The following is a 44658-nucleotide window of genomic DNA, read 5'->3' as shown; positions in this document are numbered from 1 at the left end:
ATGCGTTCCAGCACTCCTCACGGTATACCTTCTTCACACATAGAACGCTCTCCTACCATACCTATAAAGGTATCCACAGCTTCGGTAAATTGTTTTAGCCCCGGTACATTTTCGGCGCAGGGTCACTCGACTAGTGAGCTATTACGCACTCTTTGAATGAATAGCTGCTTCTAAGCTAACATCCTAGTTGTCTGTGCAACCCCACATCCTTTTCCACTTAACAATTATTTTGGGACCTTAGCTGGTGGTCTGGGCTGTTTCCCTTTCGACTACGGATCTTAGCACTCGCAGTCTGACTGCCGACCATAATTCATTGGCATTCGGAGTTTATCTGAGATTGGTAATCCGGGATGGACCCCTCACCCAAACAGTGCTCTACCTCCAAGAATTTCTAATGTCGACGCTAGCCCTAAAGCTATTTCGGAGAGAACCAGCTATCTCCAAGTTCGTTTGGAATTTCTCCGCTACCCACAAGTCATCCAAGCACTTTTCAACGTGCCCTGGTTCGGTCCTCCAGTGCGTCTTACCGCACCTTCAACCTGCTCATGGGTAGGTCACATGGTTTCGGGTCTACGTCATGATACTAAGGCGCCCTATTCAGACTCGGTTTCCCTACGGCTCCGTCTCTTCAACTTAACCTCGCATCATAACGTAACTCGCCGGTTCATTCTACAAAAGGCACGCTCTCACCCATTAACGGGCTCGAACTTGTTGTAGGCACACGGTTTCAGGTTCTATTTCACTCCCCTCCCGGGGTGCTTTTCACCTTTCCCTCACGGTACTGGTTCACTATCGGTCACTAGGGAGTATTTAGGGTTGGGAGATGGTCCTCCCAGATTCCGACGGGATTTCACGTGTCCCGCCGTACTCAGGATACTGCTAGGTACAAAGACTATTTTAAATACGAGGCTATTACTCTCTTTGGCTGATCTTCCCAAATCATTCTTCTATAATCTTTGAGTCCACATTGCAGTCCTACAACCCCGAAGAGTAAACTCTTCGGTTTGCCCTCCTGCCGTTTCGCTCGCCGCTACTAAGGCAATCGCTTTTGCTTTCTCTTCCTGCAGCTACTTAGATGTTTCAGTTCACTGCGTCTTCCTCCTCACATCCTTAACAGATGCGGGTAACAGGTAGTACCTGTTGGGTTCCCCCATTCGGAAATCCCTGGATCATCGCTTACTTACAGCTACCCAAGGCATATCGTCGTTTGTCACGTCCTTCTTCGGCTCCTAGTGCCAAGGCATCCACCGTGCGCCCTTATTAACTTAACCTTATTTTCTGACCTTTCAGTCATAAACTCTTATTAATACTACAGCGTTTTCGGTTTATTTTCTTGTTACTATTTGATATAGATATTCAATTTTCAATGTGCATTACTTGGTGATCTCTCACCAATGGAGCCTAGCGGGATCGAACCGCTGACCTCCTGCGTGCAAAGCAGGCGCTCTCCCAGCTGAGCTAAGGCCCCACAAGACCTCTCAAGACTAAACAAGACCAATGCGCAGTTCCTTATCCTTAGAAAGGAGGTGATCCAGCCGCACCTTCCGATACGGCTACCTTGTTACGACTTCACCCCAATCATCTATCCCACCTTAGGCGGCTGGCTCCTTACGGTTACCTCACCGACTTCGGGTGTTACAAACTCTCGTGGTGTGACGGGCGGTGTGTACAAGGCCCGGGAACGTATTCACCGCGGCGTGCTGATCCGCGATTACTAGCGATTCCGACTTCATGTAGGCGAGTTGCAGCCTACAATCCGAACTGAGACTGGCTTTAAGAGATTAGCTTGCCGTCACCGGCTTGCGACTCGTTGTACCAGCCATTGTAGCACGTGTGTAGCCCAGGTCATAAGGGGCATGATGATTTGACGTCATCCCCACCTTCCTCCGGTTTATTACCGGCAGTCTCGCTAGAGTGCCCAACTGAATGATGGCAACTAACAATAGGGGTTGCGCTCGTTGCGGGACTTAACCCAACATCTCACGACACGAGCTGACGACAACCATGCACCACCTGTCGCCTCTGTCCCGAAGGAAAGCTCTATCTCTAGAGCGGTCAGAGGGATGTCAAGACCTGGTAAGGTTCTTCGCGTTGCTTCGAATTAAACCACATGCTCCACCGCTTGTGCGGGCCCCCGTCAATTCCTTTGAGTTTCAACCTTGCGGTCGTACTCCCCAGGCGGAGTGCTTAATGCGTTAGCTACGGCACTAAACCCCGGAAAGGGTCTAACACCTAGCACTCATCGTTTACGGCGTGGACTACCAGGGTATCTAATCCTGTTTGCTCCCCACGCTTTCGAGCCTCAGCGTCAGTTACAAGCCAGAGAGCCGCTTTCGCCACCGGTGTTCCTCCATATATCTACGCATTTCACCGCTACACATGGAATTCCACTCTCCCCTCTTGCACTCAAGTTAAACAGTTTCCAAAGCGTACTATGGTTAAGCCACAGCCTTTAACTTCAGACTTATCTAACCGCCTGCGCTCGCTTTACGCCCAATAAATCCGGACAACGCTCGGGACCTACGTATTACCGCGGCTGCTGGCACGTAGTTAGCCGTCCCTTTCTGGTAAGATACCGTCACAGTGTGAACTTTCCACTCTCACACTCGTTCTTCTCTTACAACAGAGCTTTACGATCCGAAAACCTTCTTCACTCACGCGGCGTTGCTCGGTCAGACTTCCGTCCATTGCCGAAGATTCCCTACTGCTGCCTCCCGTAGGAGTCTGGGCCGTGTCTCAGTCCCAGTGTGGCCGATCACCCTCTCAGGTCGGCTATGTATCGTCGCCTTGGTGAGCCGTTACCCCACCAACTAGCTAATACAACGCAGGTCCATCTGGTAGTGATGCATTTGCACCTTTTAAGCAAATGTCATGCAACATCTACTCTTATGCGGTATTAGCTATCGTTTCCAATAGTTATCCCCCGCTACCAGGCAGGTTACCTACGCGTTACTCACCCGTTCGCAACTCATCCAGAGAAGCAAGCTCCTCCTTCAGCGTTCTACTTGCATGTATTAGGCACGCCGCCAGCGTTCGTCCTGAGCCAGGATCAAACTCTCATTAAAAGTTTGAGTTCTCACTCATTTCTGTCACTGACAGATTTATTGTTTTTTTCATTGTTCAGTACTACAACCAAGGTTGTAGTGCCCTGCACATTGGTTCGTCTTGTTCAGTTTTCAAAGGTCTTTGTCACTTACTTCTCTCAAGCGACAACTATATTAGTATATCACAGTCACTTTCGCTTGTCAACACTTTTTTGAAACTTTTTTAAAACTTTTTTCATCAAGTGTTACAACCGCAACATACCATAGTCCGTACGGGATTCGAACCCGTGTTACCGCCGTGAAAAGGCGGTGTCTTAACCCCTTGACCAACGGACCAGAGTTGTTATTTTCAACTCTTACTATTATACCGACTTTTCTAACTTTGTCAACACCTTTTTTAAACTTTTTTTACTTTTGGTAACTTCTCAAAGTAACTGTAACTTCTCAAAGTAACTTCCACTTGCCTGACCAAAGTGGAAATTAGTCTAAAACGGATTTTTATGGTGGAATTAAGTGTGAGACGTTTGAGTTAGAAACGAGGTCTACTATGACAAAACATAAACACCTTACCCTTTCAGACCGTAATGATACCCAACTAGGCTTAGAGCGCGGTGAAACCTTCAAAACTATCGGACAATCCATTCTAAAAGACCCAACTACTGTCTCCAAAGAGGTAAAACGAAACAGACAAGTCCGAGAGTCTACTTGTGATAACCTCCCTTGCCCTCTGCTCGACAAAGCTCCCTTTGTCTGTAACGGATGCCTTAAAAGAAGACAGAATTGTGGCTATAAGAAGATTTTATACCTCGCTAAGCAAGCTCAAAAACAATACGAACAAACTCTTATCGAAGCTCGTGAAGGAACTCCCCTCAATTCCAAGACCTTCTGGGAAATGGACAAAGTCATTTCTGATGGTGTTAAAAAGGGACAACACATCTATCATATCCTCAAAACTCATAACCTTGATGTCAGCTCCTCAACCGTCTATCGACACATCCGAAAAGGGTACCTATCTATCGCTCCTATTGACCTAACCAGAGCCGTTAAATTTAAAGAACGAAGAAAAAGTAAGCTACCTCCCATCCCTAAAGAAGCTAAAAAAGGCCGTTCCTATGAGGATTTCCTAAATTATTTAACCCTTAATCAACTAGACTCTTGGCTAGAAATGGATACCGTTATGGGCAGAATGGGAGGTAAAGTCCTACTCACCTTCAATCTATCTTTCTGTAACTTTATCTTCGCTAGACTGCTGGATAATAAAACTGCCCTTGAGGTTACCAAACACCTCTATGACATCAAGAACACTCTTCACCAAGCTGACAAAGATTTCTTCCAACTCTTTCCTGTCATTCTTACCGATAATGGAGGAGAGTTTGCCAGGGTCGATGATATCGAAATGGATGTGCGAGGAGAGAGTAAACTCTTCTTTTGTAACCCTAATCGCTCTGACCAGAAAGGGAGAATTGAGAAAAATCACACGCTGATTCGCGATATTCTACCTAAAGGAACTTCTTTTGACAACTTAACTCAAGAGGATATCAATCTCGTTTGTTCGCATGTCAACAGCGTCAAACGTGCTGCTTTAAATGGAAAGTCAGCCTATGAACTCTTTGCATTTACCTATGGAGAAGAAATTCCTAAGCTTCTCGGCATTTCTAAAATACCTGCAGAAGACGTCTGTCAGTCGTCTACATTACTCCAACATAAGTTCTAAAAACTAATCTTCAACCCCATTCCAACGTCTCACACTAACTTCCACTTGGATTAGCAGTGGAACTTAGTTTGGGAATTTACCGTTTTTTCATGAATTCCTAATGGGTACGGATGTCAAACTCTTTAAACACAATACGTAAGTCTCTTAATACTCTTTGACGACCTCGGAATCGTTCATTTCTTAAGATGCGTTCTAGTTCTTCTTGTTGATCTTTAGTTTGTTTGTTTCTATAATCCCTTAGTGTTTCATGAAAGAGATAATAATCATCTAGTCAGAGACCGCCCTCACTTATACGATGACTTATCTCACCCACTTCTTCATAAAGCTCTTTATCATATCTCCGTTTGTGACTTTCTTGCTTACGGAGATAATCTAAAATTCGATTCCGGAATTTTGTTTTGAAATATTTACGTAAACGAGGAATATCTTCTGCCAGCTCTTCTTCTCTACTAATCAATTCATGTAGACATATCATTCCCTCTTGATCCCAGTCCGATAACTCCCATAAATGAAGGTAATATTCATTTCTACACTTGTATACAATTCCTTGGACTTCTTCATACAATTCTTTAATCATTCTTTTCCCCTTTCTAAATACAGTTTAACAAAACAAAAAGCTAATTTGGTTATTTCTCCCCATTCTGTTCCCTACACCGTCTAAACTGCACAAAAAAGAGAGGCTCAGCCTCTCTTTGGGTTATTTTTCGTCATTCATTTTTGATTTTACTTCATCATAAGATAATGCATGAGATTCCTCTTCTACTGTTTCAGGCATCTTTCCTGTTTCATAGAGAGATTTAATTTGTGTACTATCCAATGTTTCGTATTTCAATAATGCTTCTGCAATCAACTTGTGAGTTTCACGATTTGACTGAATAATTTCAGCGGCTTTATTTCGTGCCTCATTCAATAATGAACGAACCTCTTCGTCAATTTCATAAGCTGTTTGTTCTGAAATTGATTTTTGAGGGCTTTGTGCACCAAACATGGCATGATTTCCTTCATATTGAACTGGACCAAGTTTTTCACTCATACCGTACTCTGTAACCATTGCACGCGCCATTTGTGTCGCTTGTTCAAAGTCGTTTGAAGCTCCTGTAGTTTGGACATTAAAGATAATTTCTTCAGCTACACGTCCACCCATTAAGCCAGCCAATTGCTCTTTCATATCTTCTTTAGATAGAAGCATTTGGTCTTCCTTAGGAAGTGCAATCATATAACCACCTGCACGACCACGTGGTACAATTGTAACCTTATGGACAACTCGGGCATTCGATAAGACTAGACCAACAATGGTATGTCCTGCCTCATGATAGGCAACCAATTCACGTTCTTTTTGTGAAACTGTCTTATCTTTCTTAGAAGGACCAGCAATCACTCTATCTTCTGCTTCATCAATATCTGAAGCATCAATAACTGACTTGTTGCGACGGGCAGCAACTAAGGCTGCCTCATTTAGAACGTTTTCCAAATCAGCACCAACAAAGCCTGGAGTTTGTTGAGCAACTAATTTCAAATCTACATCTTCTGCTAAAGGCTTGTTCTTAGCATGAACTTTCAAGATTGCTTCGCGCCCCTTAACATCAGGACGACCAACCAATACTTTTCTATCAAAACGTCCTGGACGCAAAAGGGCAGGATCAAGTACATCTGAACGGTTTGTCGCAGCGATGACGATAATCCCTTCATTTCCCTCAAAACCATCCATCTCAATCAAAAGTTGGTTCAAGGTTTGTTCACGTTCATCATTTCCTCCACCGAGGCCGACACCACGTTGACGACCAACAGCATCAATTTCATCGATAAAGATAATAGCTGGCGCTGCTTTTTTGGCATCTTCAAAAAGAGAACGAACACGACTAGCTCCAACTCCGACAAACATTTCTACAAAGTCAGAACCTGAGATACTAAAGAATGGAACGCCTGCTTCTCCAGCGACTGCCTTAGCAAGCAAGGTCTTACCTGTTCCCGGAGGCCCCTCCAAAAGAACACCTGCTGGAATACGGGCTCCAAGTTTTGTAAATCGTTTTGGATCTTTTAAGAATTCAACAACTTCAACTAGTTCTTGCTTTTCTTCCTCAGCTCCAGCAACATCTGAAAATCTTACTTTAATATCCTCTTTATTTGCAGCTTTAGCCTTACTACGTCCAAAACTCATTGGGTTACGACCATTGCCTCCCCCCATATTTCCCATCATAGAGAATAGGAAGAAGAATAGAATTCCAAATGGCACAATGGATACGAGTAGATTAATCCACATACCACTTGAACTTTCATGCTTAATAGTTACTTCTGCTTTATGGTCCGAAGCAAGTTTTTGCAATTCTGATACTGTGGTATCAGAGGGAAGAATAATACTTGAAAATTTCTCTACTGTTGTAACAGATGGAGAAAAGAACTGAATGCCTGTTTCTTCTTTACTTGTTTTAGGATTTTTATAGACACCCGAAACTTCGATAACACTGCCATTTGGTTGGTAGGTTAATTCTTTTACATTGTCATCGGTAATTTCTTTTACCAATTCTGTATAATTAATTTGCTCACTTTTCCCTGCAACACTACCTGTACTAAAATACTGGTAAGCTGTAACTAGGAAAAAAATAAGTAATAACCATAGAAATGGATTTTTAATTAAACCATTATTTTGTTTTTTCATTAAAAATTGTTCTTTCTAATTTGAATACACTTCTTCTTTCAATACTCCAACATAAGGAAGGTTACGATAATTTTCTTTGTAGTCTAAACCATAACCTACTACAAACTCATTTGGGATAGTAAAGCAGGTATAGTCTGCCTCAATTTCTACAACACGTCCCTCTGGTTTATCCAACAAGGTTGCAATGTTAACAGAAGCTGCATCTCTTGCAATAAACATATCTCGCAAATTCTTCAAAGTTTGACCTGTATCAATGATATCCTCTACAAATAGAACATGTCTTCCTTTAATATCTTGAGTTACATCTTGCTTGATATTGATGACACCACTACTTGCTGTTCCACCATGGTAGCTAGAAACCATCATGAAGTCCATTTCAATATGTGTATCAATATGTTTGACCAATTCAGCCATAAAAGGAATAGATCCTTTTAAAATCCCAACCAAGATTGGATTTTTTCCTGCATAGTCCTTAGTTAATTGAGCACCTAATTTTTTAGCAGCTTCTGTAATTTCATCGTGTGAAACGAGGATTTTTTTAATATCGTTTTCTAACATTTTTTTACCTATCTATTTTTTCTATATAAAGTACAGTGTTCATTATATCATTTTTCGTGTTTTTACTCAAATCACTAGTCGCAATTCCCAAAATTGAGACAATTTCACCAAATTGCTCAATAATCAGAGCAGATTTTCGGTTTTCCATAGGAATTTTCAAATCAATAAATAGACGTCTAAGTTTTTTTCTATGCCCATTTTGAATCAAAACATCTCCTGTTTTTCGATGACGAATGTGTATGGATGTTTCGCGTGAAACAGATATTTGTTGAATTGATTCACCTTCTAAAGGAAGTCCAAAGGAAAATGTGTATCCTTGATAAGAGACCTGATTTTGATAGTGTAACACAAATTCATCTTCCTTTTCATCAGCCTGCGGACTGATTTTACAAATCTGAAACTGTTGATACTCTTTTATCAATTCATAGCCATTTTTAAGCGGATGACAATACTGGCTTTTAGATTTTAAAATCTGCCGAACTTCATCAAACTGAGCTTTTGTAAGATTCAAATCTGGAAAACGATTCAGATAAGTTTGAAGTAAAACTCTTTGTGTCGACTCAGAGTAAGACAATAGCTGATCTAAATTTTCTACATCAATATTATTAGATAATTCAGCTATAGCTAAGTCATAATCTAAAATTTCATTTCCAATACTTAAGATTGCATCCCTAAATCGAGGATTTTCTTTCTCTAATTCTGGTAAATAAGAGTTTCGAATACGATTTCGAAAATAATGATTTTCCTTATTTGATGTATCTTCAAAGTGAAAAATTGGTGGAAAGTCTTTTTTCTGAAAATGCAAGAAGGGCCGAATGATTTCTATCTCTCCTACTACTTGCTTCTCCTTAATTCCTGATAGATAGCGCAAACGAGTACCTCGAATCAAACGCATCAAAATCGTTTCCACCTGGTCATCAGCATGGTGGGCAGTGACTAAAGCTGTCGCACCTGTCTTTTTCATGACCTCTTGAAAAAAATCATAACGAAAATGTCGTGCACGTGCTTCTGAAAATTCTCCTGAAAAATTGCTGATATAAATAGGAAGCTCTGCTTCAGCAGCCAACTTCCTTAATTCCTTTTCTTCCCAATCTGATTCTACTCTCTGCTTATGATTCACATGAGCTAGAATCAATTCAATTTCTAACTCTTTTTGATAAGTAGATAATACCTTAAACAGAAACATAGAATCTAACCCACCAGAAAGAGCTAGCACCACCTTAGCATGCTTTTTGAAATATCCCTTCTTGAGAAAATGATTTAAAAAATCTTGTCCCCTCATTTTAGAACCTCATAAACATCCTTGGCTATCTGAGAAATCGTATCATAATCAGAATTCTTAGTGAAAATAGAAAGAATAAATGGAGAATCTGCGTAGACAACACCCGTATCATGCTTAAATTCGTCCGCATCCCCAATTTTATGAGCTACCTTCACAGAAACACCTTTGGCAATTCGCTGATTATCAAAATCTGTTTTAGTCAAAGACTCTAGCACAAATCCATTTTGATTATAAATAGCTTCCATGACCTTCCCGGCCATCTTGGAAGAAATCAATTTTTCTTTTGAATCCCAATCATCCCCCATAATAGCAGACATCTTAGACTTGAATGTGGCATCAGATTGATTTGAAATGTAATATCCCAATAAATTATGAGCTACATTATCAGATTCTTTAGATACTTTTGTGATTAAGTCCTTGAGAGAATACTCTTTATTATCCTCTTTTTTAGGAAGACTACCACTTCCCTCTGGTTTATAAGAACCTGGAAAATCATTGACTTCAGATACGTATTTTACAGTCGTATCTAACTGATAAAGACCCTCATTTATTTTTTCTTGCGCATAATAGAGATAAGGGAGTTTCAAAACACTAGCTGCATACATCTTTTCATTTTGATTGATACCAGCTTCTTTTCCAGTAGTCAGTTGCTTAACATAAATAGAGAATGAATCTTTCTGATATTTTTCAGATAACATTTCTTGGACTTTACCCATCCGATTATCTTCTTCAGAAGTTGATTCCTTATCTACCCATCCAACCTGATCAATATGTAGAAATTCTTTTCCTTCTACAAACATGAGCTTATCGATTGATACCTGCGAATAAGCTGATAAAGACGATTTCACTTCTTTTAAATCATAAGGACTATTGTACAGTTTAAAATCAGATTCTAACCATACTTTTTTTATTGTAGGAGTTACCTCTGACTGATCGTATAAAAATCGTTTGTCCGCAGCTATAAATTGATGGTTGGATAACTTAAATACTGGAATTCCTTGTTTATTTAAACGCCACTCGGTTATTTGAAAACTTGTTTTTGGAGTCAATTTTCCAGATTCCACTACTAAATCTTCATTCGCATAGACAGGAACCTCTCCATAAACCATAGGAGAATTTAGCTTTTCTCTAAAATAAATACCAAAGTCAGATTGTGAAAGGTAATAAATTTCTTTCGAAGTATAGACGACTTCTTTTTCTGTGCTAACAACTTTTGAAATGGTCAAAAAACTCGGTAGCAACAAAATAATTAAGAACTTACGCATTCTTCCTTTCCTTTTCTTCTTGTAAACGCAATAGTTGATTTTTATCAGCTAGCTCTTCCAGCTTTTCATCCGATAGACTCAAAAATTGCTCTATTACATCTAATAAATTTTCCATTTTATCACCTTGGGAGCAAGTCAGGAATCGTATAAACTATTTCCCTCGACTTAGAATAATAGTACTTCGCTCGTGTATATTTGGCAGCATAATCCTCATCTTTCAACTTTGTAGCAAATGCTGTCTCCTTATCCTTTTCATCACTCAAAGTTTTATACTGAGTTTGCAAGTCTGCTAGTTGCTGACGTCTTTGGAGTAATTGCTGATAGCTCTGCGCTAAATTAAAAGTTGGCAAAATAAATAACAGCATAATCAAAATCAATACCCACCCCATAAAACGATTCCGTTTTTGTCGTTCTTTCATCAGGTAGCGACGACGTTGGTATTCATTTTGGATAAAAGAATTGTTTAATTGTACAATATTCTTAGACATTTTCTTCTACCCGTGTTTCACTGATAATTTCATACATGCCTGCTGCATCTTCTTTTTTCGTACTATCTTTCATCTCTAGTACTTTTACAAGTAGCAACTTATTGCCAAATCGAATTTCAACTTGGTCATTAACTTTCAAATCCGTTGAACTTTTGGCCAAAATCCCATTCACCTTGATTCTGCCTTTATCTGCTACTTCCTTTGCTACTGTACGACGTTTGATAATTCGTGATACTTTTAAATATTTGTCTAATCTCATCCTTATTACCTCAACTTATTATTGTACCATTTTTATCTATTTTATAGAAGAAAAATATCAAATGGCATTTTCTTCCTTCGACTCTTTTATCTCTAATAAACTTTCTCCAAAAATTATCAGACCTTCTAAAATTTCATAATCTTTCTTATTTCGGACATCAAATACAAGCTCCATTGCTCCTTCATTATCAGCTATGGCTGCTTTTAAGTTCGTTGCAGATAAAGCTTTAAAATAATCTTGAGCTAAAAACAGTCGTTGAGTGACTTTTTCAAATTGAACTGTAATCTTGTTCTCTTTTCTTTCCACACGTTGGACAAAGACCTTGTCCAAATATGACTTGACCAAACCAATCTCTAAAAGATAGGCTACTACATCTGGGTATTCTCCAAAGCGGTCCATCAACTCTTCTTGTAACTCTTCATAATTGACACGATTGTCAATTTGACGAATTTTCTTGTAAATTTCAATCTTATGTCGTTGATCAGAGATATAAATATCAGGAAGATAAGCATCGATTTGTAAAATCAATTCGGCATTCCCTTTGGTTCTTGTGTTAGCATTACCATTTCGTTTAGCAATAGCTTCCTCTAATAACTGCGAATACAATTCAAAACCAACAGAATCAATGAAACCAGACTGGGATTTCCCTAAAAGATTTCCTGCTCCACGAATCGAAAGATCTCGCATTGCAATCTTAAATCCTGAGCCCAATTCTGTAAATCCTTTGATGGCTTCTAATCTCTTCTCAGAGACTTCACTGATTGACTTTTCTGGACGATACATGAGATAAGCATAAGCAATCCGATTACTACGACCGACTCTTCCTCTTAATTGATACAAGGTTGACAAGCCCATATGATCCGCATTTTCAATAAATAAGGTATTGGCATTTGGAATGTCCACCCCTGTCTCAATAATGGTAGTCGTCACCAAAATATCATACTGACCCTCAATAAAGTCTAATAGAGTATTTTCCAACTGGATTTCACTCATGCGACCATGAACATACCCAATCGAAGCCTCTGGAATTAACTCCTGTAATTCTGAAACCTTCTGATCAATTGTGTCAACTTTGTTGTAAAGGTAGTAAACTTGACCTCCACGCTCCATTTCACGTAAGACCGCATCACGAATGACACTATCATTCTTTTCCAAAACATAGGTTTGCACTGGATAACGATTCGTTGGGGGAGTTTCAATAACAGATAAATCTCTGATTCCCAGCATAGACATATGAAGGGTACGAGGAATTGGCGTTGCTGTCAAGGTTAGGACATCTACTTGTTTTTTCAGTTCTTTCAATGTTTCCTTATGCTTGACACCAAATCGTTGTTCCTCATCAATAATCATCAAGCCCAAATCAGCAAACACAACATCTTTTGACAAAACACGATGTGTTCCAATCAAAATATCAACTTGACCGTTTTTCAATTTTTCAAGTGTTTCAGTCTGCTCTTTTTTACTTCTAAAGCGACTCAACACATCAATATTAACTGCAAAATTTTGGAATCGTTCCTTAAAATTCGTATAGTGCTGTTGCGCTAAAACCGTCGTCGGAACTAGAACGACAACCTGTTTGTGATCATTGACTGCCTTAAAGGCTGCACGCATAGCAACTTCAGTCTTTCCAAAACCAACATCCCCAACTAAAAGTCGATCCATTGGCTGAGAAGCCTGCATATCTCTCTTGATTTCCTCAATACTACGAAGTTGATCATCCGTTTCAACATAAGGGAAAGCATCATCAAAGGCCTGTTGATCATCATCATCAGCTGAGAAAGCAAAACCCTTCAACTGACTACGTTCAGAGTAAAGTTTGATTAAATCATCAGCTATATCCTCTACCTGGTTCTTAACCTTTTGCTTGGCCTTTTTAAAATGACCGTCATTTAATTTATTGAGTTTTGGAGCTTTACCATCACTTGAAATATATTTGGACAGTAGATGAATCTGTTCCACGGGGATAGAAATTTGATCCCCATTTTGATACTGGACACTTACATAATCGCGGTGAATCCCCTTGATTTCAATTGTTTCAATTCCTAGATATTGACCAATTCCATGAATGTGGTGAACAACGTAGTCCCCTTTTTCAAGTTCATTATAATCTTTTAAGCGCTCCGCATTTGAAACATGTTGTCTTCGAAAACGACGTTTCAATTTCTTTTGAAAAATCTCATGTTCAGTTATCAATAAAACCTTTTCATCTACAAAATGAAAACCATGTCTGAGATTACCCTCGATTAAGTTTACAGATTCTTGACAGATTCTTGACTTATCTCTGGAATCCAATTTAATCTGGTATTCCTCTAAAACATCCTCCAATGTTTTACTTCCCATTGAATTGCTAGACTGCAGGATAATAGTATAATTCATTTTTTTGTATCGTTCAATTTCTTCTTTTAGAAAAGAAAATTGATTGAAAAACTCCTGCATAGGATATTGATTAAATTGATAAATTTGATCAAACTTGAGATTTCCTAATCCCTTTTGCAGATTAGAGAAAAAGGTAACCGGACTCTGTTTTTTATATATTTGCTCTGTATCAGCAAAATACTGCATCTCAGAAAATGCTTTACTGTTCTGTAATTCTTCTGTAAAGTATTGCGCTAATTCTCTTTCAAAGACTTCATACTGATTCATCAATTTTTGATAATCATCAAAGAATATTGGAGTATCTTTTTCAATATAATCAAAGACAGTCCATATCTTGTCATAACACAAAGATAAAAATTTCCGGGAATCAGAATGAATTTGTTTTTGGTGAAAACTTGAAAGAATTTCTTCTAAATATGATTTTAAAATAGGTGATAACGTTTTTGAAATTTGTTTTTCTAAAGCTGACTGACCTCGTTGATAATCCTTTTCTCTCAAAATTATGTCGCTAGCTGGAAATATGGTGAGTTCTGTCTGATTTTCTTTCGATAATTGTGTTTCGACTTCAAATGACCTAATACCATCGACTTCATCACCAAAAAACTCAATTCGGTAAGGTTCTAACTGGGATATTTCAAAAATATCTAAAATATCTCCTCGCAGACTAAATTCGCCCTGAGTTTGTACTTGAGTGACTTTTCGATAGCCTATTTCCTTTAACTGATGGATAAGCGCGTGTTGGTCATATTCTTCACCAACTGAGATTTTTACAATACTATCTCTGAATACATTGGGAGACGGTAAAATCAATCGACTTGCTGCGATATTACAAACTAAAATCCCTTTCTTAGATGGATTAGTCAAAAAACGTAAGGCTTCAACCCGTGAGATGATTTTTTCTTGTGAAGACATCAAAAACTCGACCATAGGGGAATCATCTACCAAAAATGGATAGACAAATTCCTCACCCAAGATAGAAATAAGATCACTAATAAGCCCTTCTGCCTCTCCATAAGTGGACGTCAATAACACAATCTTCTCTTCTTTTTCTAAACTGCTTGCAATTGCAAGAGCCTTAGTAGACGTTGATAAACCAAGTATTAGTTGTCTTTTCTTATCTGTCAGATTTTGATGCCATTTTTTAATCTGATCATTTTCTGAGAATAAATCTAATAAGGTCACCATTTATCCATTATACCTCTGCATCGTTTTTTCAAAGTTTTTCTCTTGTAAATAGTAGTTTACAGAATCGTCAACTTTGTCAATAGACTGTAAAATACCAATATAATCATCCTTGTCAAAGGTACTCAAAACATGGTGAACAACTGACATGCCATTTTTAGGTCTTCCGATTCCAATCTTAGCACGGTTAAAGACCTGAGTTCCAATATGTTGAATAATAGACTTGATACCATTATGACCACCTGCGGAGCCTTTTGCTCTTAAGCGAATCTTTCCAACTTCCATGTCAAGATCATCGTAAATGATGAGTAAATCTTCAATATCCAAACCATAGTAAGTCAATAAAGCATGAACTGCTTTTCCACTTTCATTCATAAAGGTCGTTGGTTTAACAAGATAAATTTTTTCTCCATTGAAGAAAAAAGATGCTAGATCAGCTTGAAATATCTTATCGTGTGTAAAAGTGACATTCTGTTTCTTCGCTAGTTGATCAATCAACATAAAACCAACATTATGTTTTGTTTCAAAATATTTATCTCCTGGATTTCCCAAGCCTACAAGTAATTTGGTCATTTATTTTTCCTTTCAAAAGCCAAAAGGGTTGGAATTTTTTTCCAACCTAATTGACACCATTTATTAATTTTTTAGACATTAAAGCGGAATTCCATGATATCGCCATCTTGAACGATATATTCTTTTCCTTCTTCACGCAAGCGTCCAGCTTCTTTTACGGCCTTTTCAGATCCGTATTTCACTAAATCCTCATATGACATGGTTACTGCACGAATAAATCCTTTTTCAAAGTCTGAGTGGATAATCCCAGCTGCTTGAGGAGCCTTCATACCACGTTTGAAAGTCCAAGCGCGAACTTCTTTTTCACCAGCTGTGAAGTAAGTTCCCAATCCAAGCAAGTGGTAAGCTGCACGCGTCAACTTATCTACACCTGATTCTGTCAAACCAATGGCTTCAAGAAACTCTTTTTTATCTTCATCGTCCAATTCAGAAATTTCTTCCTCTGCACGCGCAGAAATGACGACTACTTCAGCATTTTCTGTCGCTGCAAATTCACGAATTTGTTTGACATAGTTGATAGAGTCAGGTTCTGAAACCACATCCTCGTCAACATTAGCAACATAGAGCACTGGTTTAGTCGTCAACAGGAAGAGACCTTTGACAACCTTTTGTTCCTCATCTGTAAATTCGATTGTACGAGCTGATTTCCCATCTTCAAGGACTGGTTTAATCTTTTGAAGAACATTGAATTCTGCTACTGATTCTTTATCTTTTTGCGTACGTGCCATCTTTTCTACACGCGCATAACGTTTATTGACTGATTCTAAGTCTGCAAGAATCAATTCTAGGTTAATGGTGTCAATATCTGCAAGTGGATCCACAAAGGCGTCTTCACGTCCTTGCTCGCGCATGACATTTTCATCATCAAAAGCACGAACTACGTGAACAATCGCATCTACTTCACGAATATTGGCCAAGAATTTATTCCCTAGCCCTTCTCCTTTTGAAGCTCCTTTTACAATCCCTGCAATATCTGTAAATTCAAATGTTGTTGGCACTGTCTTTTTAGGAGTAATCATTTCAGTCAATTTTTGTAGACGTTCATCTGGAACTTCTACCATTCCAACGTTTGGGTCAATCGTTGCAAATGGGTAGTTAGCTGCCTCTGCTCCTGCTTTTGTAATTGCATTAAATAGTGTTGATTTACCAACGTTTGGCAAACCAACGATACCTGCTGTTAAAGCCATATTTTCTCATTCTCCGTTTTCATTTCAATCCCTAATATTATAACACAAAAAGGGAAAACTTGCTAACCCTCTAACTAAGGGTTTTCAGTCAATAATTTTATTCATTTTTCGATCAAAATCATAGCGTCCCATCATGACAACATGGTCACAATTACTGCATTTGATTTTGATATCTGCCCCTACACGTGTAATTTCCCAACGATTTGCTTTTTTACCAGTTGACTTGATAGTACAAGCATGTGGTTTTTTCATCTCAACAAAATTTCCAACTTGATACATACTACTCTCCTTTTCTTTTTCGATTATATCATAAAAGAGGCGAGCCAGGCTCAACCTCTTTCACTTAATTTGTACGAACTGGTGTAATGAGCTGCATGAAATCTTCGTCAGTATCTGCTGGAACAAGAGTAAATGGACGAACAGCTGAGATAAAGCTAATGGTCACCTTTTCGCTATTTAAAGCCTTGAGTGAATCAATCAAGTAAGTTGGGTTGAAACTAATAGTCAAATCTTCACCAGTAACCTGATCAGTATCGATTTCTTCGTTTACTTTACCAACTTCTGGAGAGTGAACATGGGCGCTAACAACCCCATCTTTAATTTCAAGTTTCACAGTACCATTTTGAGTAGCACTTGATAAAAGACGAGCACGTTCCATTGACTGGCGTAAGTTTACAACATCAAAAGTAATAGTAGTGTTAAAGTCTGTTGGAATCAAGCGATCTGTATCAGGATAGTTTCCTTCTAGGAGACGAGTATAGAAGCTAATATTTTCGCTTCTAAATAGAATTTGGTTATTGGCAAAGAAAATCTCTACAGTTTCAATATCATCTGTAAATACCGCTGAAAATTCGCGTAGAGAACGGCTAGGAATGACAACATCAAAATCATCACTATTTTTCTCAAGCGTTAATTTTTTCTGACTTAGACGATGAGAGTCTGTTGCAACTGTTTTTAACTCTTGGTGTTGACTCAATACAAAATGAACACCTGTCAAAATTGGACGACTTTCTTGTGTACTTGCAGCAAAAGCTGTTTCATTGATAATTTTCTTGAGTAATTTTGTTTCAAGAACCAAAGGAGTGCTTGCTGAAATTTCTTGGATTCGTGGATATTGTTCGCTATCTTTTCCTTTTAGGGTAATTTCTGATTTGCCGCTGGTTAAAACAATTTGATTTTGTTCAATTTCTTTAAAATCAAGAGTTACATCAGGTAGACTAGATATCACATTGATGAAGAAAGAAGCTTCAAGAAGAATCGAACCTAAAGAAGTAATTAACAAACCAGCATCTTCATTTTTTTGAGAAATAAAATTTTCAATTGAAATCTGACCATTTGAACCAATTAAAGTAACACCTTCATTGGTCACGTCAATTTTGACTGTTGATAAAATAGGAATGGCATTTTTAGAGCTAATAGCTCTCTTAGTAATATTTAAGGCTTGTAGAAATAAATTTTTATTAATTGAAAAATGAATCATGGATTCTCCTTTATTTATTTTTAGTATTAGAAGGATAATAGTAATAATAGAGTCTGTGAAATCTGTGGAAAACAGACTAAAAGTAAGGAATACCAAGTTTTTTAGCTTGTTTAAAAAATGTGGATAAAAAAGATAAAAAAGCGAAAGTTATCCACAAGTTATTTGATTTTCTTTTTGATTGATTCAATTTCTAAGCGTAAATTATCGTCTTCATCAATCAAAGATTTAATTTTAGCATGGGCATGAATAACTGTTGTGTGATCTTTACCACCAAATTCCTTCCCAATTTTTGGAAGACTATTATCTGTTAGTTCTCTAGATAAATACATGGCTACTTGACGGGCTAACACAATATTTTGAAGGCGTCTACTTCCTTTCATTTCTTTGACGCTGACACCATAAAAGTTACCAACTTCATTTTGGATTTTATCAATTGGGATGACGAGCATTTGGCTAACATCTTGTTTGCGAGCTCTAATAGCTTCTGCAGCAATATCAATAGTGATATCCTTGATGTTTTTTACTCTGGCAATTAAAGTGATGTCGTTGATGGCTCCCTCAAGATCTCTAACATTTGAATCAAATTGCCCAGCTAGGTATTCTAGAGTATCACTTTGGAAATTGTAGCCTAAATGTTCCGTTTTACTTTGTAAAATGGCAATACGTGTTTCAAAGTCAGGGGGTGTGATAGTTTGTGTCAATCCCCAACTAAAGCGCGTGACAAGCCTCTCCTCGAGCCCTTCTAGATGTTTTGGACTACGATCACTCGTTAGGACAATCTGTTTTTGCTTGTCATGAAGGGCGTTAAAGGTATTGAAAAATTCTTCTTGAGTTGCAACTTTTTTTCCGCTGAGTGACTGGATATCATCAATTAACAAAAGATCAAGACTGCGGTAGGTTTTTTTAAACTTTTCCATTTCCCCAAGTCTTAGGTGATCCAGAAAGTCATTGATAAAGCTTTCGGCAGGAATATATTTAACACGAGCATTTGGAATATTTTTTAGAATTTCATTTCCAATAGCGTTTAACAGGTGAGTCTTACCAAGCCCAGGTCCTCCATAGATAAAAAGAGGATTATAGGTCAAGGCCAAATCTTCAGAGACAGCCAAAGCGGCTGATACTGCCCAAACATTTCCATCCCCTTGAATAAAATTATCAAAGGTATACTTTTCTTTTAATCCCGTATCCGAATAAGGAATAGATGCTAACTTTGGACTATAGTCATAAAGAGTTGAATTTGTAGCTTCTTCAACTTGTGAGATAGCCGTATCTTGAGGTTTAGTGAAAATATAGTGAGGAGTAATCTCAGCATCATAAATTTCAAATCCAGCAACTACAATAATATCTTTTAGTTGTTTTTCCCAGACCATTTCCATTTCAGATCGTGGTAAAAATATAGTGGCAACATTTTCCTCTACCTTGATGAGTTCAGCTTGAATAGCATAGAAATCATACATGGATCGAGTCAGTCTTTCTTGAGCAAATTCTAATATACGATTCCAAAATTGTTTTTCTTTCAATCCTTTCTCCTCCTTTACTATTTAAAAGTTTAATACTAGACCTATTTTACCATAGATAGTAAGAATTTTCCACAAGCTGTGAAAAATAATCCACAATGTTATCAAGTTTTATCCACAGGTTGGGGATAAAGTCAGAAACTATTGATTTATTAAGCTTTTTATCGAAAAACATAGTGGATAACCTTGTGAGATAAAAAAATAAAAGAACAGCCTTATTTCAGGCTGTTGATAATTCTACTATATTCTTCTTGATTTGAGAAAGCAATAATGATTTTTCCACTATCTTTTTTAGACAGTTTGATTTCTACATCTAATCCGAGTAGTTTTTTTAACTGTTCTTCTTCATTTTGTATGAAATGATCATTTTTTTGCTGTTTCTTTTGTTTTTTCTCTGTCAGCAGAGCTTCTAACTTCCTTACAGAAATATCTTCTTCTATAATCCGTTGTAAGAAATAGTCTTGTTGTTCCTTATTCAACCCAACTAGAGAACGCGCATGAGCTTGTGATAGTTTGCCATTTTCTACTTCTGAGAGAATCTGTTCTGGCAAGGAAAGCAAACGAATGGAGTTGCTGATATAAGGACGAGACTTGCCCATTTTATCTGCAATTTCAGCATGGGTGAATCCTTTCTCTACGAGAGATTCATAAGCGCGTGCTTCTTCTATTGGATTTAAATTTTCCCTCTGTAAATTTTCAATGATGGATTGGACCATCATCTCTTGATCTGAAAGCTGTTTAACAACAGCTGGGATAGACGTTAGACCAGCTAAAAGTGAAGCCCGATAGCGTCTTTCTCCTGCAAGGATTTCATAACCAATCACAGGAGATTGACGAACAATAATCGGTTGAATGACCCCATTTTCTTTGATAGACTGTGCTAGTTCATCTAGTTTTTCTCTATCAAATTCTTTTCGGGGTTGATAGGGATTTTTTTGTATATCTGTGATAGAAATCATTTCAAATTTTTCCATGATTCTACACTAACACATCTTTTCTCTTATGTAAAGCTTTCTTTACATAGATGTCAATTAAGATTCTAAATCACCTGAACTCTTGTCAAGCTTGATGGATGTAGTTTCTTCTTTACCGTTACGATAGTAAGTGATCTTAATGGTGTCTCCGATAGAATGATTGTAAAGAGCACTTTGTAAGTCTGTTGATGAAGCAATCTCTTTGTCATCTACTTTTGTAATAACATCGTATTTTTCAAGGTGACCATTGGCAGGCATATTACTTTGTACAGAACGAACAACTACGCCAGATGTAACATTACTTGGAATATTGAGTCTTCTGATGTCACTTGTACTTATATTAGATAAATTAACCATCTGGATTCCCAAAGCTGGGCGTGTCACTTTTCCGTTCTTTTCTAACTGTTCAATAATATTGATAGCATCATTTGCAGGGATTGCGAAACCAAGGCCTTCTACAGATGTTCCTCCATTTGTGGCAATTTTACTTGAGGTAATTCCGATAACCTGTCCTTGAATATTGATCAGTGGACCGCCAGAGTTACCTGGGTTAATAGCAGTATCAGTTTGGATGGCTTTTGTAGAAATGGCTTGTCCATCTTCAGATTTTAAGGATACATTTCTATTGAGACTAGATACGATACCTTGAGTGACAGTATTTGCATATTCAGAACCTAACGGGCTACCAATGGCAATAGCAGTTTCTCCTACGGTTAACTTGCTAGAATCACCAAACTCAGCTACTGTTGTAACTTTTTCTGAAGAGATTTTGACGACAGCAATATCAGAGAAAGTGTCAGCTCCGACAATTTCTCCAGGTACTTTAGTTCCATCTGACAAACGAATATCTACTTTGCTGGCACCATTTATAACGTGATTATTGGTGACGATGTAAGCTTCTTTATCATTCTTTTTATAAATAACCCCAGATCCTTCACTAGAGATTTGCTGAGAATCTGTATCAGTCTCATCATTACCAAATACGCTATTTTGTCTATTTGCTGAATAAGTAATAACAGAAACAACAGCATCTTTTACTTTATTAACAGCCTGTGTTGTTGAATTTTCGTTTTTATAGGCAGTCTGTGTAATAGTACTATTGTTGTTAGAGTTTCTTACACTACTTTCTTGAGTTAGTTGAGCTATTGAAAAACTACCCAAGGCTCCACTAAAAAAGCTAATGACGATAACGACTAATAATTGAAACCCTTTTTTGTAAAATGTTTTTAAATGTTTCATATTTGCCTCCATATTTTTGAATTACTGAAAGTATAAACTGACTAGCTTAATTATAACTTAAACATAAAAGTTTTACACAAACTGTGGATAACTCTTTTAAAACTGTGATTTTCTCAATTGAAATCTATTTTTTATTTTGTGAATAAGATGTGAAAAAATAGAGAATATGTTAGAATAGAGTCATGAAAATTAAAGTTGTAACAGTTGGGAAACTGAAAGAAAAGTATTTAAAAGATGGTATTGCAGAGTATTCAAAACGAATTTCTCGATTTGCTAAGCTTGAAATGATTGAGCTAGCAGATGAAAAAACACCAGATAAGGCCAGTGAGTCAGAAAATCAAAAGATTTTAGAAATAGAAGGTCAGAGGATTTTATCAAAAGTTGGTGACCGTGATTTTGTTATTGTGTTAGCCATTGAGGGGAAAACACTTTCTTCAGAAGAATTTAGTAAGCAGTTAGAAGAAGCTTCTATAAAAGGATTTTCTACTCTTACCTTTATTATTGGAGGGAGTCTGGGATTAGCACAGGATGTAAAAAAGAGAGCCAATCTCTCTGTTAGTTTTGGTCGTTTAACCTTGCCCCATCAGCTAATGAGACTAGTCCTTGTTGAACAAATCTATCGGGCTTTTACAATTCAGCAGGGATCACCCTATCATAAATAGAAAATTGACTTTTAATTGATTTTTTGGTAGAATAATTGTGTTAGGTCTCATAGCTCAGCTGGATAGAGCATTCGCCTTCTAAGCGAACGGTCGCAGGTTCGAATCCTGCTGGGATCAATATAGTAGCAAAGCTGGGAATTTTCCCGGCTTTTTTCTTAAAAAAGTACACTTGGGGAGAAAAAAATGACAGTTGAGAGAATTTTATCTAAAATGAAATTCCATTTTGTATAATGGTTTTTGTAAGTTAGCTTACAAGAAAAAAACATTTTAGGAGATTTTATTATGAAAAACACAGTTAAATTGGAACAGTTTGTAGCCTTGAAGGAAAAAGACTTGCAGGAGATTCGAGGTGGGGAAAGTAGGGTTTCAAGAATCATCCTTGATTTTCTTTTCCAACGAAAAAAGTAATGAAATAAGGAGAAAGAGTAATGGATTTACTTGGATTTGGGACAGTTATTGTTCATTTTTTAATTATTAGTCACAGTTACCGTTTAATTTGTAAAGGTCAAATAAATAGAAAAGAACTATATGTTTTTGGTATCTATACATTACTAGTAGAAGCAGTACTTGAACTTTCCTTTTATCTTCCATATTTAGATAAAATAGGGATTGAAAGATTTTTATTTCCTTTGGGCTTATATTCCTATTTTCGATGGATGAAACAGTATGAGAGGAATAGAGGACTATTCCTAAGTTTACTACTATCTCTTTTATATGAGAGCACTCATAACTTTCTGTCCGTAACTTTCTCCTCTATAACAGGAGACAATTTTGTTTCACAATATCATTTCCCATTCTTTTTCGTTGTAACGGTGTTGACTTATGTTGTTATATTAAAAATCATTCATTATTTCCACTTAGAACTAACCTATTTTGACAAGGACTACCTTTATCCTTTCTTGAAAAAAGTATTTTTTGCTTTACTATTGTTACATCTTTTATCTTTCGTTTCAGATATAGTAAGTACGATTAAACATTTGAATAGTTTTGGAAGTATCTTGTCATCTATTGTCTTTATTTCTCTCCTTTTGACCTTCTTTGCAATGAATTCGCATAAAGAACAAATGGAGAAAGAGATTGCGTTGAAGCAGAAGAAATTTGAACAGAAACATTTACAGAATTATACAGATGAAATTGTCGGTCTGTATAATGAAATTCGTGGTTTTCGACATGACTATGCTGGGATGCTTGTCAGTATGCAGATGGCAATTGACAGTGGTGATTTACAGGAAATTGACAGAGTTTACAATGAAGTTTTGGTCAAAGCAAATCATAAATTGCGTTCAGATAAGTACACTTACTTTGATTTGAACAACATAGAAGATTCAGCTTTACGAAGTTTGGTTGCTCAGTCTATTGTCTATGCTCGAAATAATGGTGTAGAGTTTACACTGGAAGTAAAAGATACGATTACCAAGCTCCCAATTGAACTATTGGATTTGGTTCGTATCATGAGCGTTTTATTGAACAATGCTGTCGAAGGATCGGCTGATAGCTATAAAAAGCAGATGGAAGTAGCAGTTATTAAGATGGAAACTGAAACAGTTATTGTGATTCAGAATTCATGTAAAATGACGATGACTCCTTCAGGAGATCTATTTGCTTTAGGATTCTCCACTAAGGGAAGAAATCGCGGGGTAGGATTAAATAATGTGAAAGAACTACTAGATAAGTACAACAATATTATTTTAGAAACAGAGATGGAAGGCAGTACATTTAGACAAATCATTAGATTTAAGAGGGAATTTGAATGAAAGTTTTAATTTTAGAGGATGTTATTGAACATCAAGTGAGACTAGAGAGAATATTGGATGAAATTTCGAAAGAATCGAATATTCCAATATCATACAAGACAACGGGAAAAGTCCGTGAATTTGAAGAATACATTGAAAATGATGAAGTAAATCAGCTTTATTTCCTAGATATCGATATTCATGGAATTGAGAAAAAGGGATTTGAAGTGGCTCAGCTCATTCGTCATTACAATCCTTACGCTATTATCGTCTTTATTACCAGTCGATCAGAGTTTGCGACTCTAACCTATAAATACCAGGTATCAGCCTTAGATTTTGTTGATAAGGATATCAATGATGAGATGTTCAAGAAGAGAATTGAGCAAAATATTTTTTACACGAAGAGTATGTTACTTGAAAATGAAGATGTTGTAGATTATTTTGACTACAATTACAAGGGAAATGATTTAAAAATTCCTTACCATGATATTTTGTATATTGAAACGACAGGAGTCTCTCATAAATTGCGCATTATTGGTAAGAATTTTGCCAAAGAGTTTTACGGTACCATGACAGATATTCAGGAAAAGGACAAACATACTCAGCGATTTTATTCTCCTCATAAGTCATTTTTGGTAAATATAGGCAATATTAGAGAAATTGATCGAAAAAACTTAGAAATTGTTTTCTATGAAGACCATCGTTGTCCTATTTCAAGATTAAAAATTAGAAAATTAAAAGATATTTTAGAGAAAAAATCTAAAAAGTGATTGACAATTAGTAAGAAATTGATATAATGGTTATATCTGCTACAGATAGAAGGTCCGTTGGTCAAGGGGTTAAGACACCGCCTTTTCACGGCGGTAACACGGGTTCGAATCCCGTACGGACTATTTTATCCGCCATAGCTCAGTTGGTAGTAGCGCATGACTGTTAATCATGATGTCGTAGGTTCGAGTCCTACTGGCGGAGTATAGATAAAAGGGAACACAACTGTGTTCCTCTTTTTGTATCAATTTGTATCACCAAGCATCTTCATAAGGAAATCTGTTATTTCTTGAGGACTTTCTTTTTTTCCATGTGCAATCCAAGTTTGACAGACACCAAAAAGTGCATGAGTTAGATAGATGCTACTGTATTCTAATTCAGTTGTATTGAGATTCAGTTGCATAAATCGCTTTTGTAAATCTGTACTGAGCATGATATGAAGTTTATTTCGTAAGAAATTTTGGATTTCTTTAGTTCCATTTTCAGAAAGAAGGGCAGCCAGAAGTGGTTCTGACTCTAGATATTCAAATACTTCTAAAATAGCATCTCTTTTGTGATGAGCATGTTTTTGAAAAATATATTCAAATGTATGAAATAGCTTGCTTTGATAGTGCTCAATCATATCATACTTATCCTTATAGTGCGTATAGAAGCTGGAACGACTAATTCCGGCTTTTTCTGCTAATTTGACAGTAGAAATTTGATCAAATGGCTGTTCCATCAGTAATTGTACCATAGCATTTTCAATAGTTCGCTTTGTTTTTAAGCGTTTGTTACTTTCTTGCATATTTCCTCCTTGTAAACAAATTAGACTATATGTCTAAAAATGGATTTTTTATCTTGTAATTTAGATTTTTTAATGTATAATCTATTATATCAAAATTTTAGACAATATGTTTAAAAAAGGAGAAACTATGTTTAAAGAATGGAAAGCAATTTTTAAAAAACCAACCTTTATTATTGTCATGATAGGGATTTCTCTTATTCCAGCTCTGTACAATATCATATTTTTGTCATCAATGTGGGATCCATATGGGCAATTGTCTGACTTACCTGTAGCAGTTGTCAATAATGATAAAGAGGCTTCCTATAATGGTAGTAATATAGCAATAGGAAAAGACATGGTGTCCAATTTAAAAGAAAATAAAACCTTGGATTTTCATTTCGTGGATGAAGATGAAGGAAAGAAGGGATTGGAAGATGGCGATTACTATATGGTAGTGACTTTACCCAGTGATTTATCTGAAAAAGCAGCTTCTATTTTAACGGATCATCCAGAACAAATGCAAATCGATTATCAGACTTCAAGTGGTCATAGTTTTATTGCCAGCAAGATGAGTGATTCTGCAATGACACAATTAAAGCAGAATGTCTCTACCAATGTAACCGAGACCTATACCAAAGCTTTATTTAACAAAATGATCGATTTAAAGGATGGCATGAGTCAAGCAGCTTCAGGTAGTGAAAAATTAACTGATGGAGCGAATCAGTTAGTTACAGGAAGTCAAACATTAACTACTAACCTACACTCTTTAGCAGCTTCAAGTTTAACCTTTTCAAATGGAACGGAGCAGTTTACTAAAGGATTATCTGCTTATGTTTCTGGTGTCGAACAACTTCATCTTGGCTTAGGGAATTTTAATAGTGGTTTAGTTACATATACTGGTGCAGTGAGTCAATTAGATAGCGGATTAGGTCAATTATCTTCTAAAAGTCCTGAATTAGTAAGAGGAATCAATCAGTTATATACTGGTGTAGAATCCTATACTGGCGGTGTTTCTCAGCTTAATGCTGGTCTTAATCAATTTTCATCTGGTGTTAGTGCCTATACAAACGGAGTGGGAAATCTTGCAACAGGTGCTAGTCAGTTATCTAATCAATCAGCTACACTTCGAATGGGTATGGAGCAATTAAGTGAAGGGATTCAACAACTTTCTAGCAAGTTAGATGCTTCGTCTGGGAAAAAAGATCAAATTAATCAATTATCTTCTGGTCTAAATCAGTTAAATCAAGCTATTCAAAATATTGATGTTGGAGATACAAAACAATTAGATTCTGTTTTATCAAGTATAGTATCTCTTTCTAATCAAATGTTAGCAAGTGCTCAGTCTGATAAAGCGACTACATTAGCTAATATTCAATCGACAGCAGCTTATCAATCTTTGACAAGTGAGCAACAAGCTGAGATAAGTGCTTCTGTATCTCAAAATTCGACTGATAGTATTCAATCAGCACAGTCAATTGTAGCTTTAGTTCAAGGTTTACAAGGAAGTTTAGAAAACTTACAAAATCAATCTTCTAATCTTTCGACTTTAAAAAATCAAGCTAATCAAGTATTACCGCTTGCTTCTACTTCTTTGACAGGATTGTCAAGTGGATTAACAGAGATACAAGGAGCTGTTGCTAGCAAATTAGTTCCTGCCAGTCAGTCGATTACATCGGGTGTAAATGCATATACTGCAGGTGTTGATAAAGTTTCTCAAGGCGCAAGTCAACTAAGTAAAAAAAATGCCACCTTGACAGGTAGTTTGGGTCAACTAGTTTCAGGCTCAAACACCTTGACACAAAAATCTTCTAGCTTGACAGCAGGAGTTGGTCAATTAGTTGAAAAAACTCCAGAATTAGTGTCTAGTATTGAAAAATTATCAACTGGCTCTAACCAATTGAATCAAAAGAGTCAAGAATTGATAGCAGGAGTTGATAAATTGCAGTCAGGCTCTAGCCAACTATCTGACAAATCCAGTCAGTTAATTTCAGGTGCTTCTCAATTAGAAAGTGGAGCTAATAAATTGGCAGATGGAGCTGGGAAACTAGCAGAAGGTGGAACAAAGTTAACTTCTGGATTGGAAGGTTTACAGACAGGAGTTGCTTCTTTAGGACAAGGACTAAGTAATGCTAGTGATCAACTCAAATCAGCATCAACAGAATCTAAAAATGCAGAGATTTTGTCAAATCCTCTCAGTCTCTCCAAAACTGACAATGATCAAGTTCCTGTAAATGGAATTGCAATAGCTCCTTATATGATATCAGTTGCTCTCTTTGTTGCAGCAATATCAACGAATATGATCTTTACGAAGTTGCCTTCAGGATGTCATCCGGAGAGCCGTTGGGCTTGGTTGAAATCTCGAGCTGAAATAAATAGTATTATAGCTGTTTTGGCAGGAATTTTGGTATATGGAGGAGTTCATCTTATTGGTCTAACTGCAAATCATGAGATGAGAACATTTATTCTCATTATCCTAACAAGTTTAGTATTCATGTCCATGGTGACCGCTTTAACAACATGGAATAGCCGTATAGGAGCTTTCTTTTCTCTTATTTTGCTTTTATTACAGTTAGCATCAAGTGCAGGTACTTACCCACTTGCTTTGACAAATGATTTCTTTAGAGCTATTAGTCCTTGGTTACCAATGAGTTATTCAGTTTCGGGATTACGACAAACAATCTCTATGACAGGAAATATTCATCATCAAGTTATTTTCCTTGCCGTTATATTAGTACTATTTATTTGTTTAGGTATGCTGGCCTATCAACCTAAGAAAATGGAAGAAGATTAAAAAAATCGACCGATTAACTGGTCGATTTTTTATATCTTAGATAACTTTCGTCTGTAATTATAGATTCCAAATAGTAAGAGAGAAGTAAAGGAACAGATTGCTCCAGTAATAAACCCATTGGGAATGAAGGAAAGTGTAATAGTTCCTTTCCCCTTGGAAACATCAACTTTCATAAATCCAGTTTGAGCTTGTTTAATTTCTGTTTTCTTATCATCTTGGTAGGCAGACCAACCTTTGTCATAAGGAATGGTGAAGAAAATGGACGTATCTTGTTGGACATCATATGTAGCAAAGACCTTGTTTTTAGAAGTTGATACTGTGACAGGTTGTTCTTTAATTTTTTGAATTGCCTCAGTTAAAGTTTGGGTATCTAAACGGTAGAAGGTAGGAGATTCAAATGATACTTGTGAATTTCCAGGGAAACTAACATGAATATTGAAAGTTTTTGTCTCTTTTGTATAACCTAGATTAAAGAAGGAGAAGACATTATCAGTTGTAAAAGTTTTCTTTTCTCTATTTACAAGGATGTCAACCTTCTTTTGTTTGTCATTAGAAAAGTGAAGGTTTGTGAAAGAAAGATAAACTTGGCTGTTTTCTGGCACTTCAATTTGATACTGGATTGATGCATCCTCATTTGAAGAGCTTGTAACACTAATCAAATCATCAGTATTCTCTGTTTTTTCATAGGGGATTGGAGAAAAATAATCAAAATCGACGTTAGCAAGTTGATTTAAAAACGAGGCTTGATTATCCAAAGTGTGTTCATTGAACTTGACATCATTGTAAACAGATTGACTAGCAAATGCAATCGGAAGAGAGAATTGATTTTCATATAGGGTAAGATTATCTTTTTGATAGATATCTTTAAAACCATACTTATCAATAGGACTGTCTGAGATATTGTACTGGATGCCAAATAAACTATCAGCCAAAATACTATTATTGGCATAACGGAGATTGAGATTGGTTCCAGAGGATTTAAATCCAACTTTATCCAAAGTAGAGCTTGCTGAACGATTTCGAACAGATGAAAATTGAGAGATTCCATTGTAGTTGAATTTCATACTGTCATTTCCTGTCTGAGTTTCTAGTTTTTCAGTACGGGTAAATTGATTCCCAATATATGTTGAGAAAGATTCCATAGCTGGGATATCTCTACTATATGCACTTCGAGAAGCAAATCCCCATTCTTTAGCAATTCCGTCTATTTGAGATGAAGCATTTAAACTTATTTCAACCATTATAAATAAAGAGATTAGAATGGCAAATAGATTTACAGAGATAAACTTTTTGATAATTGCAAGGAGTAAAAGAGAATAGACACCCAAAAATTCAAGAGTCAGTAGAATATTCAAATCTGTTAAAAAAGAATAATGTGATTTTAGATAGATGGTAGCTAAAAATCCTGATACTACAAGAAAAAGCGAAACTAAAAAATTCCAGACTTTAAGTTCTTTCAGACGATTTAAGACTTCTGCTGCTGTGTAAATTAACAAGGTAGAGAAAATCCAAGCATAGCGATGTAAAAACATATTTGGAGTATGCATGCCTTGCCAAAATAAATCAAGGGCCTCTATGTAAAAGCTTGTTATTAAAAAAGTAAAGAAAATTCCATAGATAAGTTTCACGTGAAACTTTATGGATTTTATTGTGAAAAATAGAATGGTTAAAATAAAAGGAAACAATCCAACAAAAATCATTGGTATAGATCCATATTTAGTTGTATCAAAAGATCCAATGAATTGTTTTGCGAAAATATCTAAATACCAGCTACTGTCTGTTTTTAATTTTGTGATGGCAGTTAACTTCTCCCCATGAGTTTGTAAATCAAACAATGTAGGAAGAGTCATAATCAAACTGGCCATTCCTGCTAAAAAGGAAGTAACAATAAAATCAAGAACTGATGATTTTCGAGTTTTAAAGTCCCACGAAATTTGACAGAGATACAAGAAGATAAGAAACAATGCTGTCATATAGCCAAAATAATAATTTTGAATAAACAAGATTGACAGACTTGTAAAGTATAGTAGGCGCTTCTTTTGTGTTATAAGTATATGTAAGCCAGTTATAATTAAAGGAATCAAGATAAAAACATCTAACCAAGTTTTTATCTCTAGTTGACTAACAGAGAAACTCATCAGAGCATAGGAAGTAGATAAAGCTAGTTTTAAAGACTTAGGAATCGATTGAAATAATTTATTTAAACTAAAGTAAGTTAACAGTCCAATCAATCCAAATTTTAAGAGAGTTGTCAGATAGACAGCATCTGGCATATTCGACAGATTAAAAAAGTAAACTAGAGGTGAAAGGAAACTTCCCAAGTAATAACTAGATAGGGCATAGAAATTTAATCCGAGGCCACTTGTAAAGGTGTAAAACAGACTACCATTTCCATGCAGGATATTTCGTAAAGTTACATCAAAAATAACGTATTGATGAAACCCATCTCCTAATAGTGGAGATGTCTCGCTGTTCCAGTAGATACCTTGAGATAGATATACTCCTGTCATAATGATTACGGGAATGATGAAAGAAACAAAATAGGTCCAATATGTTTTAAAAAATAATTTCATGTTACCTCATAAAATGTTAGAAAACTCAGCTGGTTAACCCAACTGAGTTTTGAAGTTTTTTAGTCTTTCCAAAGTTCTTTAACTTTTGCTTGTACTTCTGCATTCTCTAGGAATTCATCATAGGTTTCATCGATACGGTCAATGACGCCATTTTTAGACAAGACAATGATATGGTTAGCAAGAGTTTGAATAAACTCGTGGTCATGGCTGGCAAAGATGATTGATTCTTTGAAGTTTTTCAATCCATCGTTCAAGCTTGAGATAGATTCCAAGTCCAAGTGATTGGTTGGATCATCAAGTACAAGGACATTTGATTTCAAGAGCATGAGCTTTGAAAGCATGACACGCACTTTTTCTCCCCCTGACAAGACGTTTACAGGTTTGTTAACCTCATCCCCAGAGAAGAGCATACGGCCTAGGAAGCCACGTAGGAAAGTATTGTCATCTTCTTCTTTACTTGCGAATTGACGCAACCAGTCAAGGATTGACTCTCCTCCTGCAAAATCTGCCGAGTTATCTTTTGGCAAGTAAGAACGGCTAGTAGTTACTCCCCACTTGACAGTTCCTTCATAGTCAATATCCCCCATGATTGCACGAATTAATGCAGTCGTTTGGATGTCATTTTGTCCAATAAGCGCTGTCTTATCACCTGGACGCAAGATAAAGCTGATATTATCTAAAATAGTCTCACCATCAATCTTTACAGTTAGATTTTCTACCGTCAAGAGATCATTACCAATCTCACGTTCCGCTTTAAAGTTGATAAATGGATATTTACGACTAGATGGTACAATTTCTTCTAGCTCAATCTTGTCAAGCATTTTCTTACGTGAGGTTGCTTGTCTTGATTTAGAAGCATTGGCAGAGAAACGAGCTACAAATTCTTGCAATTGCTTAATTTTTTCTTCTGCTTTAGCATTACGGTCTGCTAGCAATTTAGCAGCGAGCTCAGAAGATTCCTTCCAGAAGTCGTAGTTCCCGACATAGAGTTTGATTTTTCCAAAGTCAAGGTCGGCCATGTGAGTACATACTTTGTTTAAGAAGTGACGGTCGTGGGATACTACGATAACTGTGTTATCAAAGTCAATCAAGAAGTCTTCTAACCAAGTAATAGATTGGATGTCCAAACCGTTGGTAGGCTCGTCCAAGAGAAGAACATCAGGTTTACCAAAAAGTGCTTTAGCGAGGAGAACTTTTACTTTCTCACCGTTGGCCAATTCGCTCATGTTTTGATAGTGCAATTCTTCTGGAATATTTAGGTTTTGAAGTAGTTGAGAGGCTTCACTTTCTGCTTCCCAGCCTCCAAGCTCGGCAAACTCTCCCTCGAGTTCGGCAGCACGCACTCCATCTTCGTCTGAGAAATCTTCCTTCATGTAGATGGCATCTTTCTCTTTCATGATGCTATAAAGTTTTTCATTTCCCATGATAACAACATCAATGGCACGTTCATCTTCATAGTCAAAGTGATTTTGACGAAGAACAGAGAGACGTTCATCTGGACCAAGAGAGATGTGACCAGTAGTAGGTTCGATATCTCCGGCTAAAATTTTTAAAAAGGTTGATTTTCCGGCACCATTAGCACCAATTAATCCGTAAGTATTTCCTTCTGTAAATTTGATATTGACATCATCAAAAAGTTTGCGATCACTAAAACGTAGTGAAACATCAGATACTGTAAGCAATGTTTTTCTCCTATATCCTATATAATATGTAATATATTTATTCTACTAGAAAATACGGAAATATTCAAATTTTTATCTGTCAATTTTGTGTAAATTAAATTTACAGTATGCTTTACACAAAACCATGAATAGCAAGGTTGATTTATTTTGATAAATTGCGGTTATTTCATTAAAAAAATGCTATAATTGAAGGGACCACATCGAAGGAGAATAAAATGACTAAACCCATTATTTTAACAGGAGACCGTCCAACAGGAAAATTGCATATTGGACATTATGTTGGAAGTCTCAAAAATAGAGTTTTATTACAGGAAGAGGATAAGTATGATATGTTTGTGTTCTTGGCTGACCAACAAGCTTTGACAGATCATGCTAAAGACCCTCAAACAATTGTAGAGTCTATCGGAAATGTTGCTTTGGATTATCTTGCAGTTGGATTGGATCCAAGTAAATCAACTATTTTTATTCAAAGCCAAATTCCAGAATTAGCTGAGTTGTCTATGTATTATATGAATTTGGTGTCATTAGCACGTTTGGAACGAAATCCGACAGTAAAAACAGAGATTGCTCAAAAGGGATTTGGAGAAAGTATTCCAACAGGATTTTTGGTTTATCCAATTGCACAAGCAGCTGACATCACAGCCTTTAAGGCCAATTATGTTCCTGTTGGGACAGATCAGAAACCAATGATTGAGCAGACTCGTGAAATTGTTCGTTCTTTTAACAACGCATATAACTGTGATGTTTTGGTAGAACCGGAAGGTATTTATCCAGAAAATGAGAGAGCAGGTCGTTTACCTGGTTTAGATGGAAATGCTAAAATGTCTAAATCCCTTAATAATGGTATTTATTTAGCTGATGATGCGGATACTTTGCGTAAAAAAGTAATGAGTATGTATACAGATCCAGATCATATTCGAGTGGAAGATCCAGGTAAGATTGAGGGAAATATGGTTTTCCATTATCTAGATGTTTTTGGTCGCCCAGAAGATGCTCAAGAAATTGCTGACATGAAAGAACATTATCAACGAGGTGGTCTTGGTGATGTGAAGACCAAGCGTTATCTACTTGAAATATTAGAACGTGAACTGGGTCCTATTCGTGAGCGCCGTATTGAATTTGCTAAGGATATGGGAGAAGTTTATAATATGCTTCAAAAAGGTAGTGAAAGAGCGCGTGAAGTTGCAGGTCAAACCCTATCTGAGGTTAAAGGAGCAATGGGACTCCATTACTTTAACTAAGTTTATTTTACAAGAAACTATCATTTCTATCTCAAAGAAAAGATAGTTTTTTATTTACCCCTGTAACATTTGACAAATTTTTATAGAATGGTATGATAGATACAATATAAAAAGAGTCAAGCTCAAAAAGAAAGAAAAGAGGAAACTTCGAATGTCTAATTGGGACACTAAATTTTTGAAAAAAGGTTTTACCTTTGATGATGTATTGCTTATTCCAGCTGAAAGTCATGTGTTGCCTAACGATGCAGATTTAACAACTAAATTGGCAGATAATCTGACTTTAAATATCCCAATTATTACCGCTGCCATGGACACAGTAACAGAGAGTCAAATGGCTATTGCTATTGCTCGTGCAGGCGGTCTCGGAGTTATCCATAAAAACATGTCAATTGCTCAACAAGCAGACGAGGTTCGTAAGGTAAAACGTTCTGAAAATGGAGTTATTATTGATCCCTTCTTCTTGACGCCTGAACATACAATTGCTGAAGCAGATGAGCTTATGGGACGTTACCGCATCAGTGGTGTTCCAGTTGTTGAAACACTTGAAAATCGTAAATTGGTTGGTATTTTGACAAACCGAGATCTTCGTTTTATTTCAGACTATAACCAACCAATCTCAAATCATATGACCAGTGAAAATCTTGTGACTGCTCCTGTAGGTACAGATCTTGCAACGGCTGAAAGCATTCTTCAAGAACACCGTATTGAAAAACTTCCGTTGGTCGATGAAGAAGGTCGCCTTTCTGGTTTGATTACTATCAAAGATATTGAAAAAGTTATTGAGTTTCCAAATGCCGCTAAAGATGAGTTTGGTCGTCTTCTAGTTGCAGGTGCAGTAGGTGTTACTTCAGATACATTTGAACGTGCAGAGGCTCTTTTTGAGGCAGGAGCGGATGCGATTGTTATTGATACTGCACATGGTCATTCTGCAGGTGTTTTGCGTAAAATTGCTGAGATTCGTGCTCATTTCCCAGATCGTACTTTAATTGCTGGAAATATTGCTACTGCTGAAGGTGCACGTTCCCTTTATGAAGCAGGCGTAGATGTTGTCAAGGTTGGGATTGGCCCAGGTTCTATCTGTACTACTCGTGTGATTGCTGGTGTTGGTGTTCCGCAAGTAACAGCTATCTACGATGCTGCAGCTGTTGCGCGTGAATATGGTAAAACGATCATTGCTGACGGTGGAATCAAGTATTCTGGAGATATTGTAAAAGCACTTGCGGCTGGTGGTAATGCTGTTATGCTTGGATCAATGTTTGCTGGAACTGATGAAGCTCCAGGTGAAACTGAAATCTTCCAAGGACGTAAGTTCAAGACTTACCGTGGTATGGGATCAATTGCTGCTATGAAGAAAGGTTCAAGCGATCGTTACTTCCAAGGTTCTGTCAATGAAGCAAACAAACTTGTTCCAGAAGGAATTGAAGGTCGTGTTGCTTATAAAGGTGCGGCAGCTGATATTGTCTTCCAAATGATTGGAGGTATTCGCTCTGGTATGGGTTACTGTGGTGCAGCTAACCTTAAAGAACTACACGATAATGCTCAGTTTATTGAAATGTCTGGTGCTGGTTTGAAAGAAAGCCACCCTCACGATGTACAAATTACTAATGAGGCACCAAATTATTCTATGTAAAAACAATGGAAAGAACTCCCGTGAAAACAGGAGTTCTTTTACGATGTTGTCAATTCACATTTACAGCAACTTTACCATCCTGAATAGTAAAGATACTTAGATTTTCTGGCAGATTTTGAAGATGATCTAAGCTTGTTGTTGTGATAAAGGTTTGGATTGAATGAGAAATCGTTTCTAATAATTTTAACTGTCTAGTGTTGTCAAGTTCACTCATGACATCGTCAAGCAATAATATCGGAGATTCTGTAGTAATACTTTCCATTAATTCGATTTCTGCTAATTTTATAGAAAGGACGAGACTACGATGTTGGCCTTGACTTCCGAAACTAGCATCCATCCCATTTATATAAAAAGAAATGTCATCTCGATGAGGACCGACACCAGTATTCTTTTTAAATAAATCTCTGGATCTACTTTTTTCTAAAGAAATTTTGAAAGATTCGGATAAGTCTTCTTTGTCAGTTAGCTTGACAGAAGATTGATAGTATATTGACAACTCTTCAATCTGATTAGAAAGCTCAAAATGTTTCTTACGGCCAAAATATTCTAGTTTTTTTATGAAATCTAAGCGGTGATTCATCACACGACATCCATAATCAACTAGCTGATCATCTAGTACTGAAAGGAAGGTTTCATCTATTTTTTGAGCTGATTTTAGGTAAGTGTTTCTTTGCTTTAGGATGTGGTTATAATTGGTTAAGTCAGATAAATAGATTGGCTTGATTTGTCCAAGTTCCATATCAATGAATTTTCGTCGAACCGAAGGTGCTCCTTTAATTAGTTGTAAATCTTCAGGAGCAAATAAGACAACATTCATGTGTCCTACATAATCTGAAAGGCGTGCCTGTTTTAAATGATTAACTTTTGTCACACGTCCTTTTTGTGTTAGTTCGATTTCGAGGGGAATAGATCCCGTTTTTTTCTGAACAAGACCTGAAAGATGAAGTTGTTCCTCATCAAAATGAATGAGATTTTTATCTGTTCGAGTTCGATGACTACGCGTTAAGGCTAAAAAATAGATAGCCTCTAACATATTTGTTTTTCCTTGTGCATTACGTCCCAAAAAGACATTCAATTTAGGATTAAAGTCTATTTTCGTCTCTTTGTAATTACGAAAAGTCTTGAGAGATAGGTGTTGTAGCCACATGATTATCTACCAGGGAATCGCGGAGCTTGTTTGCTTTTTGGTGATGAAGTAGGTTTAGAGTTGTCTTTTTTTACTCCTTTATTCATCTCCTTAACAAGTTTAGCGATTCGTTCTTTTTCAACTTTATCAGCTTGGTATTCATCTAGTTCTTCAGAAGTAGGTTGTGTCAACAAGATGTCAATATTCATGTCAGGGATGTCAACTTTATCGCCAATACGAAGTTTTTTACCGCGACGACTCTCTAATTCCCCATTAAAGTAAACAGAATGTTCAGAGAGAAAGGATTTGATAGCTCCTCCGCTATGTGTGATTCCAAGTTCTTTGAGTAGTGCTTGGAGGGTAATAAATTCTTCAAATAATTTGTATTCCATAATTCACCTCAATCTTTGGTATTATACCATATTTTCCTAAAAATAGTGAGAGAAACAGGGAGAAATGTAAGCGATTTTTATTTCAAAAGTGTTACAGAGAACAAGAAAATTTCAGGTTTTCGTGATATAATAGAAGTCTGTATATAAGGAGGTAAATCATGGAGTTAGTGCATGGAATTTCAACACATTTTATCCAATCAAAGAAGTTTAAAACGAACAAAATCGCCGTGCGTTTTACCACTCCATTATCCCTCGATACGATTGCAGGTCGCATGTTGAGTGCGAGTATGCTAGAGACTGCTAATCAGATGTACCCCACTTCTCAAGATTTGAGAAGACATTTAGCCAGTCTATACGGTACAGATATGTCAACCAATTGTTTCAGAAGAGGGCAAAGTCACATTGTAGAATTGACATTTACCTATGTTCGTGATGAGTTTTTAAGTAGGAAAAATATGCTAACTTCTCAGGTTTTGGAACTTGTAAAAGAAACTCTTTTTTCACCCGTAGTAGTTGATAATGGGTTTGATTCGGCCTTATTTGAAATTGAGAAAAAGCAATTGCTAGCAAGTTTAGCAGCTGATATGGATGATTCTTTTTATTTCGCACATAAAGAATTAGATAAATTATTTTTTCATGATGAACGTCTCCAATTGGAATATAGTGATTTACGAAATCGTATTTTAGCTGAAACTCCACAAAGTTCTTATTCTTGTTTCCAAGAATTTTTGGCCAATGATCGAATCGATTTCTTTTTCCTAGGTGATTTTAATGAGGTTGAAATTCAAAATGTATTAGAATCATTTGCCTTTAAAGGTCGAGAAGTGGATGTGAAGATTCAATATTGCCAACCTTATTCCAATATCTTGCAAGAAGGCATGGTTAGGAAAAATGTGGGACAGTCTATTTTAGAGTTGGGATATCATTGCTCTGCTGAATATGGTGATGAGCAACATTTCCCCATGATTGTAATGAATGGTTTACTTGGTGGATTTGCTCACTCTAAACTATTTACAAATGTCCGTGAAAATGCTGGATTGGCTTATACTATTTCAAGTCAGCTTGATTTGTTTAGTGGATTCTTGAGGATGTATGCTGGTATCAATCGAGAAAATCGTAACCAGGCTCGTAAAATGATGAATAATCAACTGATTGATTTAAAAAAAGGATATTTTACAGAGCTTGAGTTAGAGCAGACCAAGGAAATGATTCGTCGGTCTTTGTTACTTTCTCAAGATAATCAATCTTCATTGATTGAACGTGCTTATCAAAATGCCTTACTTGGAAAATTTTCGGCAGACTTTAAAAGTTGGATTGCAAAACTCGAGCAAGTTGCCAAAGATGATATTTGTAGAGCAGCTAATAATGTGAAACTACAGGCGATTTACTTTATGGAAGGAATAGAATGACAAAGGTTATTTTTGAAGAAAAATACTATCCAGCTGTAAAAGAAATGGTTTATCGGACTCGTTTGGCCAACGGATTGACAGTTGCTCTTTTGCCTAAAAAGGAATTTAAAGAGGTTTACGGGAGTGTCACTGTTCAGTTTGGTTCAGCAGATGCGCTTGTCACAGGAGTTGACGGAGCTGTAAAACAATATCCTGCAGGAATTGCTCATTTTCTTGAACATAAATTATTTGAAAGAGAAGATTCTAGCGACTTGATGTCGGCTTTTACGAGTCTAGGTGCAGATAGTAATGCCTTTACAAGCTTTACAAAAACAAGTTATCTTTTTTCAGCAACGGATCATTTTTTAGAAAATTTAGACTTACTTGATGAATTGGTAACATCAGCACACTTTACTGAAGACTCCATTCTGAGAGAGCAGGATATTATCCAGCAAGAACGAGAAATGTATCAAGATGATCCAGATTCGTGTTTATTCTTTTCAACTTTAGCGAATTTGTATCCAGGAACACCTTTAGCAACTGATATAGTTGGTAGTGAGGAGTCCATTTTCCAAATCAATCTAACTAATTTGCAAGAAAATTTTACAAGATTTTACAAACCTGTAAACATGTCTCTGTTTTTAGTTGGTAATTTTGATGTGGATCAAGTACAGGACTACTTTGAAAGAAAAGAACGTAAAGATTTAGATGTTCAGGAAGTAGCAAGAGAAAAGTTTGTTTTACAAGATGTAAAGCAAACAGACAGTATGAGAATGGAAGTGTCTTCTCCCAAATTAGCGATTGGGATTAGAGGTAAGCGAGAAGTTGCTGAGGCCGATTGCTATCGACATCATATTTTATTAAAATTATTGTTTGCAATGATGTTTGGTTGGACTTCGGATCGTTTTCAAAAATGTTATGAATCAGGTAAAATTGATGCGTCCTTATCTCTGGAAGTTGAAGTAACAAGTCGCTTTCATTTTGTCATGTTGACAATGGATACAAAAGAGCCAGTTGCTTTATCTCATCAGTTTAGGAAGGCCATTCGTAATTTTACAAAGGATTTAGATATTACAGAGGATCATTTGGATACTATCAAAAGAGAGATGTTTGGAGAATTTTTCAGTAGCATGAACTCTCTTGAATTTATTGCAACGCAATATGATACTTTTGGACAAGGTGAGACAATCTTTGATTTGCCGAAGATTTTACAGGAAATTACTTTAGAGGATGTCCTTGATGCTGGACATCATTTAATAGATGAAGGGGATATAGTTGATTTTACAATATTCCCATCGTAGTAACCTATCATAATAGACACTAGAAAGAAGGGATGACAAGTATGAGAAAAAAAACAATTGGAGAGGTTTTACGATTAGCTAGAATCAATCAGGGATTGAGTTTAGATGAATTGCAGAAAAAAACAGAAATCCAGTTAGATATGTTGGAAGCAATGGAAGCAGACGATTTCGATCAACTTCCAAGTCCTTTTTACACGCGTTCTTTCTTGAGAAAATATGCATGGGCTGTTGAGTTAGATGACCAAATTGTTTTGGATGCTTATGATTCTGGGAGTATGATTACTTATGAGGAAGTAGATGTTGATGAAGACGAGTTGACAGGTCGTAGACGTTCAAGTAAGAAAAAGAAGAAAAAAACATCATTTTTACCTTTATTCTATTTTATCCTTTTTGCTTTATCGATTTTAATTTTTGTGACCTATTATGTTTGGAACTATATTCAAACTCAACCAGAGGGGGCTTCTCTTTCTAATTACAGTGTGGTTCAATCAACAAGTTCAATAAGTTCAACTAGCTCTGTTCCCCACTCTTCAAGTAGTAGTTCATCTAGCAGTTCTTCTAGTGTAGAATCAGCTATAAGTGTGTCAGGTGAAGGAAATCATGTAGAAATCGCTTATAAGACAAGTAAGGAAACAGTTAAATTGCAATTGGCAGTTTCAGATGTTACAAGTTGGATCAGCGTTTCAGAAAGCGAACTTGAGGGCGGTGTAACCTTATCACCGGATAATAAAAGTGCAGAAGCAACAGTTGCAACAAAAAATCCTGTAACAATTACGTTAGGTGTTGTAAAAGGTGTTACTTTGACAGTAGATAATCAGACTGTTGATTTATCGAAGTTAACAGCGCAGACTGGACAAATCACTGTAACCTTTACTAAAAATTAAGGAAAAACGAATGAAAAAAGAACAAATTCCCAATCTCTTAACAATAGGTCGAATTCTCTTTATACCTATTTTTATCTTTATTTTAACAGTAGGAAATTCGATAGAGAGTCATATAGTGGCAGCTATTATCTTTGCTGTTGCCAGTATTACCGACTATTTAGATGGATATTTAGCACGTAAATGGAATGTGGTCAGTAATTTTGGTAAATTTGCAGATCCTATGGCGGATAAGTTACTAGTTATGTCGGCTTTTATTATGCTGATTGAGTTAGGTATGGCTCCAGCTTGGATTGTTGCAGTAATTATCTGTCGTGAGTTGGCTGTGACAGGTTTAAGGCTTTTATTGGTTGAAACTGGTGGAACAGTTTTAGCAGCGGCAATGCCTGGAAAAATTAAAACTTTTAGTCAGATGTTTGCGATTATTTTCTTGCTATTACATTGGACTTTGCTTGGTCAAGTTCTACTTTATGTGGCCTTGTTTTTCACTATCTACTCTGGCTATGATTATTTCAAGGGTAGTGCCTATGTATTTAAAGGGACATTTGGTTCGAAATGAAATCAATAATTGATGTAAAAAATCTTTCTTTTCGCTATAAAGAAAATCAGAAATACTACGATGTGAAGGATATTACGTTTCACGTGAAACGTGGAGAATGGCTTTCGATTGTAGGGCACAATGGTAGTGGTAAATCAACGACTGTACGATTAATTGATGGCTTACTGGAAGCAGAATCTGGAGATATTGTAATCAATGGCCAACGGTTGACTGAGGAAAATGTTTGGAGCATACGGCGTCAAATCGGTATGGTTTTTCAAAATCCAGACAATCAATTTGTTGGAGCGACTGTTGAAGATGATGTTGCCTTTGGTTTGGAAAATCAGGGCCTTTCTCGTCAAGAAATGAAAAAGAGAGTGGAGGAAGCTCTGGATTTGGTTGGCATGTTGGACTTTAAAAAGAGAGAGCCGGCGCGTCTATCAGGTGGCCAAAAGCAACGTGTGGCCATTGCAGGTGTTGTAGCCCTAAGACCAGCTATTTTAATCTTAGATGAAGCAACAAGTATGTTGGATCCTGAGGGACGTAGAGAACTGATTGAGACAGTAAAAGGAATTCGGAAAGACTATGATATGACGGTCATTTCCATTACACATGATTTGGAAGAAGTTGCCATGAGTGATCGTGTGTTGGTCATGAAAAAAGGGGAAATTGAATCAACTAATAGTCCAAGAGATCTTTTCTCTCGAAATGATTTGGATCAAATTGGATTAGACGATCCTTTTGCTAATCAATTAAAAAAATCTTTGAGCCAGAATGGCTATGATTTACCTGAAAATTATTTGACAGAAAGTGAGCTAGAGGATAAGCTATGGGAATTGCTCTAGAAAATGTGAATTTTACATATCAAGAAGGGACTCCCTTAGCTTCAACAGCTTTGTCGGATGTTTCTTTGACGATTGAAGATGGTTCTTATACGGCTTTAATTGGGCACACAGGTAGTGGTAAATCAACTATTTTACAACTCTTAAATGGTTTATTGGTGCCAAGTCAAGGGAGTGTGAGGGTTTTTGATACCTTAATCACCTCGACTTCTAAAAATAAAGATATTCGTCAAATTAGAAAACAGGTTGGCTTGGTATTTCAGTTTGCTGAAAATCAGATTTTTGAAGAAACGGTTTTGAAAGACGTTGCTTTTGGACCGCAAAATTTTGGAGTTTCTGAAGAAGATGCGGAGCAGATTGCACGTGAGAAACTGGCTTTGGTTGGAATTGATGAATCACTTTTTGATCGTAGCCCGTTTGAGCTATCAGGTGGACAAATGAGACGTGTTGCCATTGCAGGTATACTTGCAATGGAGCCAGCTATATTAGTCTTAGATGAACCCACAGCAGGTCTGGATCCTCTGGGAAGAAAAGAGTTGATGAACTTGTTCAAAAAACTCCACCAGTCAGGGATGACCATTGTCTTGGTAACGCATTTGATGGATGATGTTGCTGAATATGCGAATCAAGTCTATGTAATGGAAAAGGGACGTTTAGTTAAGTATGGTAAACCGAGTGACGTCTTTCAAGATGTTGTCTTTATGGAAGAAGTGCAGTTGGGAGTACCTAAAATTACGGCCTTTTGTAAACGATTGGCTGATAGAGGTGTGTCATTTAAACGATTACCGATTAAGATAGAGGAGTTCAAGGAGTCGCTAAATGGATAGTATGATTTTGGGGCGTTATATCCCAGGGGATTCGATTGTTCACCGATTGGATCCACGTAGCAAATTACTTGCTATGATGCTACTGATTTTGATTGTGTTTTGGGCTAATAACCCTTTGACGAATCTAATTCTTTTCATAGTGACAGGGATATTTATTGCCTTGTCAGGAGTATCTCTTTCATTTTTTATTCAGGGCTTGAAATCTATGTTTTTCTTGATTGCCTTCACAACTATTTTTCAACTTTTTTTCATTTCTAATGGGAATGTTTTATTTGAGTTTTCGTTTGTGAGAATCACGGATTATGCTTTGCAACAAGCTGGGATTATTTTTTGTCGCTTCGTATTGATTATTTTCTTTTCAACTTTGTTAACCTTAACAACCATGCCCTTAAGTTTGGCCTCAGCTGTAGAAGCTTTGTTAGCGCCTTTAAAGCGTGTGAAAGTTCCAGTTCATGAAATTGGATTGATGCTGTCCATGAGTCTACGTTTTGTTCCAACATTGATGGATGATACGACGCGGATTATGAATGCGCAGAAAGCACGTGGAGTGGATTTTGGTGAAGGAAGCATCGTTCAAAAAGTAAAGGCGATGATTCCCATTTTGATTCCTCTTTTTGCGACAAGTTTAAAACGTGCAGATTCCTTGGCTATCGCCATGGAAGCGCGTGGTTATCAGGGTGGAAAAGGTAGAAGTCAATACCGACAATTGAAATGGACTCGAAAGGATACGCTGACCATTCTTGTTATTCTCGTACTTGGTTGTTGCTTATTTTTCTTAAAATCTTAGTAGCTTTCAGGAATTGATAAAAAAGTTACTGTAACAGTTCTTGATATAAAGGTAGGGATATGAACCGTTTTAAAAAATCAAAATATGTCATTATTGTTTTTGTCACTGTTCTGCTTGTCTCAGCTCTCTTAGCGACGACTTATTCAAGTACAATTGTGACAAAATTAGGAGATGGAATCTCATTGGTTGATAGGGTTGTACAAAAACCTTTTCAGTGGTTTGATTCTGTCAAATCAGATTTGGCTCATTTGACACGAACATATAATGAAAATGAAAGTTTGAAGAAACAGATTTACCAGTTAGAAGTCAAATCAAATGAGGCGGAAACTTTAAAGACAGAAAATGAACAATTGCGCCAATTGCTTGATATGAAGTCCAAGTTGCAAGCTACAAAGACTTTGGCAGCAGATGTTATTATGCGTTCTCCGGTATCTTGGAAGCAGGAGTTGACTTTAGATGCAGGGAAATCAAAAGGGGCTTCTGAGAATATGTTAGCTATTGCAAATGGTGGCTTGATTGGGAGTGTTTCAAAAGTAGAGGAGAACTCTACTATAGTCAACCTTCTGACAAATACGGAAAATACTGATAAGATTTCTGTTAAAATTCAACACGGCACTACCACAATTTATGGAATTATTGTTGGCTACGACAAGGAAAATGAAGTTCTTAAAATTAGTCAATTAAATAGTAATAGCGATATTAGTACAGGCGATAAGGTGACAACGGGTGGATTAGGAAACTTTAACGTTACGGATATTCCTGTTGGTGAAGTGGTTGCCACAACGCATAGTACAGACTATTTGACACGAGAAGTAACTGTTAAATTGAGTGCAGATACTCATAATGTGGATGTGATAGAATTAGTGGGGAATTCATAATGAGACAGTTGAAGCGGGTTGGAGTGTTTTTATTGCTTCCTTTCTTTGTTCTAATTGA

37 protein-coding genes, 5 tRNA genes, 2 rRNA genes and 1 pseudogene (2 of these 45 only partly in view) are annotated in these 44658 nt (G+C 36.8%); 20 read left to right on the top strand and 25 right to left on the bottom strand.

Annotated elements, in window-relative coordinates; all coding sequences use genetic code 11:
• From OC530_RS08695 to OC530_RS08680, 4 genes are all read right to left on the bottom strand, one after another.
• Positions 1 to 1271, bottom strand: a 23S ribosomal RNA gene (locus tag OC530_RS08695); it reaches 1631 nt to the left of the window's first position.
• A gap of 124 nt (positions 1272 to 1395) precedes the next feature.
• Positions 1396 to 1468, bottom strand: a tRNA-Ala gene (locus OC530_RS08690).
• Between the two features lie 51 nt (positions 1469 to 1519).
• Positions 1520 to 3065: ribosomal RNA gene (locus OC530_RS08685) — 16S ribosomal RNA — on the bottom strand.
• The 16S and 23S rRNA genes sit together here with 2 tRNA genes alongside, the layout of an rRNA operon.
• A 243-nt stretch (positions 3066 to 3308) precedes the next feature.
• Positions 3309 to 3380: transfer RNA gene (locus OC530_RS08680), tRNA-Glu, on the bottom strand.
• 211 nt (positions 3381 to 3591) lie between these two features.
• Here OC530_RS08680 and OC530_RS08675 point away from each other — a divergent pair.
• A complete protein-coding gene (locus OC530_RS08675; RefSeq protein ID WP_262081086.1) occupies positions 3592 to 4758 on the top strand; it encodes an IS30 family transposase in 1167 nt (388 codons plus the stop codon).
• A gap of 97 nt (positions 4759 to 4855) precedes the next feature.
• On the opposite strand, the pseudogene OC530_RS08670 reads toward OC530_RS08675, so the two are convergent.
• The 16 genes and pseudogenes from OC530_RS08670 to OC530_RS08595 form a co-directional block, all read right to left on the bottom strand.
• A pseudogene (locus tag OC530_RS08670) lies at positions 4856 to 5335 on the bottom strand (sigma-70 family RNA polymerase sigma factor).
• Between the two features lie 120 nt (positions 5336 to 5455).
• Positions 5456 to 7414 carry an ATP-dependent zinc metalloprotease FtsH gene (ftsH, locus tag OC530_RS08665; RefSeq protein ID WP_112445394.1) on the bottom strand — a complete coding sequence of 653 codons (1959 nt, stop codon included), beginning with the start codon at positions 7412 to 7414 and terminating at the stop codon, positions 5456 to 5458.
• 15 nt (positions 7415 to 7429) lie between these two features.
• Positions 7430 to 7972, bottom strand: a complete 543-nt coding sequence (gene hpt, locus OC530_RS08660) for a hypoxanthine phosphoribosyltransferase (protein ID WP_000892172.1) — start codon at positions 7970 to 7972, stop codon at positions 7430 to 7432.
• Between the two features lie 4 nt (positions 7973 to 7976).
• Entirely contained in the window at positions 7977 to 9254 is a 1278-nt protein-coding gene (gene tilS / locus OC530_RS08655) for a tRNA lysidine(34) synthetase TilS (RefSeq protein WP_262081085.1), read from the bottom strand.
• On the bottom strand, positions 9251 to 10519 hold the full coding sequence (locus OC530_RS08650; protein ID WP_262081084.1) for a class A beta-lactamase-related serine hydrolase: 1269 nt from the start codon (positions 10517 to 10519) through the stop codon (positions 9251 to 9253). The genes tilS and OC530_RS08650 overlap by 4 nt, the downstream gene beginning before the upstream one ends.
• Positions 10512 to 10634 carry an SP_0009 family protein gene (locus tag OC530_RS08645; RefSeq protein ID WP_000429334.1) on the bottom strand — a complete coding sequence of 41 codons (123 nt, stop codon included), beginning with the start codon at positions 10632 to 10634 and terminating at the stop codon, positions 10512 to 10514. The genes OC530_RS08650 and OC530_RS08645 overlap by 8 nt, the downstream gene beginning before the upstream one ends.
• A 4-nt stretch (positions 10635 to 10638) precedes the next feature.
• Positions 10639 to 11007, bottom strand: coding sequence for a septum formation initiator family protein (locus tag OC530_RS08640; RefSeq protein WP_262081083.1), 369 nt, complete (start codon positions 11005 to 11007; stop codon positions 10639 to 10641).
• The gene (locus OC530_RS08635) at positions 11000 to 11266 is read right to left on the bottom strand and encodes an RNA-binding S4 domain-containing protein (protein ID WP_001234978.1); all 267 of its coding nucleotides are present in this window, start codon (positions 11264 to 11266) and stop codon (positions 11000 to 11002) included. The genes OC530_RS08640 and OC530_RS08635 overlap by 8 nt, the downstream gene beginning before the upstream one ends.
• A 57-nt stretch (positions 11267 to 11323) precedes the next feature.
• A complete protein-coding gene (gene mfd, locus OC530_RS08630; protein WP_262081082.1) occupies positions 11324 to 14827 on the bottom strand; it encodes a transcription-repair coupling factor in 3504 nt (1167 codons plus the stop codon).
• Positions 14828 to 15397, bottom strand: coding sequence for an aminoacyl-tRNA hydrolase (gene pth, locus OC530_RS08625; protein ID WP_262081081.1), 570 nt, complete (start codon positions 15395 to 15397; stop codon positions 14828 to 14830).
• A 71-nt stretch (positions 15398 to 15468) separates the two neighbouring features.
• On the bottom strand, positions 15469 to 16584 hold the full coding sequence (gene ychF / locus OC530_RS08620; protein ID WP_061438533.1) for a redox-regulated ATPase YchF: 1116 nt from the start codon (positions 16582 to 16584) through the stop codon (positions 15469 to 15471).
• A gap of 84 nt (positions 16585 to 16668) precedes the next feature.
• A complete protein-coding gene (locus OC530_RS08615; RefSeq protein ID WP_000285186.1) occupies positions 16669 to 16863 on the bottom strand; it encodes a DUF951 domain-containing protein in 195 nt (64 codons plus the stop codon).
• A gap of 64 nt (positions 16864 to 16927) precedes the next feature.
• On the bottom strand, positions 16928 to 18064 hold the full coding sequence (dnaN, locus tag OC530_RS08610) for a DNA polymerase III subunit beta (RefSeq protein ID WP_262081080.1): 1137 nt from the start codon (positions 18062 to 18064) through the stop codon (positions 16928 to 16930).
• A gap of 158 nt (positions 18065 to 18222) precedes the next feature.
• Positions 18223 to 19584: a chromosomal replication initiator protein DnaA gene (dnaA, locus tag OC530_RS08605; RefSeq protein WP_061438534.1), complete on the bottom strand. Its 1362-nt coding sequence runs from the start codon at positions 19582 to 19584 to the stop codon at positions 18223 to 18225.
• 212 nt (positions 19585 to 19796) lie between these two features.
• Positions 19797 to 20555, bottom strand: coding sequence for a ParB/RepB/Spo0J family partition protein (locus tag OC530_RS08600; protein ID WP_262081079.1), 759 nt, complete (start codon positions 20553 to 20555; stop codon positions 19797 to 19799).
• 57 nt (positions 20556 to 20612) lie between these two features.
• A complete protein-coding gene (locus OC530_RS08595) occupies positions 20613 to 21794 on the bottom strand; it encodes a S1C family serine protease (protein WP_173218745.1) in 1182 nt (393 codons plus the stop codon).
• A 182-nt stretch (positions 21795 to 21976) separates the two neighbouring features.
• Between OC530_RS08595 and rlmH the strand changes: the two genes are divergently transcribed.
• The 7 genes from rlmH to OC530_RS08560 all read left to right on the top strand — a co-directional run bounded on the left by rlmH (position 21977) and on the right by OC530_RS08560 (position 25161).
• Positions 21977 to 22456 carry a 23S rRNA (pseudouridine(1915)-N(3))-methyltransferase RlmH gene (gene rlmH, locus OC530_RS08590; RefSeq protein ID WP_000695935.1) on the top strand — a complete coding sequence of 160 codons (480 nt, stop codon included), beginning with the start codon at positions 21977 to 21979 and terminating at the stop codon, positions 22454 to 22456.
• A gap of 43 nt (positions 22457 to 22499) precedes the next feature.
• A tRNA-Arg gene (locus OC530_RS08585) sits at positions 22500 to 22573 on the top strand.
• A 165-nt stretch (positions 22574 to 22738) separates the two neighbouring features.
• Positions 22739 to 22864 (top strand): competence-stimulating peptide ComC, encoded by a 126-nt coding sequence (comC, locus tag OC530_RS08580; RefSeq protein WP_173218747.1) that lies wholly within the window; start codon positions 22739 to 22741, stop codon positions 22862 to 22864.
• A gap of 20 nt (positions 22865 to 22884) precedes the next feature.
• Positions 22885 to 24210, top strand: coding sequence for a competence system sensor histidine kinase ComD (gene comD, locus OC530_RS08575; RefSeq protein WP_173218749.1), 1326 nt, complete (start codon positions 22885 to 22887; stop codon positions 24208 to 24210).
• A complete protein-coding gene (gene comE / locus OC530_RS08570; protein ID WP_000866064.1) occupies positions 24207 to 24959 on the top strand; it encodes a competence system response regulator transcription factor ComE in 753 nt (250 codons plus the stop codon). Before comD ends, comE begins: the two co-directional genes overlap by 4 nt.
• A gap of 51 nt (positions 24960 to 25010) precedes the next feature.
• Positions 25011 to 25082, top strand: a tRNA-Glu gene (locus OC530_RS08565).
• A gap of 5 nt (positions 25083 to 25087) precedes the next feature.
• Positions 25088 to 25161: transfer RNA gene (locus OC530_RS08560), tRNA-Asn, on the top strand.
• A 40-nt stretch (positions 25162 to 25201) separates the two neighbouring features.
• Here the strand turns inward: OC530_RS08560 and OC530_RS08555 are convergent.
• Positions 25202 to 25744, bottom strand: a complete 543-nt coding sequence (locus tag OC530_RS08555; protein ID WP_001158275.1) for a TetR/AcrR family transcriptional regulator — start codon at positions 25742 to 25744, stop codon at positions 25202 to 25204.
• Between the two features lie 127 nt (positions 25745 to 25871).
• Between OC530_RS08555 and OC530_RS08550 the strand changes: the two genes are divergently transcribed.
• Positions 25872 to 28514: a YhgE/Pip domain-containing protein gene (locus OC530_RS08550; protein ID WP_262081078.1), complete on the top strand. Its 2643-nt coding sequence runs from the start codon at positions 25872 to 25874 to the stop codon at positions 28512 to 28514.
• Positions 28515 to 28543: 29 nt separating this feature from the next.
• On the opposite strand, the gene OC530_RS08545 is transcribed toward OC530_RS08550, so the two are convergent.
• Together OC530_RS08545 and OC530_RS08540 are read right to left on the bottom strand one after the other, a co-directional pair.
• Positions 28544 to 31087: a YfhO family protein gene (locus OC530_RS08545; protein ID WP_262081077.1), complete on the bottom strand. Its 2544-nt coding sequence runs from the start codon at positions 31085 to 31087 to the stop codon at positions 28544 to 28546.
• A gap of 59 nt (positions 31088 to 31146) precedes the next feature.
• Positions 31147 to 32769: an ATP-binding cassette domain-containing protein gene (locus OC530_RS08540; protein WP_000958774.1), complete on the bottom strand. Its 1623-nt coding sequence runs from the start codon at positions 32767 to 32769 to the stop codon at positions 31147 to 31149.
• 215 nt (positions 32770 to 32984) lie between these two features.
• On the opposite strand from OC530_RS08540, the gene trpS reads away from it, so the two are divergent.
• Positions 32985 to 34010, top strand: coding sequence for a tryptophan--tRNA ligase (gene trpS / locus OC530_RS08535; RefSeq protein ID WP_000165457.1), 1026 nt, complete (start codon positions 32985 to 32987; stop codon positions 34008 to 34010).
• A gap of 151 nt (positions 34011 to 34161) precedes the next feature.
• Entirely contained in the window at positions 34162 to 35640 is a 1479-nt protein-coding gene (gene guaB, locus OC530_RS08530) for an IMP dehydrogenase (RefSeq protein ID WP_060806032.1), read from the top strand.
• Between the two features lie 49 nt (positions 35641 to 35689).
• Here the strand turns inward: guaB and recF are convergent, their stop codons facing one another.
• Entirely contained in the window at positions 35690 to 36787 is a 1098-nt protein-coding gene (gene recF / locus OC530_RS08525; RefSeq protein ID WP_262081076.1) for a DNA replication/repair protein RecF, read from the bottom strand.
• A gap of 2 nt (positions 36788 to 36789) precedes the next feature.
• Positions 36790 to 37158 (bottom strand): S4 domain-containing protein YaaA, encoded by a 369-nt coding sequence (gene yaaA, locus OC530_RS08520; RefSeq protein WP_061438545.1) that lies wholly within the window; start codon positions 37156 to 37158, stop codon positions 36790 to 36792.
• 158 nt (positions 37159 to 37316) lie between these two features.
• Between yaaA and yfmF the strand changes: the two genes are divergently transcribed.
• The 9 genes in view from yfmF to mreD are tightly spaced (at most 59 nt apart) and all read left to right on the top strand, a layout consistent with a single transcriptional unit that may run on beyond the window.
• Positions 37317 to 38567: an EF-P 5-aminopentanol modification-associated protein YfmF gene (gene yfmF / locus OC530_RS08515; RefSeq protein WP_112445431.1), complete on the top strand. Its 1251-nt coding sequence runs from the start codon at positions 37317 to 37319 to the stop codon at positions 38565 to 38567.
• The gene (gene yfmH / locus OC530_RS08510; protein WP_173218757.1) at positions 38564 to 39847 is read left to right on the top strand and encodes an EF-P 5-aminopentanol modification-associated protein YfmH; all 1284 of its coding nucleotides are present in this window, start codon (positions 38564 to 38566) and stop codon (positions 39845 to 39847) included. Before yfmF ends, yfmH begins: the two co-directional genes overlap by 4 nt.
• A 41-nt stretch (positions 39848 to 39888) precedes the next feature.
• Positions 39889 to 40731, top strand: coding sequence for a cytoskeleton protein RodZ (rodZ, locus tag OC530_RS08505; protein ID WP_173218759.1), 843 nt, complete (start codon positions 39889 to 39891; stop codon positions 40729 to 40731).
• A gap of 10 nt (positions 40732 to 40741) precedes the next feature.
• Positions 40742 to 41287, top strand: a complete 546-nt coding sequence (pgsA, locus tag OC530_RS08500; protein ID WP_050441171.1) for a CDP-diacylglycerol--glycerol-3-phosphate 3-phosphatidyltransferase — start codon at positions 40742 to 40744, stop codon at positions 41285 to 41287.
• A complete protein-coding gene (locus OC530_RS08495; protein WP_262081075.1) occupies positions 41284 to 42111 on the top strand; it encodes an energy-coupling factor ABC transporter ATP-binding protein in 828 nt (275 codons plus the stop codon). The genes pgsA and OC530_RS08495 overlap by 4 nt, the downstream gene beginning before the upstream one ends.
• Complete coding sequence (locus OC530_RS08490; RefSeq protein WP_173234337.1) at positions 42096 to 42935, top strand: energy-coupling factor transporter ATPase; 840 nt, start codon at positions 42096 to 42098, stop codon at positions 42933 to 42935. Before OC530_RS08495 ends, OC530_RS08490 begins: the two co-directional genes overlap by 16 nt.
• Entirely contained in the window at positions 42928 to 43722 is a 795-nt protein-coding gene (locus tag OC530_RS08485; protein ID WP_173234336.1) for an energy-coupling factor transporter transmembrane protein EcfT, read from the top strand. The genes OC530_RS08490 and OC530_RS08485 overlap by 8 nt, the downstream gene beginning before the upstream one ends.
• 59 nt (positions 43723 to 43781) lie before the next feature.
• Positions 43782 to 44600 (top strand): rod shape-determining protein MreC, encoded by an 819-nt coding sequence (gene mreC, locus OC530_RS08480; protein WP_173234335.1) that lies wholly within the window; start codon positions 43782 to 43784, stop codon positions 44598 to 44600.
• Positions 44600 to 44658: the beginning of a rod shape-determining protein MreD gene (gene mreD, locus OC530_RS08475; RefSeq protein ID WP_061654453.1), read on the top strand. The gene runs 436 nt beyond the window's last position; the window shows 59 of its 495 coding nt (coding positions 1-59); its start codon is at positions 44600 to 44602; its stop codon lies off the right edge, out of view. Before mreC ends, mreD begins: the two co-directional genes overlap by 1 nt.

Source organism: Streptococcus sp. Marseille-Q5619 (genome assembly GCF_946901205.1).
Classification (GTDB): Bacteria; Bacillota; Bacilli; order Lactobacillales; family Streptococcaceae; genus Streptococcus.
Note: the sequence above shows the minus strand (reverse complement) of the source record. Positions and strands in the feature narration are given on the sequence as shown.

Bases quoted from the DNA above. Each gene is read 5' to 3' on its own strand.
- OC530_RS08675 (WP_262081086.1), top strand. From the start codon at position 3,592: ATGACAAAACATAAACACCTTACCCTTTCAGACCGTAATGATACCCAA.
- ftsH (WP_112445394.1), bottom strand. From the start codon at position 7,414: ATGAAAAAACAAAATAATGGTTTAATTAAAAATCCATTTCTATGGTTA.
- hpt (WP_000892172.1), bottom strand. From the start codon at position 7,972: ATGTTAGAAAACGATATTAAAAAAATCCTCGTTTCACACGATGAAATT.
- tilS (WP_262081085.1), bottom strand. From the start codon at position 9,254: ATGAGGGGACAAGATTTTTTAAATCATTTTCTCAAGAAGGGATATTTC.
- OC530_RS08650 (WP_262081084.1), bottom strand. From the start codon at position 10,519: ATGCGTAAGTTCTTAATTATTTTGTTGCTACCGAGTTTTTTGACCATT.
- OC530_RS08645 (WP_000429334.1), bottom strand. From the start codon at position 10,634: ATGGAAAATTTATTAGATGTAATAGAGCAATTTTTGAGTCTATCGGAT.
- OC530_RS08640 (WP_262081083.1), bottom strand. From the start codon at position 11,007: ATGTCTAAGAATATTGTACAATTAAACAATTCTTTTATCCAAAATGAA.
- OC530_RS08635 (WP_001234978.1), bottom strand. From the start codon at position 11,266: ATGAGATTAGACAAATATTTAAAAGTATCACGAATTATCAAACGTCGT.
- mfd (WP_262081082.1), bottom strand. From the start codon at position 14,827: ATGGTGACCTTATTAGATTTATTCTCAGAAAATGATCAGATTAAAAAA.
- pth (WP_262081081.1), bottom strand. From the start codon at position 15,397: ATGACCAAATTACTTGTAGGCTTGGGAAATCCAGGAGATAAATATTTT.
- ychF (WP_061438533.1), bottom strand. From the start codon at position 16,584: ATGGCTTTAACAGCAGGTATCGTTGGTTTGCCAAACGTTGGTAAATCA.
- OC530_RS08615 (WP_000285186.1), bottom strand. From the start codon at position 16,863: ATGTATCAAGTTGGAAATTTTGTTGAGATGAAAAAACCACATGCTTGT.
- dnaN (WP_262081080.1), bottom strand. From the start codon at position 18,064: ATGATTCATTTTTCAATTAATAAAAATTTATTTCTACAAGCCTTAAAT.
- OC530_RS08600 (WP_262081079.1), bottom strand. From the start codon at position 20,555: ATGGAAAAATTTGAAATGATTTCTATCACAGATATACAAAAAAATCCC.
- OC530_RS08595 (WP_173218745.1), bottom strand. From the start codon at position 21,794: ATGAAACATTTAAAAACATTTTACAAAAAAGGGTTTCAATTATTAGTC.
- rlmH (WP_000695935.1), top strand. From the start codon at position 21,977: ATGAAAATTAAAGTTGTAACAGTTGGGAAACTGAAAGAAAAGTATTTA.
- comC (WP_173218747.1), top strand. From the start codon at position 22,739: ATGAAAAACACAGTTAAATTGGAACAGTTTGTAGCCTTGAAGGAAAAA.
- comD (WP_173218749.1), top strand. From the start codon at position 22,885: ATGGATTTACTTGGATTTGGGACAGTTATTGTTCATTTTTTAATTATT.
- comE (WP_000866064.1), top strand. From the start codon at position 24,207: ATGAAAGTTTTAATTTTAGAGGATGTTATTGAACATCAAGTGAGACTA.
- OC530_RS08555 (WP_001158275.1), bottom strand. From the start codon at position 25,744: ATGCAAGAAAGTAACAAACGCTTAAAAACAAAGCGAACTATTGAAAAT.
- OC530_RS08550 (WP_262081078.1), top strand. From the start codon at position 25,872: ATGTTTAAAGAATGGAAAGCAATTTTTAAAAAACCAACCTTTATTATT.
- OC530_RS08545 (WP_262081077.1), bottom strand. From the start codon at position 31,087: ATGAAATTATTTTTTAAAACATATTGGACCTATTTTGTTTCTTTCATC.
- trpS (WP_000165457.1), top strand. From the start codon at position 32,985: ATGACTAAACCCATTATTTTAACAGGAGACCGTCCAACAGGAAAATTG.
- guaB (WP_060806032.1), top strand. From the start codon at position 34,162: ATGTCTAATTGGGACACTAAATTTTTGAAAAAAGGTTTTACCTTTGAT.
- recF (WP_262081076.1), bottom strand. From the start codon at position 36,787: ATGTGGCTACAACACCTATCTCTCAAGACTTTTCGTAATTACAAAGAG.
- yaaA (WP_061438545.1), bottom strand. From the start codon at position 37,158: ATGGAATACAAATTATTTGAAGAATTTATTACCCTCCAAGCACTACTC.
- yfmF (WP_112445431.1), top strand. From the start codon at position 37,317: ATGGAGTTAGTGCATGGAATTTCAACACATTTTATCCAATCAAAGAAG.
- yfmH (WP_173218757.1), top strand. From the start codon at position 38,564: ATGACAAAGGTTATTTTTGAAGAAAAATACTATCCAGCTGTAAAAGAA.
- rodZ (WP_173218759.1), top strand. From the start codon at position 39,889: ATGAGAAAAAAAACAATTGGAGAGGTTTTACGATTAGCTAGAATCAAT.
- pgsA (WP_050441171.1), top strand. From the start codon at position 40,742: ATGAAAAAAGAACAAATTCCCAATCTCTTAACAATAGGTCGAATTCTC.
- OC530_RS08495 (WP_262081075.1), top strand. From the start codon at position 41,284: ATGAAATCAATAATTGATGTAAAAAATCTTTCTTTTCGCTATAAAGAA.
- OC530_RS08490 (WP_173234337.1), top strand. From the start codon at position 42,096: ATGGGAATTGCTCTAGAAAATGTGAATTTTACATATCAAGAAGGGACT.
- OC530_RS08485 (WP_173234336.1), top strand. From the start codon at position 42,928: ATGGATAGTATGATTTTGGGGCGTTATATCCCAGGGGATTCGATTGTT.
- mreC (WP_173234335.1), top strand. From the start codon at position 43,782: ATGAACCGTTTTAAAAAATCAAAATATGTCATTATTGTTTTTGTCACT.